Source organism: Pseudarthrobacter sp. GQ63, from assembly GCF_059758765.1.
On sequence record NZ_JCAXEF010000015.1, the window covers coordinates 1 to 54,080 of the forward strand.

Annotated in this window: 55 protein-coding genes and 1 pseudogene (1 of these 56 running past the window's edge); 31 read left to right on the top strand and 25 right to left on the bottom strand. The window is 65.8% G+C overall.

Going from position 1 to position 54,080, the window contains the following annotated elements:
• Nucleotides 1-150 precede the first annotated feature (150 nt).
• Nucleotides 151-780, top strand: coding sequence for a nicotine blue oxidoreductase (nboR, locus tag AC6CHP_RS17940; RefSeq protein ID WP_498231384.1), 630 nt, complete (start codon nt 151-153; stop codon nt 778-780).
• A gap of 2 nt (nt 781-782) precedes the next feature.
• Here the strand turns inward: nboR and AC6CHP_RS17945 are convergent, their stop codons facing one another.
• Together AC6CHP_RS17945 and AC6CHP_RS17950 are read right to left on the bottom strand one after the other, a co-directional pair.
• Nucleotides 783-1,448, bottom strand: coding sequence for a uracil-DNA glycosylase (locus AC6CHP_RS17945; RefSeq protein ID WP_498231386.1), 666 nt, complete (start codon nt 1,446-1,448; stop codon nt 783-785).
• 22 nt (nt 1,449-1,470) lie between these two features.
• Nucleotides 1,471-2,451, bottom strand: a complete 981-nt coding sequence (locus AC6CHP_RS17950; RefSeq protein ID WP_498231388.1) for an aldo/keto reductase — start codon at nt 2,449-2,451, stop codon at nt 1,471-1,473.
• A 217-nt stretch (nt 2,452-2,668) separates the two neighbouring features.
• Here AC6CHP_RS17950 and AC6CHP_RS17955 point away from each other — a divergent pair, with 217 nt between their 5' ends.
• The 3 genes from AC6CHP_RS17955 to xdhC are packed head-to-tail and all read left to right on the top strand — an operon-like array spanning nt 2,669 to nt 7,354.
• Complete coding sequence (locus tag AC6CHP_RS17955) at nt 2,669-4,165, top strand: xanthine dehydrogenase small subunit (protein WP_498231390.1); 1,497 nt, start codon at nt 2,669-2,671, stop codon at nt 4,163-4,165.
• Nucleotides 4,162-6,549, top strand: a complete 2,388-nt coding sequence (gene xdhB, locus AC6CHP_RS17960; protein WP_498231392.1) for a xanthine dehydrogenase molybdopterin binding subunit — start codon at nt 4,162-4,164, stop codon at nt 6,547-6,549. The genes AC6CHP_RS17955 and xdhB overlap by 4 nt, the downstream gene beginning before the upstream one ends.
• Before the next feature lies 1 nt (nt 6,550).
• Nucleotides 6,551-7,354 (top strand): xanthine dehydrogenase accessory protein XdhC, encoded by an 804-nt coding sequence (gene xdhC / locus AC6CHP_RS17965; RefSeq protein ID WP_498231394.1) that lies wholly within the window; start codon nt 6,551-6,553, stop codon nt 7,352-7,354.
• Nucleotides 7,355-7,436: 82 nt separating this feature from the next.
• On the opposite strand, the gene AC6CHP_RS17970 is transcribed toward xdhC, so the two are convergent.
• Nucleotides 7,437-7,610 (bottom strand): hypothetical protein, encoded by a 174-nt coding sequence (locus tag AC6CHP_RS17970; RefSeq protein WP_498231396.1) that lies wholly within the window; start codon nt 7,608-7,610, stop codon nt 7,437-7,439.
• Between the two features lie 370 nt (nt 7,611-7,980).
• Between AC6CHP_RS17970 and pucL the strand changes: the two genes are divergently transcribed.
• Together pucL and AC6CHP_RS17980 are read left to right on the top strand one after the other, a co-directional pair.
• Nucleotides 7,981-8,889, top strand: a complete 909-nt coding sequence (gene pucL / locus AC6CHP_RS17975; protein WP_498231398.1) for a factor-independent urate hydroxylase — start codon at nt 7,981-7,983, stop codon at nt 8,887-8,889.
• Between the two features lie 188 nt (nt 8,890-9,077).
• A complete protein-coding gene (locus AC6CHP_RS17980; RefSeq protein WP_498231400.1) occupies nt 9,078-10,589 on the top strand; it encodes a nucleobase:cation symporter-2 family protein in 1,512 nt (503 codons plus the stop codon).
• Nucleotides 10,590-10,698: 109 nt separating this feature from the next.
• Here AC6CHP_RS17980 and AC6CHP_RS17985 read toward each other — a convergent pair whose 3' ends face one another.
• Complete coding sequence (locus AC6CHP_RS17985) at nt 10,699-11,454, bottom strand: IclR family transcriptional regulator (protein ID WP_104189556.1); 756 nt, start codon at nt 11,452-11,454, stop codon at nt 10,699-10,701.
• Between the two features lie 210 nt (nt 11,455-11,664).
• Between AC6CHP_RS17985 and AC6CHP_RS17990 the strand changes: the two genes are divergently transcribed.
• The 5 genes from AC6CHP_RS17990 to AC6CHP_RS18010 all read left to right on the top strand — a co-directional run bounded on the left by AC6CHP_RS17990 (nt 11,665) and on the right by AC6CHP_RS18010 (nt 18,106).
• Nucleotides 11,665-13,116, top strand: coding sequence for an NAD-dependent malic enzyme (locus AC6CHP_RS17990; protein WP_104189553.1), 1,452 nt, complete (start codon nt 11,665-11,667; stop codon nt 13,114-13,116).
• A gap of 39 nt (nt 13,117-13,155) precedes the next feature.
• On the top strand, nt 13,156-14,754 hold the full coding sequence (gene aceB / locus AC6CHP_RS17995; protein WP_498231403.1) for a malate synthase A: 1,599 nt from the start codon (nt 13,156-13,158) through the stop codon (nt 14,752-14,754).
• Between the two features lie 3 nt (nt 14,755-14,757).
• Complete coding sequence (locus AC6CHP_RS18000; protein WP_188731674.1) at nt 14,758-16,035, top strand: DUF6986 family protein; 1,278 nt, start codon at nt 14,758-14,760, stop codon at nt 16,033-16,035.
• Nucleotides 16,036-16,051: 16 nt separating this feature from the next.
• Nucleotides 16,052-16,864: a bifunctional allantoicase/(S)-ureidoglycine aminohydrolase gene (locus AC6CHP_RS18005; RefSeq protein WP_188731673.1), complete on the top strand. Its 813-nt coding sequence runs from the start codon at nt 16,052-16,054 to the stop codon at nt 16,862-16,864.
• Nucleotides 16,865-16,960: 96 nt separating this feature from the next.
• Nucleotides 16,961-18,106, top strand: a complete 1,146-nt coding sequence (locus AC6CHP_RS18010; protein ID WP_498231406.1) for a serine hydrolase domain-containing protein — start codon at nt 16,961-16,963, stop codon at nt 18,104-18,106.
• A gap of 28 nt (nt 18,107-18,134) precedes the next feature.
• On the opposite strand, the gene AC6CHP_RS18015 is transcribed toward AC6CHP_RS18010, so the two are convergent.
• Nucleotides 18,135-19,316 (bottom strand): zinc-dependent alcohol dehydrogenase, encoded by a 1,182-nt coding sequence (locus AC6CHP_RS18015; RefSeq protein WP_377195336.1) that lies wholly within the window; start codon nt 19,314-19,316, stop codon nt 18,135-18,137.
• Between the two features lie 169 nt (nt 19,317-19,485).
• On the opposite strand from AC6CHP_RS18015, the gene AC6CHP_RS18020 reads away from it, so the two are divergent.
• Nucleotides 19,486-19,734: a hypothetical protein gene (locus tag AC6CHP_RS18020; protein WP_104189541.1), complete on the top strand. Its 249-nt coding sequence runs from the start codon at nt 19,486-19,488 to the stop codon at nt 19,732-19,734.
• A gap of 10 nt (nt 19,735-19,744) precedes the next feature.
• Here AC6CHP_RS18020 and AC6CHP_RS18025 read toward each other — a convergent pair whose 3' ends face one another.
• The 3 genes from AC6CHP_RS18025 to AC6CHP_RS18035 form a co-directional block, all read right to left on the bottom strand.
• Nucleotides 19,745-20,464 (bottom strand): HAD family hydrolase, encoded by a 720-nt coding sequence (locus AC6CHP_RS18025; RefSeq protein ID WP_498231409.1) that lies wholly within the window; start codon nt 20,462-20,464, stop codon nt 19,745-19,747.
• Nucleotides 20,464-20,754 (bottom strand): hypothetical protein, encoded by a 291-nt coding sequence (locus AC6CHP_RS18030; RefSeq protein ID WP_104189536.1) that lies wholly within the window; start codon nt 20,752-20,754, stop codon nt 20,464-20,466. Before AC6CHP_RS18030 ends, AC6CHP_RS18025 begins: the two co-directional genes overlap by 1 nt.
• 67 nt (nt 20,755-20,821) lie before the next feature.
• Nucleotides 20,822-22,672: a glycoside hydrolase family 15 protein gene (locus AC6CHP_RS18035; protein WP_188731768.1), complete on the bottom strand. Its 1,851-nt coding sequence runs from the start codon at nt 22,670-22,672 to the stop codon at nt 20,822-20,824.
• Nucleotides 22,673-22,733: 61 nt separating this feature from the next.
• On the opposite strand from AC6CHP_RS18035, the gene AC6CHP_RS18040 reads away from it, so the two are divergent.
• Complete coding sequence (locus AC6CHP_RS18040; RefSeq protein ID WP_188731665.1) at nt 22,734-23,465, top strand: DUF72 domain-containing protein; 732 nt, start codon at nt 22,734-22,736, stop codon at nt 23,463-23,465.
• A gap of 65 nt (nt 23,466-23,530) precedes the next feature.
• Complete coding sequence (locus tag AC6CHP_RS18045; protein ID WP_498231412.1) at nt 23,531-24,631, top strand: App1 family protein phosphatidate phosphatase; 1,101 nt, start codon at nt 23,531-23,533, stop codon at nt 24,629-24,631.
• A gap of 14 nt (nt 24,632-24,645) precedes the next feature.
• Here AC6CHP_RS18045 and AC6CHP_RS18050 read toward each other — a convergent pair whose 3' ends face one another.
• The 4 genes from AC6CHP_RS18050 to AC6CHP_RS18065 all read right to left on the bottom strand — a co-directional run bounded on the left by AC6CHP_RS18050 (nt 24,646) and on the right by AC6CHP_RS18065 (nt 27,670).
• Complete coding sequence (locus AC6CHP_RS18050; RefSeq protein ID WP_498231414.1) at nt 24,646-26,223, bottom strand: glycoside hydrolase family 1 protein; 1,578 nt, start codon at nt 26,221-26,223, stop codon at nt 24,646-24,648.
• 112 nt (nt 26,224-26,335) lie between these two features.
• Complete coding sequence (locus AC6CHP_RS18055) at nt 26,336-26,713, bottom strand: hypothetical protein (protein WP_188731659.1); 378 nt, start codon at nt 26,711-26,713, stop codon at nt 26,336-26,338.
• Between the two features lie 95 nt (nt 26,714-26,808).
• Nucleotides 26,809-27,138 carry a J domain-containing protein gene (locus AC6CHP_RS18060; RefSeq protein ID WP_498231416.1) on the bottom strand — a complete coding sequence of 110 codons (330 nt, stop codon included), beginning with the start codon at nt 27,136-27,138 and terminating at the stop codon, nt 26,809-26,811.
• A gap of 106 nt (nt 27,139-27,244) precedes the next feature.
• Nucleotides 27,245-27,670, bottom strand: coding sequence for an Hsp20/alpha crystallin family protein (locus AC6CHP_RS18065; RefSeq protein ID WP_427115872.1), 426 nt, complete (start codon nt 27,668-27,670; stop codon nt 27,245-27,247).
• 138 nt (nt 27,671-27,808) lie between these two features.
• On the opposite strand from AC6CHP_RS18065, the gene AC6CHP_RS18070 reads away from it, so the two are divergent.
• Nucleotides 27,809-28,129 carry a MerR family transcriptional regulator gene (locus AC6CHP_RS18070; protein ID WP_188812999.1) on the top strand — a complete coding sequence of 107 codons (321 nt, stop codon included), beginning with the start codon at nt 27,809-27,811 and terminating at the stop codon, nt 28,127-28,129.
• A gap of 45 nt (nt 28,130-28,174) precedes the next feature.
• Here AC6CHP_RS18070 and AC6CHP_RS18075 read toward each other — a convergent pair whose 3' ends face one another.
• Nucleotides 28,175-28,975 carry a phosphatase PAP2 family protein gene (locus AC6CHP_RS18075; RefSeq protein ID WP_498231419.1) on the bottom strand — a complete coding sequence of 267 codons (801 nt, stop codon included), beginning with the start codon at nt 28,973-28,975 and terminating at the stop codon, nt 28,175-28,177.
• 148 nt (nt 28,976-29,123) lie between these two features.
• On the opposite strand from AC6CHP_RS18075, the gene AC6CHP_RS18080 reads away from it, so the two are divergent.
• Nucleotides 29,124-30,251, top strand: coding sequence for a DNA alkylation repair protein (locus AC6CHP_RS18080; protein WP_498231421.1), 1,128 nt, complete (start codon nt 29,124-29,126; stop codon nt 30,249-30,251).
• Here AC6CHP_RS18080 and AC6CHP_RS18085 read toward each other — a convergent pair.
• Both AC6CHP_RS18085 and AC6CHP_RS18090 read right to left on the bottom strand, forming a co-directional pair.
• Nucleotides 30,248-31,120, bottom strand: a complete 873-nt coding sequence (locus tag AC6CHP_RS18085) for an NAD-dependent epimerase/dehydratase family protein (RefSeq protein ID WP_188731651.1) — start codon at nt 31,118-31,120, stop codon at nt 30,248-30,250. The genes AC6CHP_RS18080 and AC6CHP_RS18085 overlap by 4 nt on opposite strands.
• Nucleotides 31,121-31,154: 34 nt before the next feature.
• Nucleotides 31,155-31,746: pseudogene (locus AC6CHP_RS18090) on the bottom strand (adenylate kinase).
• 302 nt (nt 31,747-32,048) lie between these two features.
• On the opposite strand from AC6CHP_RS18090, the gene AC6CHP_RS18095 reads away from it, so the two are divergent.
• The 6 genes from AC6CHP_RS18095 (at nt 32,049) to AC6CHP_RS18120 (ending at nt 38,176) form a co-directional block, all read left to right on the top strand.
• Nucleotides 32,049-32,792, top strand: a complete 744-nt coding sequence (locus AC6CHP_RS18095) for a GAF and ANTAR domain-containing protein (RefSeq protein ID WP_174177296.1) — start codon at nt 32,049-32,051, stop codon at nt 32,790-32,792.
• A 64-nt stretch (nt 32,793-32,856) separates the two neighbouring features.
• A complete protein-coding gene (locus tag AC6CHP_RS18100) occupies nt 32,857-33,849 on the top strand; it encodes a phosphodiester glycosidase family protein (RefSeq protein WP_498231424.1) in 993 nt (330 codons plus the stop codon).
• Nucleotides 33,850-33,857: 8 nt separating this feature from the next.
• Nucleotides 33,858-34,967 (top strand): GtrA family protein, encoded by a 1,110-nt coding sequence (locus AC6CHP_RS18105; RefSeq protein WP_498231426.1) that lies wholly within the window; start codon nt 33,858-33,860, stop codon nt 34,965-34,967.
• 75 nt (nt 34,968-35,042) lie between these two features.
• Complete coding sequence (locus AC6CHP_RS18110) at nt 35,043-35,723, top strand: DUF4956 domain-containing protein (protein ID WP_498231428.1); 681 nt, start codon at nt 35,043-35,045, stop codon at nt 35,721-35,723.
• Nucleotides 35,720-36,508: a polyphosphate polymerase domain-containing protein gene (locus AC6CHP_RS18115; RefSeq protein ID WP_498231430.1), complete on the top strand. Its 789-nt coding sequence runs from the start codon at nt 35,720-35,722 to the stop codon at nt 36,506-36,508. Before AC6CHP_RS18110 ends, AC6CHP_RS18115 begins: the two co-directional genes overlap by 4 nt.
• Nucleotides 36,509-36,544: 36 nt before the next feature.
• Complete coding sequence (locus AC6CHP_RS18120; RefSeq protein WP_498231432.1) at nt 36,545-38,176, top strand: carbohydrate-binding domain-containing protein; 1,632 nt, start codon at nt 36,545-36,547, stop codon at nt 38,174-38,176.
• A gap of 215 nt (nt 38,177-38,391) precedes the next feature.
• On the opposite strand, the gene AC6CHP_RS18125 is transcribed toward AC6CHP_RS18120, so the two are convergent.
• The 5 genes from AC6CHP_RS18125 to AC6CHP_RS18145 all read right to left on the bottom strand — a co-directional run bounded on the left by AC6CHP_RS18125 (nt 38,392) and on the right by AC6CHP_RS18145 (nt 43,353).
• The gene (locus tag AC6CHP_RS18125; protein ID WP_188731642.1) at nt 38,392-39,228 is read right to left on the bottom strand and encodes an alpha/beta fold hydrolase; all 837 of its coding nucleotides are present in this window, start codon (nt 39,226-39,228) and stop codon (nt 38,392-38,394) included.
• 132 nt (nt 39,229-39,360) lie between these two features.
• The gene (locus tag AC6CHP_RS18130) at nt 39,361-39,558 is read right to left on the bottom strand and encodes a hypothetical protein (protein ID WP_188731640.1); all 198 of its coding nucleotides are present in this window, start codon (nt 39,556-39,558) and stop codon (nt 39,361-39,363) included.
• A gap of 241 nt (nt 39,559-39,799) precedes the next feature.
• Complete coding sequence (locus tag AC6CHP_RS18135) at nt 39,800-40,984, bottom strand: fatty acid desaturase family protein (protein ID WP_498231434.1); 1,185 nt, start codon at nt 40,982-40,984, stop codon at nt 39,800-39,802.
• 13 nt (nt 40,985-40,997) lie between these two features.
• Nucleotides 40,998-42,095, bottom strand: a complete 1,098-nt coding sequence (locus AC6CHP_RS18140) for a ferredoxin reductase (RefSeq protein WP_188731636.1) — start codon at nt 42,093-42,095, stop codon at nt 40,998-41,000.
• A 229-nt stretch (nt 42,096-42,324) separates the two neighbouring features.
• On the bottom strand, nt 42,325-43,353 hold the full coding sequence (locus tag AC6CHP_RS18145; protein WP_498231436.1) for an LLM class flavin-dependent oxidoreductase: 1,029 nt from the start codon (nt 43,351-43,353) through the stop codon (nt 42,325-42,327).
• A gap of 91 nt (nt 43,354-43,444) precedes the next feature.
• Between AC6CHP_RS18145 and AC6CHP_RS18150 the strand changes: the two genes are divergently transcribed.
• From AC6CHP_RS18150 to AC6CHP_RS18160, 3 genes are read left to right on the top strand one after another with little or no spacing between them, the layout of a single operon-like run.
• Nucleotides 43,445-43,783: a YnfA family protein gene (locus AC6CHP_RS18150; RefSeq protein ID WP_188731632.1), complete on the top strand. Its 339-nt coding sequence runs from the start codon at nt 43,445-43,447 to the stop codon at nt 43,781-43,783.
• A gap of 40 nt (nt 43,784-43,823) precedes the next feature.
• Nucleotides 43,824-44,228: a YidH family protein gene (locus tag AC6CHP_RS18155; protein WP_104189497.1), complete on the top strand. Its 405-nt coding sequence runs from the start codon at nt 43,824-43,826 to the stop codon at nt 44,226-44,228.
• 30 nt (nt 44,229-44,258) lie between these two features.
• A complete protein-coding gene (locus AC6CHP_RS18160) occupies nt 44,259-44,570 on the top strand; it encodes a DUF202 domain-containing protein (protein WP_377195381.1) in 312 nt (103 codons plus the stop codon).
• Between the two features lie 20 nt (nt 44,571-44,590).
• Here the strand turns inward: AC6CHP_RS18160 and AC6CHP_RS18165 are convergent, their stop codons facing one another.
• Nucleotides 44,591-44,989: a DUF3592 domain-containing protein gene (locus AC6CHP_RS18165; protein ID WP_104189495.1), complete on the bottom strand. Its 399-nt coding sequence runs from the start codon at nt 44,987-44,989 to the stop codon at nt 44,591-44,593.
• 57 nt (nt 44,990-45,046) lie between these two features.
• Between AC6CHP_RS18165 and AC6CHP_RS18170 the strand changes: the two genes are divergently transcribed.
• From AC6CHP_RS18170 to AC6CHP_RS18180, 3 genes are all read left to right on the top strand, one after another.
• Complete coding sequence (locus AC6CHP_RS18170; RefSeq protein ID WP_104189493.1) at nt 45,047-45,283, top strand: DUF2630 family protein; 237 nt, start codon at nt 45,047-45,049, stop codon at nt 45,281-45,283.
• Between the two features lie 22 nt (nt 45,284-45,305).
• The gene (locus tag AC6CHP_RS18175; protein WP_498231439.1) at nt 45,306-46,100 is read left to right on the top strand and encodes a carbon-nitrogen hydrolase family protein; all 795 of its coding nucleotides are present in this window, start codon (nt 45,306-45,308) and stop codon (nt 46,098-46,100) included.
• Between the two features lie 437 nt (nt 46,101-46,537).
• The gene (locus tag AC6CHP_RS18180; protein WP_427115561.1) at nt 46,538-47,878 is read left to right on the top strand and encodes an ammonium transporter; all 1,341 of its coding nucleotides are present in this window, start codon (nt 46,538-46,540) and stop codon (nt 47,876-47,878) included.
• A gap of 46 nt (nt 47,879-47,924) precedes the next feature.
• On the opposite strand, the gene AC6CHP_RS18185 is transcribed toward AC6CHP_RS18180, so the two are convergent.
• Nucleotides 47,925-48,551 carry a PadR family transcriptional regulator gene (locus AC6CHP_RS18185; protein ID WP_498231441.1) on the bottom strand — a complete coding sequence of 209 codons (627 nt, stop codon included), beginning with the start codon at nt 48,549-48,551 and terminating at the stop codon, nt 47,925-47,927.
• Between the two features lie 178 nt (nt 48,552-48,729).
• On the opposite strand from AC6CHP_RS18185, the gene AC6CHP_RS18190 reads away from it, so the two are divergent.
• The gene (locus tag AC6CHP_RS18190; protein WP_427115559.1) at nt 48,730-50,913 is read left to right on the top strand and encodes a transglycosylase domain-containing protein; all 2,184 of its coding nucleotides are present in this window, start codon (nt 48,730-48,732) and stop codon (nt 50,911-50,913) included.
• A 562-nt stretch (nt 50,914-51,475) separates the two neighbouring features.
• Here AC6CHP_RS18190 and AC6CHP_RS18195 read toward each other — a convergent pair.
• Nucleotides 51,476-52,069: a DnaJ family domain-containing protein gene (locus AC6CHP_RS18195; protein ID WP_188731762.1), complete on the bottom strand. Its 594-nt coding sequence runs from the start codon at nt 52,067-52,069 to the stop codon at nt 51,476-51,478.
• A gap of 160 nt (nt 52,070-52,229) precedes the next feature.
• On the opposite strand from AC6CHP_RS18195, the gene AC6CHP_RS18200 reads away from it, so the two are divergent.
• On the top strand, nt 52,230-52,745 hold the full coding sequence (locus tag AC6CHP_RS18200; protein ID WP_188731621.1) for a PaaI family thioesterase: 516 nt from the start codon (nt 52,230-52,232) through the stop codon (nt 52,743-52,745).
• A gap of 96 nt (nt 52,746-52,841) precedes the next feature.
• Here the strand turns inward: AC6CHP_RS18200 and AC6CHP_RS18205 are convergent, their stop codons facing one another.
• On the bottom strand, nt 52,842-53,339 hold the full coding sequence (locus AC6CHP_RS18205; RefSeq protein ID WP_188731619.1) for an SRPBCC family protein: 498 nt from the start codon (nt 53,337-53,339) through the stop codon (nt 52,842-52,844).
• Between the two features lie 13 nt (nt 53,340-53,352).
• The gene (locus tag AC6CHP_RS18210) at nt 53,353-53,685 is read right to left on the bottom strand and encodes an ArsR/SmtB family transcription factor (protein WP_188731617.1); all 333 of its coding nucleotides are present in this window, start codon (nt 53,683-53,685) and stop codon (nt 53,353-53,355) included.
• Nucleotides 53,686-53,786: 101 nt separating this feature from the next.
• Between AC6CHP_RS18210 and AC6CHP_RS18215 the strand changes: the two genes are divergently transcribed.
• Nucleotides 53,787-54,080, top strand: partial view of a Type 1 glutamine amidotransferase-like domain-containing protein gene (locus tag AC6CHP_RS18215; RefSeq protein ID WP_188731615.1) — the start only. 435 nt of this gene lie beyond the right edge of the window; the window shows 294 of its 729 coding nt (coding positions 1-294); it begins with the start codon at nt 53,787-53,789; the stop codon falls past the right edge of the window.

Genomic DNA, 54,080 nt, shown 5'->3' on the forward strand with positions numbered 1-54,080 from the left:
AAAGCGCTGCACATGCTCGCGGCGAGGGGCGAGGTCGAGGAGGGGGCGCCGTCGTACGCCATGGACCGCTACAAACTCCTGGACGTCAGCGCCGGAACCACCGGCGGGGCCGGCGGCGACGCCTGAGACAACAAGAGTTAGGGTGTGGCTATGCGGAACACGGAGGCGGCGGGCACCACCGGTGTTGTGCTCGCGGCGGGCGGCGGAGCCAGGCTGGGACGCGGGCCCAAGGCTCTGCTCCCCTACCGTGGCCGGCCCTTGGTGGAAGCGGTCGCTGAAGCGCTGCTCGGCGGCGGCTGCCGCGAGGTTGTGGTGGTGCTCGGTGCAGGCGCCCAGGATGTCCTGGCCGCCGCCAGGCTGGACGGCTGCCGCACGGTGGTGAACGAGCAATGGCAGTCGGGGATGGGGAGTTCCCTCCTGTTGGGCAACGCCGCCACCGATCCCCGGGACCACCTGATGATTGCGCTCGTGGACCAGCCTGGCCTGTCCTCCCTGGCGGTGGAACGGCTGCTTGCGTCCCACCGTCCGGGCCGGGTCACCGCAGCGGCGTACGACGGCGGCGCTGCCGCGACAAAGGGTGGGAACGGCGGGCTCCGCCGCGGCCATCCGCTGGTGATCGATACCGCCCTGCGCCAGGCGGTGGCCGCAACAGTGAGCGGCGACGCCGGGGCGCGCGCCTTCCTGCGGACCCACCCGGAACTGGTGGACGAAGTGGATTGCAGTGATCTCTCCAGCGGCCTTGACGTTGACACGCCGGAGCAGCTCCATCTGCTGGGCTAGTTCTACTTGTTGGACTGCGTGGTGATGCTTCCGGCGAGGAGCAACTCCTCCAGGCCGCGCTTGAAGCCGGAGCGTCCGCCGTGGGCGGGATGCCGGACCTTGGGCGCATCCACGCCGCTGGCCTGCAGGCTTCGGTGCGCGATGTTTCCCACGGCGACCACTGCCTCAATGCCGAACAGCTCCAACAGCGACTGCCAGTAGGGTGTGCCCAGCTTTGCTTCCGTGATCCGCGGCGTCCGGTTGGACTGCGGTTCTCCCGGCACGTGGGTGTGCCACGGGCAGGCACTCCACAGCAGGGGCAGGAAATCCAGTTCCGCCAGGACCTCCCACATCACCGTTGCCGTCGGCTCGGCAGCCACTCCCTCCGCCTCGGCGGGCAGGGCGTAGCCTTTGCCCGGCCCGAAAAGCCCGAAGATATTGGCCGGTCCCTGGAACATGGTGCGGTTGGTGAACGGCACGCCGGTGATCCGCATGCCCCTGAAACCGGGGGCTTCGCCCAGCAGCAGCACCCTCGGCGAACGGTCCAGCATCTCGGAGAGGTAAAGCTCCAGGTTGCGCCGGCGCACGGCATTGCCGGGGTGGCTGTGGTCAAGGAAGTTGTTGCGGCCCGGCACCGTGGGCACTGCCGCGAGCCGGTCCACAAAAGAGCTTATGGAACGGTCTGTCACCGGAGCGCTCCCCTGCGAACGGCTACCAGCGCGGGTGGATGGCTTCGCGGAAGTAGTGGTCGTAGATCCAGCGGACGCCGGCGTCGAACTCTTTGCTGACCTGCACGGAGGCAGCCGCAGCGTTTGCGGATGCTTGCTCCACGTTGCGCGCCCCGGGAATCACGGAGGTGACGCCGTCCTGGGCCGCGATCCAGGCGATGGCCGCCTGGGCGGTGCTTGCCCCGGCCGGGACCAGCTGCTCGAACTCGGCCACGGCCTTCAGCCCGAGCTCGTAGTCCACGCCCGAGAAGGTTTCGCCGACGTCGAACTTGTCACCCTGGCGGTTGTAGTTCCGGTGGTCGTTTTCCGCGAAGGTGGTTTCCTTCGAGTACTTGCCGGACAGGAGGCCGGAAGCGAGCGGCACACGGGCAATGATGCCCACGTTGGCCGCCTTCGCTGCGGGAAGAACCTCGTCCAGGGGCTTGAGGCGGAAAGCGTTCAGGATGATCTGGACGGAGGCGGTGCCAGGGTGCCGGATCGCTTCCAGGGCCTCATCCGTGCGCTCCACGCTGACGCCGTAGTTGCGGATGGCGCCCTCGGAGACCAGGGTATCCAAAGCGTCGTAGACCTCGGCGCTGCTGTACACGGGGGTGGGCGGGCAGTGCAGCTGGACCAGGTCCAGGGTGTCGGTGCCCAGGTTCTTCCGGGACCGGTCCACCCACTGGCGGAAGTTGGCCAGGGTGTAGTTCTCCGGCTGCTGGTCCATCCGGCGGCCCATCTTGGTAGCAACCGTGATGTCCAGGCCTGGGTTGTCCGCGAGGAACTTCCCGATGGCCTGCTCGCTCTTGCCGTCGCCGTAGACGTCCGCGGTGTCGAAGAAGTTCACGCCGGCTTCCGCGGACGCCGCCAGGATGGCCTGCGCCTGCGCCGGGTCAACGTTGCCCCAGTCCGCGCCAAGCTGCCAGGTGCCGAGCCCTACGACGGAGACGTTACGTCCGGTCTTGCCTAAAATCCGCTGTTCCATCCCTCGACTATATGGGGTGCCCCGCGGGAGGCCGGAATTTTACGGGGTTACGCCACGGCCGGAAGTTTCCATCCGGATACTGGAAAATCGCTTCCATACAGAAAGGTAAGCTTAATCACACTGAACAGCCGACATGCTGGCAGCGCTGGGATACATTTCCCGTTACCAGGGTTTGGTTTTAGGCACGTCGGTCCGGTTCGTATGGGGAGCGTGAAACATGGACGGAATAGAGATATTCGTCAACGGGCAGGCCCGGGACTGCAGCAGGACCAGCCCGCACACGAGGCTCCTTGACTGGCTTCGGGCGGAAGGCCTCACAGGGGCTAAGGAAGGCTGCGCGGAGGGCGAGTGCGGGGCATGTGCCGTCCTGGTGGCCAGGCCGGACGGACCCGAGGGGAGCCGCTGGACATCCCTGAACTCATGCCTGCCTCCCGCGCTGGCGTTCGACGGGCAGGAGGTCGTCACTGCGGAGGGCCTGGGTACCGTAGCCGGGCCGTGTTCCGGGGAAGACCTGCATCCCGTCCAGCGTGAAATGGCGGACCGCGGCGGTTCCCAGTGTGGATACTGCACACCGGGGTTCATCTGCTCCATGGCGGCTGAGTATTACCGTCCGGACCGGCGCCCCGGGCAGGGCAGGAAAGAAACCGGAACCCGCGAGGTAGGCGAGCAGCATGCCACCGATCACGAATGCGGTCCGAACGGCTTCGACCTCCACGCGCTCAGCGGCAACCTCTGCCGGTGCACGGGCTACCGCCCCATCAGGGACGCAGCCTATGCGCTCGGGAATCCCCTGGACGCAGACCCCTTGCTGGACCGGCAGAACCGGCCTGCCCCGCCCGTCAAGCACACCAGGACGGACGGCGGCGCACGTTTCCTCCGCACTGAAACCCTTGCCGAGGCCCTGAAGATCATGCAGGAAAGCCCGGAGGCACAGCTGGTGGCAGGGGCAACCGACCTCGGCGTGGAGGTAAACCTCCGGCACTCCCGTCCGCCCCTGCTCCTTGCCATCGATCGGCTGGAAGAGCTGAGGACTTTATCGTTCGACGACGGCCGGGTTGAGATCGGCGCAGCACTCACCCTTTCCGAGGTGGAACGGGGCCTCGACGGCCGGGTACCTCTCCTGGCCCAGCTGTTTCCCCAATTTGCGTCCCGCCTGATCCGCAACGCAGCCACCTTGGGCGGGAACCTTTCCACGGGCTCACCCATCGGCGACTCTGCACCGGCGCTCCTCGCCCTGGACGCCACAATTGTCCTGTGCTCGCTCGACGGCGAGCGCGAAGTCCCGCTGTCCGAGTACTACACGGGGTACCGGCAGAGCGTTCGGAAGCCCCACGAGCTGCTCCGCGCAGTGCGGATCCCGCTGCCACTGGCCGAAAGCACCGCGTTCTACAAAATCTCCAAACGGCGCTTCGACGACATCTCAAGTGTCTCGGTTGCCATCGCGCTGCAGGTGGCAGGCGGCGTCGTAAATTCGGTCCGGATTGGCCTCGGCGGCGTGGCAGCCACGCCGATCCGGGCCTTCGCAACGGAAGAATCATTGACGGGCCAGCCCTGGACCGCGGACACTGTAGCCACGGCCGCGGGCGTCATGGCCGGCGAGGGAACCCCGATCGACGACATGCGCGCGAGCGCACTCTACCGGCAGGCCATGCTGAGGCAGGCACTCCTCAAGTTCCATGCCGAAAATACTCCGGCATTGGAGGCAGCGAAGTGAAGTCCCTGGCAGACCGTCCAGTCAACCCGGTGGTGGGGGTCCCTGTTTCCCACGAGAGCGCCGCCGCACACGTGACCGGAACAGCCCTCTACACTGACGACCTCCTTGTCCGTTCCCGGAGTGTCCTGCACGCCTGGCCTGTCCAGGCACCGCACGCCCATGCCCTGATAATCGGTATGGACACCAGGCCCGCACTCAAGGTTCCTGGCGTAGTCAAGGTACTGACGGCGTCGGACGTTCCCGGCGTCAACGATGCCGGCGTGAAGCATGACGAGCCGCTCTTTCCCAGCGAGGTCATGTTCCATGGCCATGCCGTGTGCTGGGTGCTGGGCGAATCATTGGAAGCGGCACGGCTGGGTGCGGAGGCCATAAAGGTCGAGTACCAGCCGTTGCCTTCGCTCCTGACGCTCACTGAAGCAATGGCGGCAGGGAGCTACCAGGGAAACCAGCCGACAGTTGCGCGCGGCGAACCGGACTCCGCCCTAAAACACGCGGCCCACCGGTTCAGCGGCGAGCTTGAGTTCGGCGGCCAGGAGCACTTCTACCTTGAGACGCAGGCGTCCTTCGCGTACATCGATGAAGGCGGGCAGGTGTTTGTGCAGTCCAGCACCCAGCACCCATCCGAGACGCAGGAAATCGTGGCGCACGTCCTGGGACTCGCCAACCACGAGGTGACCGTGCAGTGCCTCCGGATGGGCGGGGGTTTCGGCGGCAAGGAGATGCAGCCGCACGGCTTCGCTGCCATCGCAGCCTTGGGTGCAAGCCTGACCGGACGCCCCGTGCGCGTCCGCCTCAACCGGACCCAGGACATCACCCTGACCGGTAAGCGCCATCCGTTCCATGCACGCTGGGAAGCAGGATTCGACGACGACGGCCGCCTCCAGGCGCTCAAGGCCACCCTTACGAGCGACGGCGGCTGGAGCCTGGACCTCTCCGAACCTGTCCTGGCAAGGGCAATGTGCCACATCGACAACGCGTACTACATCCCCAACATCGAAGTGCACGGCCGGGTAGCCAAGACCAACAAGACGTCGCAGACAGCGTTTCGCGGCTTCGGCGGACCCCAGGGGATGCTGGTGATCGAGGACCTCCTGGGCCGGTGCGCACCGCTGCTGGGCATCGACCCGGCTGAGCTGCGGTCTCGCAACTTCTACGAACCTGGACAGAGCACCCCGTACGGGCAGCCCGTGCGCCACGCCGAACGGCTCACTGCAATCTGGCAGTCGCTCCTGGACCGAGCAGACGTGGCGCAGCGGCGCGCTGAGATCGCGAAATTCAACGCCGCCCACCCGAACATCAAACGGGCCATCGCGATGACGCCAGTGAAGTTCGGCATCTCCTTCAACCTCACAGCCTTCAACCAGGCCGGCGCGCTTGTCCACGTGTATAAGGACGGGTCCGTGCTCATTAATCATGGCGGCACCGAGATGGGGCAGGGCCTGCACACCAAGATGCGCCAGGTGGCTGCCACTGCCTTGGGCGTGCCGCTCAGCTTCATCCGGCTGGCCCCCACCCGGACCGACAAGGTCCCCAACACGTCAGCCACAGCCGCCAGCTCAGGAGCCGACCTGAACGGCGGGGCGGTCAAAAAAGCCTGTGAGCAGATCAGCTCCCGGCTGGCGGACGTGGCTGCCCGGAACCTCAACATCCACCCGGACGATGTGCGCTTCGACGACGGCAAGGTGACCGGGATCGGGTTCCATGACCGCCACCTCAGTTTCGCCGAGGTAGCTCGCGACGCGTACTTCCAGCGGGTCCCGCTCTGGGCGGCGGGGTACTACCGGACAGAGGGACTGCACTGGGACAGCGCCCGCATGCAGGGTGAGCCGTTCAAGTACTTCAGCTACGGCGCGGCGGTCACGGAGGTGGAGGTGGACCGCTTCACGGGCGCTTACCGGCAGCTGCGTGCCGACATAGTGCACGACGTCGGCGACAGCCTTTCGCCGTTGATCGACGTCGGGCAGATTGAAGGCGGCTTCGTCCAGGGTGCCGGCTGGCTGACCCTTGAGGACCTGCGGTGGGACGTGTCCGACGGCGACGGGCGGGGACGCCTGACAACCCAGTCGGCCAGCACCTACAAGCTGCCGAGCTTCTCCGAAACGCCGGAGCAGTTCAACGTCCACCTGTTTGAACGGGCCACAGAAAGCGGTGTCGTCTACGGCTCGAAGGCTGTAGGAGAGCCGCCGCTTATGCTGGCCATCAGCGTGCGCGAGGCATTGCGGGAAGCAGTGGCGGCCTTCGGTTCCGGCGGCACCGCCGTGGAACTGGCCAGCCCGGCAACGCCCGAGGCCGTGTTCTGGGCGCTTGAACGCGCCACGGCAACCTCCCCGGCCGGACCTGACTGCGACGCCGTCCGCCCGTCCGTCACAACGTCAGTGTCTTGACATGGACTGGCTCGAAGCCCTGCAGCACCTGAGGTCCGCCCGCCTGCCCGGCGTCCTGGCGACGGTTTCCGAGGTGCGCGGCCACGCGCCGCGGGAGGCTGGCGCCAAAATGGTGGTGGGCACAAAGTCAACGTGGGGCAGCATCGGCGGCGGCAATCTCGAGGCGACAGTGGTGGACCAGGCCCGGGACATGATGGCCAAGGGCATCTCCCTACCCCACAGCGCCGAGTTCGCGCTGAATGAGCACGCAACCACGGAGCACGGGCGGCAGTGCTGCGGCGGGAAGGTACGGGTGCTGCTTGAACCCTTCCTGTCCCTTCCCGTGGTGGCAATTTTCGGCGTCGGGCATGTTGGGTACGAACTCGGGCGCATCCTTTCGCGCCTGCCCATGACCCTGTACCTGGTGGACAGCCGCGGCGAACAACTTGATCCTGCACGGCTGGGTGACGTGGCTTCGGGTGTTGCCGACGTCCGGGCGGTGCACACGCCCGTCCCGGACTCGTTCCTTGGCGACCTGCCACACGGCGCGCACGTCTTCATTATGAGTCACGACCACTCCGAGGATTTTCTTCTCTGCCACGCCGCCCTGCGCCGAGTCGACCTCGGGAGCATCGGGCTGATTGGGTCGCGTGCCAAGTGGCTGCGGTTCCGGCAGAAGCTGGCAGCGGAAGGGTTTGCGGAGCCGGAGATTGACCGGATCCAGTGCCCAATAGGACTGCCGGAAGTGAAGGGAAAGGCCCCTGCTGTTATTGCGGTGAGCGCCGCCGCCGCCTTGCTCTTAGGCCTACCGTCCGCTCAGCAGTAGCTGCCATGCCTGGGGCTGCGGCTCCGGGGGATACTGCCGTGGGAGGTCACGGCTCCGGAGGTTACTGCTCCGGGGATCCCGCTCAGCCCTGGCGCCCGAAAACCGGGAGCGCACGCAGCCAGCGTGAGAACCCGCGGGCGGGCCGATCGCAATCAGCCGGGATGTAGAAATCCGGGTCGGTGCCGCCATACGGGTGGTACAGCTCCTGGCCGGGCGCCGGAAAGCCCACCACTTCTTTTGGGTCCTGCAGGTCCATCTCGTCCTCCCCACTTCCTGTTTAGCTTTTCCACTCATCGGAAAATAAATACTGCTATGTGGAAATAGTAAGCTGCCGCTCCAGCAGGGTCAAGAGCCTGCGCCCGGCGTCACGGCCTGAGGCTGAGCGACCGGTCACAAACCGATTTTTGCTTTTGTGATGTACACCACCGCAGGACTGGGCTACGCTGAATGTCAATTCGTGGCGCGAGTCACGTAACCTGGGAGCAGCAGGCAGGGTCGTAATGAGCTGGCATCAATCGATGTCGGCTCTTTTTTGTGGGCCGACGGTATACGAAACGTGCGGAAAACGCGCGCTTAATTTCCATGCGGGACTGTGGTCCCACATACCTGAAGTTGGGAATCTGACCATGAGCAGCAACATCATCCTCGGCCACAACCAGTTCGGAAAGGCCGAAGTCCGGGTCGTCAAAATCACCCGGGACACAGACCGCCACGAAATCGAAGATTTGAACGTCACCTCGCAGCTCCGCGGTGACTTCGCGGCCGCCCACCTCGCAGGCGACAACGCCCACGTGGTGCCTACCGACACCCAAAAGAACACCATCTACGCCTTCGCCCGGGAAGGTGTAGGATCACCCGAAGCCTTCCTCCTGCGCCTGGGTGAGCACTTCACCTCCAGCTTCGACTGGGTGACCGGCGGCCGCTGGGAAGCCGAGTCCTACAGCTGGGACCGGATCCAGGCACACGGCGCCGAGCACGACCACTCCTTCGTACGCAACGGCCAGGAAGTCCGCACGGCCGTCCTGGTCCGGGATGGCGCCACGGAACACCTGATTTCCGGCCTCAAGGACCTCACCGTCCTCAAGTCCACCCAGTCCGGCTTCGCCGGCTACCCCAAGGACAAGTACACCACCCTCGCGGAAACAACGGACCGGATCCTGGCCACCGACGTCTCTGCGCGCTGGCGCTTCAAGACCGGCACCGACTTCAGCACCATCGATTTCAATAAGAGCTACGACGACGTCAAAGCCCTCCTGCTGGAAGGCTTCACGGAGAAGTACTCCCACGCCCTCCAGCAGACCCTGTTCGATATGGGCACCAAGGTCCTGGAAGCACACAGCGAGATCGACGAGATCAAGTTCTCGATGCCCAATAAGCACCACTTCCTGGTGGACCTCTCGCCCTTCGGCCTCGACAACCCCAACGAGGTCTTCTACGCGGCCGACCGGCCGTACGGCCTGATCGAGGCCACCGTCCAGCGTGAGGACGCCGCCCCGGCGGCCATCGCCTGGTCCGGCATCGCCGGCTTCTGCTAGGCGCGCCGTCCCACCAGCACCACCCGGTCCGGAGTTTTTGTCCAGATGAGGCGACTTCCGAGCACCTTAGTCCGCACACGTGGACAAGAACTCCGGGCCAGCCCCCACGATTTGCAGCTTCAGCCACACCTGTTAGCCAGACAACGTTAGCCAGACGATGACGTCTGCCATGAACCAGAAAGTCTGCCATGAACATCAAGAACACCCTCAAAGCCGACGCCAAGAAGCACGGCAAGCGTCCCGTCCAAAACCGGCCGGAGGACGAACGGCTTTCGATCGGAAGCAGTTTCGCTTATGGCTTCCAGCACGTCCTGACCATGTACGGCGGCATCGTCGCCGTACCGCTGATCGTTGGCCAGGCCGCGGGCCTGCCCCCTGCCGACATTGGCGTCCTGATCGCCGCCGCACTCTTCATGGGCGGGCTTGCCACCATCCTCCAGACCGTGGGGATTCCCTTCTTCGGCTCCCAGCTGCCGCTGGTCCAGGGTGTATCGTTCGCAGGCGTTGCAACGATGGTCGCCATCGTCACCACGGGTGGAGGAATTCAGGCCGTTTTCGGCGCGGTGATCGTGTCAGCGGCCATCGGCCTGTTGATCGCGCCGGTCTTTTCCAAGATTGTCCGGTTCTTCCCACCGGTGGTCACCGGAACTGTCATCACGACCATTGGCCTGACACTCATGCCGGTTGCCGCCAACTGGGCCATGGGAGGAAACAGGAATGCCGAGAACTACGGGAGCCTGGAGAACATTGGCCTCGCCGCGGTTACCCTGGCCCTCGTCCTCCTCCTGAGCAAACTCGGTAACGCCACCATCTCCCGGCTCTCGATTCTGCTGGCCATGGTCATCGGAACGCTGCTAGCCGTCGTCACCGGCATGGCGAATTTCTCCAAAGTCGGGGAAGGCCCCATCGCCGCCTTCCCCGCGCCATTCCATCTGGGAGCCCCCACCTTTGAGATAGCCGCCATCATCTCCATGCTGATCGTCGTCCTGGTCATCCTGACGGAAACCATGGCGGACATCCTGGCAGTCGGCGAGATCGTGGGCACCAAGGTCGACTCCAAGCGGATTGCTGCCGGGCTGAGGGCAGACATGGGGTCCAGCCTCATCGCGCCGATCTTCGGATCCTTCACGCAAAGCGCCTTTGCCCAGAACGTCGGCCTGGTCGCAGTGACCAAAATCAGGAGCCGCTACGTCGTTGCAGCCGGCGGTGTCATCCTCGTCATCCTCGGCCTGCTGCCCGTCATGGGCCGCGTCGTCGCTGCGGTTCCCACCGCGGTCCTGGGCGGGGCCGGCATCGTCCTGTTCGGCACCGTCGCTGCCAGCGGCATCCGCACTCTGGCCAAGGTGGAATACAAAAACAACATGAACCTGATCATCGTGGCGGCGTCGATCGGCTTCGGCATGATCCCCATCGCCGCCCCGTCCTTCTACGACAAGTTCCCGGACTGGTTCGCCACCATCTTCCACTCCGGCATCAGCTCGGCTGCCGTCATGGCAATCCTGCTGAACCTGCTCTTCAACCACCTCAAGGCCGGCAACTCCGAGAACCAGTCGGTGTTCGTGGCCGGCACCGGACGCGTGGTCCGGGAGGAGGACCTCAAGTGCCTGGCCGACGGCGACCGCTTCGAAGGCGGCAAGCTCATCGACTGTGACGGCAAGGAAGTTCCGGTCCAGTCATCCGAAAAGGCATCGGACCACTAGGAACGCCGGAGCAGCACGCACGCCGAAGCAGCAGGAACACGGCATGAAAAAGCGGCGGCGGCCCGTCCCGGAAAGGGCGGGCCGCCGCCGTCGTCAGCGCGGGGGTGGGTCAGGTGCGGTTCATCTCCAGGGAGATGGCTTCGGCAGCCTCGCGGAGGACGGGCACCGCCTTGTCAGCGAAGTGCTCGTCCACACGGGACACGGGACCGGACACCGAAATGGCGGTGGGGGTGGGGGCGTTGGGCACAGCCATCGCGAAGCAGCGGACGCCCAGCTCCTGCTCCTCCTCGTCGATGGAGTAGCCGCGTTCCCGGATGAGCTTGAGGTCTGCCAGGAGGTCGTCGATGTCCCCGATGCTCTTGGGCGTGGGGGTGGGCATCCCGGCGCGGGTGACGATGCCGCGGACCACGTCGTCGTCCAGCTGGGCCAGGATGGCCTTGCCGACGCCGGTGGCATGGGTATGGGCACGCCGGCCCACCTCGGTGAACATGCGCATGGCGTGAAGCGAGGGCACCTGCGCCACATAGATGACCATGTCCGAATCGAGCACGGCCATGTTGGACGTCTCCCCCAGGCGGTCCACCAGGGTTTTCAGCTGCGGCCGTGCCACGGCGCCAAGCTGCTTGTTGGCTCCTTCGCCCAGCCGGATCAGCCGCGGGCCCAGGGCGTAGCGCCGGTTGGGCAGCTGGCGGATATAGCCAAGCGATACCAGGGTGCGCAGCAGGCGGTGGATGGTGGGCAGCGGCAGGTCGGTGGATGACGACAACTCACTGAGGGTGACGTCGCCGCCGGCGTCAGTGATCAGTTCCAGCAGTTCGAAGACGCGTTCAACGGACTGCACGCCTCCTGCGGCTTTTTCAGCCATGGCCAGTCTCCTGTGGATTCGGATTCCGACAAGTCTTATCCGCATCGTGAAAAGAATTGCCCTAGAGGTCCCAAGATACAGCACAACCCCTGCAGGCGCGATGAAAGGCACTTTGGGCTTGTGTTTCCACAAAGTAGATAATAATATCCATAATACGAAAACATTCGGATATGGAACACAAGCCCACTGGGCCCAACAGGAGGACATTCAATGGCGAACCCGAGCCCCGGAAATTCCATCACCCTGCGCGTGGAAGCGCCGTCCAGCTTCAGCGCCACCAGCGAACTCGCTGCGGCAGTGGGTGCAGCCGGCGCTGCCATCACTGCCCTGGACGTCACGGAGTCCCACCACGAGACCCTGGTTGTGGACGTCACCTGCAACACCACCGACGATGAGCACGCCGGCCGCGTCAAGGACGCCCTCAACGCGCTCGACGGCGTCACGGTCCAGCACGTCTCGGACCGCACCTTCCTGATGCACCTGGGCGGCAAGCTCGAGGTGGTCCCCAAGGTAGCCCTGCGCAACCGTGACGACCTCTCCCGCGCCTACACGCCCGGCGTCGCACGCGTTTGCCTCGCCATTGCCGAGGACCCCGCGGCGGCCCGCAACCTGACGGTCAAGCGCAACACCATCGCGGTCGTCACGGACGGCTCGGCCGTCCTGGGCCTGGGCAACATCGGCCCGGCAGCCGCCCTGCCCGTGATGGAGGGCAAGGCCGCGCTGTTCAAGCAGTTTGCCAACGTTGACGCCTGGCCGGTCTGCCTGGACACCCAGGACACCGAGGAAATCATCAGCATCGTCAAGGCCCTGGCCCCCGTCTACGGTGGCGTGAACCTCGAGGACATCGCTGCCCCGCGCTGCTTCGAAATCGAGAACCGCCTCCGCGAGGAACTGGACATCCCGGTGTTCCACGACGACCAGCACGGCACCGCGATCGTCACCCTCGCCGCCCTTGTCAATGCACTCCGCGTGGTGGGCAAGAAGCTCTCCGAGGTCCGCATTGTGGTCTCCGGCGTGGGCGCCGCGGGTTCCGCCATCATCCAGCTCCTCAAGGCCCAGGGCGCGCAGCACATCATTGCGGCGGGCCGCTCCGGGGCCATCCACTCGGGCCAGGAGTATGGGGACGAGCACCGCAGCTGGATCGCAGCGAACACCAACCAGGAAGGCTTCGACGGCACCCTGCACGAGGCCCTCGTGGGTGCGGACGTGTTCATCGGCGTCAGCGCCCCGCACGTGATCGGCGAGGAGCAGGTAGCCGCGATGGCGGACGACGCCATCGTGTTTGCCATGGCCAACCCGACGCCGGAGATCGATCCGGTGGTCGCGGCGAAGCACGCCGCCGTGGTGGCCACAGGCCGCAGCGACTTCCCCAACCAGATCAACAACGTGCTGGCATTCCCCGGCTTCTTCCGTGGGCTGCTGGACGCCGGAGCCTCGGACATCACGCCGGAGATGCTGGTGGCCGCCGCGGACGCCATTGCCAACCGGGTAGCTGACGAAGAGCTCAATGCCAGCTACATTATCCCCAGCGTCTTCGATCCCCATGTTGCCGCCGATGTTGCCTCAGCTGTTGCCGCGGCCGCCCACGCAGCGAACGTGGCCACCGCGGCTGACCGCGCCGAGGCAGCCCCGGCTCCCGAAGCCGCCCTGGCCAGCGCCTGATTCACTGCCTGACTGCAAGCCACAAGGAAAGGACCAGAAATGGCCATCACTGTCACAGATCCCCGGCCGATCGACCGCGCGGAGGAGATCCTCACCCCCAAGGCACTGGCATTCATTGAGGAGCTTCACACCCGCTTCGCCGGCACCCGCAACGAGCTCCTGGCGGCCAGGGCCGGCAAGCGCCAGCGGGTGGCCGAGACCGGAAAGCTGGACTTCCTGCCGGAGACGCAGGACGTGCGCGACGGCGACTGGAAAGTTGCGCCCGCACCCGCACCGCTGCAGGACCGCCGGGTCGAAATGACCGGGCCCGCCTCACCGGCGAAGATGGCCATCAATGCCCTGAACTCCGGCGCCAAGGTGTGGCTCGCGGACCTCGAGGATGCCAGTACCCCCACCTGGGCCAATGTCATCGACGCCATCCTCAACCTCCGCGACGCTGCCCAGGGCACCCTGAGCTACACCTCGGACGAGGGCAAGGAGTACAGGCTCCGCACCGACGCACCGCTCGCCGTCGTGGTGGCCCGCCCCCGCGGCTGGCACATGCCCGAAAAGCACCTGCTCATCAACGGTGAACCCGCCGTGGGCGCCCTGGTGGACTTTGGCCTGCACTTCTTCCACGTGGCCAAGCAGCTGGTCCTCAACGGCCAGGGACCGTACTACTACCTGCCCAAGATGGAAAGCCACCTCGAGGCTCGGCTGTGGAACGACGTCTTTGTCCTCGCACAGGATTACCTGGGCCTGGGCCAGGGGACCGTCCGCGCCACCGTGCTGATCGAAACCATCCCGGCCGCGTTCGAGATGGACGAGATCCTCTACGAACTGCGGGACCACGCCTCCGGCCTGAACGCAGGACGCTGGGACTACCTGTTCAGCATCATCAAGTACTTCAGGGACGCCGGCGAGGAGTTTGTGCTGCCGGACCGCGCCTCGGTGGCCATGACGGCACCGTTCATGCGCGCCTACACCGAACTGCTGGTCAAGACCTGCCACAAGCGAGGGGCCTTCGCCATGGGCGGCATGGCCGCCGTCATCCCCAACCGCCGCCACCCTGAGGTGACCGAGGCTGCCTTCGCCAAGGTCCGCGCGGACAAGACGCGTGAGGCCAACGACGGCTTCGACGGCTCCTGGGTTGCCCACCCCGACCTGGTGCCCACCTGCCGCGAGGTCTTCGACTCCGTCCTGGGCAGCAAGCCCAACCAGCTGGACAAGCAGCGCCCGGAGGTTTCCGTGACCGCGGAACAGCTGCTGGACGTGGCGTCCGCCGAAGGCCAGGTGACGGAGTCAGGCCTGCGCCTGAACCTGTATGTCGCCGTGGCCTACACGGCGGTCTGGCTGTCCGGAAACGGCGCGGTTGCCATCCACAACCTCATGGAGGACGCCGCCACGGCGGAAATCTCCCGCTCGCAGGTCTGGCAGCAGATCCGCAACAAGTCAGTCCTGGCGGACACGGGCAACACCGTGACCCGCGAGCTGGTGGAGCGGATCCTGGGCGAGGAGACCGAGCGGCTGCGGACCGAATTCGGCGACGAAGCCTTCCGCCGCTACTACCGGCCTGCCAGCGAACTGATCGCCGACATCTGCCTCTCGGAGGACTACACGGACTTCCTCACCACCCCGGCCTACGAACTGGTGGGCTGAGGCATGGCGGAAACACCCAAGCCGTCCTTGTCAGTAGGCGACCTGGCGAACATCGACGGGCAGCTCGCCGCAACGGACCGCCTGCTTGAGCGGAACTACCCGGGTGACGACGGGTCCCGCCAGCCGGTCCACACCGTGTACGTCCCCGCGGACCGGTTCACGCCGTCGTTCGCTGCCGACTGGGGCGCGCAGGCGATGGCGACGGCGGCCGGCCACGGCGGGCTGGAACGGCTGGGCACGTTGCTGGGCCAGGACAACGCGCTGGCAGAGGCCGTCGCGGCCCGCGTGGAAGCCAAGCTGGGCAGTGAGCCGGTCGAGGACCTTCGGCTCGATTTCGAGGACGGGTTCGGGGACAGGGGCGACGACGCCGAGGACGCTGCCGCGGTTGCCGCAGCAGCCGCGGTGGCCGCCGCCGTCGCGGCCGGGTCCGCTCCCCCGTTCATCGGCATCCGGTTCAAGTGCTTCGAGGCGCCCACGAGGGCCCGCGGGCTCCGGACGCTGGACCTCTTTGTCTCCGGGCTCGCAGCGGCCGGTGAACTGCCCGAGGGCCTGGTCCTGACCCTGCCCAAGGTCACCACCGTGGCCCAGGTCCAGGCCATGGACTATGCCGTGTCCCGGCTGGAAGAGGTCCACTCCCTCCCCGCCGGCCGGCTCCGCTTCGAGGTCCAGGTGGAAACCCCGCAGCTCATCCTGGGTCCGGACGGCACCTCTCCGGTGGCGCAGCTGCCGCACGCCGTCCCCGGCCGGATCAGCGGCCTCCACTACGGAACCTACGACTACTCCGCCTCCCTGCAGATCTCTGCCGAGTACCAGTCCATGGAGCACCCGGTGGCCGATTTCGCCAAGGAAGTCATGCAGCTGGCAGTGGCCGGCACCGGCATCCGGCTCTCGGACGGGTCCACCAACATCATCCCCGTGGGCGACAACGTGGAGAACGCCTGGCAGCTGCACGGCCGCCTGGTCCGGCGGTCGCTGGAACGCGGCTACTACCAGGGCTGGGACCTGCACCCGGCCCAGCTGCCCAGCCGCTTCGCTGCCACCTACGCCTTCTACCGGCAGGGCCTCCCCGCTGCCGTGGCCCGCCTGCGCAACTATGTGGAGCGGACCGAGGGTGGCGTCATGGATGAACCCGCCACGGCCCGCGCCCTGGCCGCATTCGTCCTCCGCGGCGTCCAGTGCGGCGCCGTCGGAGCCGATGAAGTCCAGGCGCTCGCCGGCGTCGGAATTCCGCAGCTCACTGCACTGGCGCACCCGCGGCTCGCCACCACGTCCAACTCCTAGGTAAGGATCCCTTTTCATGGGCAAGTACTATTCCCCCACCGGCGGACTGCCGCCGCAGACCCATCTGACCACCGAGCGCGCCATCGTCACCGAGGCGTACACGGTGATCCCGAAGGGCGTCATGACGGACATCGTCACGTCCAACCTGCCCGGTTTCTCGAACACCCGGTCCTGGATCATCGCCCGCCCCATCTCCGGCTTTGCCACAACGTTCTCGCAGCTCATCGTGGAGATCGGCCCGGGCGGCGGCGCCCCCAAGGCCGAATTCGAGGCCGGTGTGGAAGGCGTCATCTTCGTGACCCGCGGCAGGGTCAGCCTCACCCTCGACGGTGAACTGCACCAGCTGGAGGAAGGCGGCTACGCCTACCTGGCTGCCGGTTCGGAGTGGGGCCTGGAGAACGTCTCCAGCGACGTCGTGTCCTTCCACTGGATCCGCAAGGCCTACGAGCGCCTTGAGGGCTACGAGGCCAAGTCCTTCGTCACCAACGAAAAGGACGTGGAGCCGACGGCAATGCCGGACACCGACGGCGCCTGGAAGACCACCCGCTTCACGGACTCCAGCGACCTGGCCCACGACATGCAGGTGAACATCGTGACGTTCCAGCCCGGCGGCGTCATCCCGTTCCCCGAAACCCACGTCATGGAGCACGGCCTCTACGTCCTTGAGGGCAAGGCCATGTACCTGCTGAACAACGACTGGGTGGAGGTGGAGGCCGGCGACTTCATGTGGCTGCGCGCCTTCTGCCCGCAGGCCTGCTACGCCGGCGGCCCGGGTGAGTTCCGCTACCTGCTGTACAAGGACATGAACCGGCAGGTGCGCCTCACCTGAGCAGCCCCTTACTTCCCCAACCAAGTAGCAGCACATGTCGTAATGGGCCGCCATAAGAACATGTGCTGCTACCTGGTTGGGTGGAAAATTGGTGGCATGGGCACAAGCCGGGTCCGCGGGTGGAAGCGCACTGCGGCAGCCCTGTGCGTGGTCCTGCTAGCAGGATCCTCCGCCGGCTGCATCCGCGAACCCGATCCCCCGGAACCGGAGCCGCCCGCAGCCTTTGCGCTGCTGGAAGCTTTCAGCGCACGGATGCTGGCCGAGGGCGCCCCTGCCGTCCTGATCGCCGTCAGGAACGGGACCACCACCTGGACCCATGCCGCCGGGGTGCGGAGCTTGGACTCGGCCGAGCCCGCCAGGGTGTCCGACCCCGTCCGCGTGGGCGGCATCACCGAATCCCTTATCGCAGTCTCGGTGATGAAACTTGCAGCAGAGGGCCGGCTGGACCTGGACAGCCAGGCAAGCCGCTACCTGCCCGAGTTCGGCAGCGTCCTCCATCCACCCGGCCCCGTGAGCGTCCGGCAGCTTCTGACCCACGAATCAGGGATCCCCGACTTTTCCGTCCCCCTGCTGGCGTCCGGAAGCTGGGCAGAAACGATGAACCGGCCGCTCAGCCTCGAACAGCAGCTGGCCCTGGCGGCCACCGAGCCGTGGGACGGCCGGCTGGCACGGATCTTCGACTATTCCCGTTCGAACTACGCGGCGCTTGCCCTGATTGTTGAGCGGCTCCGCGGCCAGGGGATCGATGAGGTCCTGGCTGAGGACATCGCCCTCCCCCTGCGCCTGGAGTCCACCCGGCTGGGCGGTCCCCCGCCCCACGGCATGGTCCACGGATACGTCACCCTGGAGGGCAGGCGCACGGAGGCCAGCATGCCGGCCTGGCAGGCGGAGTCGCCCTCCACCGGGGCCGTCTCCACGGTGGAGGAAGTCAATACGTTTTACGCCGCGCTGCTGCAGGGCAGGCTGCTGCCGCCGGACACCGTGACGGCCATGAAGGGCGGCTACTCGCAGTACTACGGCTTTGCCCTGCGGCGCTGGAACAACACCTGCAACAACCGCTTCTACTACGGCCTGCCCGGCGATACCGACGGCTATGGAATGATCGCCATGACCAGCGAGGACGGCAGGAGCCAGCTGGCGATCTCCCTCGCCTACCCTCCGGCACCGCCCACCCTTGAGACCAACCCGCTGATCCATGAGATGCAGGACGTGGCACAGGAAGCCCTCAACAGCCTGTGCTGAGGGCTTCCTGCTGAGTTTCCCGCTGGTGTCAGGCTCCCGGGTTGAGGACCACCTTGATGCAGCCGTCCTCTTTTTTCTGGAACTTCTCGTACAGGGCAGGCGCCCCTTCCAGCCCCGAGCGGTGGGTGACCAGGTCCATGACGCCCAGCGGATCGGCGTCGTCCTCCACCAGGGGCAGGATGTCATCGGTCCAGCGCCGGACGTTGCACTGGCCCATCCGGACCTGGATCTGCTTGTCGAACATTGTCAGCAGGGGCATGGGGCTGGCCTGGCCGCCGTACACGCCGCTCAGGGACAGCGTGCCGCCGCGCCGGACGGCGTCGATGGAGGTGTGGAGTGCTGCGAGGCGGTCCACCCCGGCGGTCTCCATCGCCTTCTGGGCGAGCTTGTCGGGCAGGAGCCCGAGGGCCTGGTGGGCGAAGCCCGCAACAGGGGAACCGTGGGCTTCCATTCCGACGGCGTCAATCACCGCATCCGGGCCCCTTCCGGCTGTCATCTCCCGCAGCTGGTCCGCCACGTCCTTACCGTAATCGAGGGTTTCCACGCCGTGCCGCTCCGCCATCGCGCGGCGCTCGGGAACAGGATCCACCCCAATGACCCGAAGCCCCCGCTGGACGCCGATCCGTGTGGCGAACTGACCGACGGGTCCCAGGCCGAACACAGCCAGGGTGCCTCCGGCCTGGACGTCCGCGTATTCGACGCCTTGCCAGGCTGTGGGGAGGATGTCCGAGAGGAAGAGGTACCGCTCGTCCGGAAGCTCACTCCCCACTTTCACCGGGCCGTAATCAGCATGCGGCACGCGCAAATATTCGGCCTGGCCGCCGGGAACAGAACCGTACAGTTCCGAGAAGCCAAAGAGCGCAGCGCCGGAACCCTTGCTTTTGACCTGGGTGGTTTCGCACTGGGACTGCAGGCCCTGGCTGCACATATAACAGTTGCCGCAGGAAATGTTGAAGGGGACAACCACGCGGTCGCCCTTGCGCAGGTTGGTGACGGCGCTTCCCACCTCTTCCACGATGCCCATCGGTTCATGGCCGATTACGTCCCCTTTATGCATGTACGGTCCCAGGACTTCGTACAGGTGCAGGTCCGAGCCGCAGATGGCCGTGGAGGTGATGCGGACAATGGCGTCGGTAGGTTCCTGGATTACGGGATCAGGTACTTCTTCCACGCTTACCGAGCGTTTTCCTTGCCAGGTCAGTGCTTTCACGATTCGCCTTCCGGTGGTGTTGCCTCTAGTCCGGGCCTGAGCCCATAGACCGACGGTATCGGCTTCGGCAGAAAAAAGTAAGCAAGCTGACTAAACTCTTGTCCTTGTGGCCCGGGGCTTCTAGCGTAGGAAGGGCCAGATCCCAGGAAACGCGCGAAAGAGGAACGCCATGACGCTCTACCAGCCGGAACCGGTCGAGATCTCCACCCGCATGCGGCCCGGCGAGTGGACGGAAGAGAGCCTGGAGTCGCTCGTTGGCACGTACCACGCCCGGATCATGGAGATGGGCGCCAACATGGCGGAAGTGAGCACGGACATTGAGCGGAACGACGACGGGTCAGTCAAGGTGGCCGTGGTGTGGAACAAGCCCGCGAACGCGGGCGACGAGGACGCCGTCACCGGCGGGCAAGCGGTCTGAGCCGGGCGCCTCAGTCCGGTCCTCCTGTCCTGGTGAGCAGCCGGCCCAGGGCGCTTGAGGGCAGGTTCCGCAGGAGGTCCCGCGGACCTTCGTAGACCTCCGCTGCGCCCGCATCCCGTAGTTCACGGGCGTTGATTCCCCCGCATGTCACGGCAATCGCCGGGATTCCCAGGGCTGCAGCAGCCTTCATGTCCCACACGGCGTCCCCGATGTAGACGGCGTCAGCGGCCTGGACGTCAATGGCTTCCAGTGCGGCCACAAGGATGTCCGGGGCGGGCTTGCTGTTCTTTGCGTCATTGGCGCTGGTTGCGCCGTCGATAAAGGCGTCGGCATCCAGGATGGACTTCATCACATCCAGGTCTTTCCTGCGCGCCGAGGAGGCCAGCGCCACGGCCAGGCCGCGGTTATGGCATTGGCCCAGCAGGTCCCTGGCCCCATCAAAGGCCCGGAGGGACGGCCAGTGGGACGCGTAAAGCGCCCCGTGGCTGGCCATAATCTCCGGGTCGAGGGACCGGTCGCGCCCGCCGGGCAGGAGGCTGTCCACCAGGCGGTCGCCGCCCATGCCCACATGGTGGTGGATGGTGGCCATTGGGATGTCGTAGCCCTGCTGCCGGAAGGCTCCCCACCAGGCGACCGTATGGATGTAGGACGAGTCGATCAGGGTGCCGTCAACGTCAAAAAGAACCCCCCGGCGTCGTCCGCCAGGGGGTACAGGGCTTTGGGGTGCCATCAGCTGACCGCTGCCCGCTTTGCAGCCGGCGCCTTCTTCTGGCGGGCCGCCTCTTCCTTTGCAGAACTTACGGGGCGGACGCGTTCCCGGAGGACCGTTCCTGCGCCGTCGTGGCTCTTGTCCCGGATCAGCCCGGTCCCTGCAATTTCCCGCGCCATCGCAACGCCGGCAACAGCAGCCCTTTTCGTGGGGAAGGTGACCGAGATGGCCATGAGGCTCCCGGCTCCATCCAGCATCCGTACCCTGTAACCGCCGTCAGGCGCATCCACAAGCTCAAAATACCCGGCCATTCGTATCACTCCTCCATCAGTCACCGCGTTGTGCTTTTCAGGAGCACTGAGGTGTTAGTAAGTATACTTATCTATTCTGCGAAGGAGAAGTCACCCCTTGCCGCGCCGCCTCAGCACGTCCCGCCGTCTCCGGCGGAATCGGGGTGTCACTTCGCCGAACCGTATCCTGATGCAGCTCCAGGGCGCTAGTCACAAGCGCAAAGTGGCTGAAGGCCTGCGGGGTGTTGCCCAGCTGCCGGCCGGCCTTCACGGCCCATTCCTCGCTCAGCAGCCCCACGTCGTTCCGAAGTTCCAGCAGCCGCTCGAAGAGTGCCCGGGATTCCTCGTGCCGGCCCGCCCCCAGGAGCGCCTCCACCAGCCAGAAGGAGCAGGCAAGGAAGACGCCCTCATCCCCCGGCAGGCCGTCGTCGCTCTCTTCGGGACGGTAACGCAGGACGAACCCGTCCTCGGTAAGTTCGCGCTGGATGGCATCAATGGTGCCGATGACCCGCGGATCGTCCGGGGGCAGGAAGCCGACGCGCGGGATCAGGAGGAGGCTGGCATCGAGTTCCGGCCGGCCATAGGCCTGGACAAACGTGTTGCGGACGGCGTCAAACCCGTTGGCCATAACGTCCCGGTGGATGGTGTCCCGCAGCCGCTCCCAGCGGTCCGCCGGCCCCGGCAGCCCGGACTCGCGGACGCCCTTGACCATCCGGTCCGCAGCTACCCAGGCCATCACCTTCGAGTGAGTGAAATGGCGGCGGGGCCCGCGCATCTCCCACAACCCGTTGTCCGGCTGGTCCCAGATCTTCTCGAGGTGCTCCATCAGGGAAAGCTGGACGTCCCATGATTCATCCGGATGCGTCAGCAGTGAATTCCGGGTCAGGGCGAGGCAGTCCAGCACCTCGCCCCAGACGTCGAGCTGCAGCTGCTCGGCCGCTCCGTTGCCGATGCGCACCGGGGACGAATTTTCATAGCCCTTCAGCCACGGCAGTTCCATCTCCGGCAGGCGGCGCTCGCCGTGGATGCCGTACATGATCTGCAGGTCGGCGGGGTCGCCGGCCACCGCGCGGAGGAGCCAGTCCCGCCAGGCCGCCGCGTCGGCAGTGTAGCCGGCTGCCATGAGGGCCTGCAGCGTCATGGTGGCATCCCGCAGCCAGCAGTACCGGTAGTCCCAGTTGCGCGGACCGCCCAGTTGCTCGGGCAGGGACGTGGTCACGGCCGCCACGATGCCGCCGGTGGGGGCGTACGTCAGCGCTTTCAGGGTCACCAGGGAGCGCACCACCGCGTCCTGGTACTTCCCTTTGACGGTGCACTGGGATGCCCAGCCGCGCCAGAAGGCCGAGGTGGTGCCAAGGACTTCTTCAGCGTCCACGCTGTGCGGCCGGCCCACGTGGCTTGGCGCCCACGTGAGGACGAACGGGACGCGCTCCCCGGCGCTAACGGTGAAGTCACTGATGGTGTGCATGTTCTCGCCGTGGAGGGGCGCCGGTGTGACCAGGTAGACGGCGTCCGGGCCGGCGATGGCGTGCACGCCCAGGCTGTCCTTGCGGACCCAGGGAATGATGTGGCCGTAGTCAAAGCGGAGCACCAGCTCACTGTGCATCCGCACGCTCCCGCTGACGCCCACAACAATGCGGACGATGTCCGCCACGGAGTCTCGGGGCGGCATGAAATCAATGACGCGCACCGTTCCTTCAGGCGTTTCCCACTCCGTCTCCAGCACCAGGGTGCCGTCCCGGTAGCTCCGGCGCGTGCACGGTCCACCGCCTTCGGGTGCGAGGAGCCAGCGCCCCGATTCAGGGGTGTCCAGCAGGGAATTGAAGCATGCCGGGGAATCGAACCGTGGCAGGCACAACCAATCGATGGAGCCTTCCTTGCTGATCAAGGCCCCCGTTTGAAGGTCGCCAACAACTGCATAATCCTCGATGCGCGCCATGTCCTTACCCTGCCACAGTCCGCCCCGCGGTGATGGGCACGATTCGATGTAGCCTGCAGTCATGGCAGTCCACATCGGCACCTCCGGCTGGAGTTACGACCATTGGGAGAACGTCCTCTATCCGCCCGGGCTCCCGGCGAAGGACCGGCTCAAGCATTACGTTGCCCGGTTCGGCACCGTCGAGCTCAATGCCAGCTTCTACCGGTGGCCCCGGGACACCACGTTTGCCGGCTGGAACCGGCGTTTGCCTGATGGCTTCGGAATGTCGGTCAAGGCTCCCCGCGGACTGACCCACGCCCGGAAGCTGTACCAGCCGGAGGTGTGGGTGGAACGGATTGAGCGGTGCTGGCACGAGCTCGGCGACAAGCGGGCAGTCCTCCTGGTCCAGCTGCCGCCCGGCATGGAACGCGACGACGCCCGGCTGGAGTATTTCCTGGCCAGGATCCCGGAATGGATCCGGGTGGCTGTGGAGTTCCGGCACCCCAGCTGGGACTGCGACGACGTCTACGCACTGCTGGAGCGGCACCAGGCCGCCTACTGCATCATGAGCGGCGCAAACCTTCCCTGCATCCTGCGCACTACTGCCCCGTTCACGTACGTGCGGCTGCACGGCCCTGACCACCAGCACCTCTACGCCGGCTCCTACTCGGATGCCGACCTGCACTGGTGGGCAGACCGGATCCGGGAGTGGTCGGGCAGCGGCCTGGACGTCTACGCCTATTTCAATAACGACGGCGGCGGCAACGCAGTGCGCAACGCCGAGACCCTGCGCTGGATCCTTGGGGAAGGGTGACGTCATGGAAGAACGGCAAGGACCAAGGTAGCTCCGCGTGGTTCAGCCTGTGGCAGAGTGGTCCCATGGACACGGCCCCCCAGACACCGCCCCAGAACGCAGCAACACCACAGGACCCGGACGGGAAGTCCCAGCTTTCCGGCAACACGGCGTTCAAGCTTGCCCACCGGATTTCCGACGGCGTTAACGGTGTGCGCATCCAACTGGCCAAACGCTGGAAGTTCGTGCCGCAGACCATTGCCTACCAGGGCTATGGATCAACCAGCCTGGTGCGTGTCCTGGGACGGGTCCTGCTGACCCAAAAGCCGATGCCGGGGAGCAAGGCCGAGCACGCAGCGCAGAACGGCAACCAGAACGTGCGCGGCTGGCGGGCCTTCACCAGCGTTCCGTTGCAGTTCACCGACGTCGAAATCACCATCGGCGATGTTGTCACCCACGTCCGGGCGGACAGGGGCGGGCTGATCGACACGGAAGTCAGCGTCCAGCTGGAGCCCGGCTGGCACACCGCGGTCCTGCGCGCCGAGGGCACGGAGCCGGTTGAAGCCAGGATCCGGGTCATCGCACCGGATGTGAAGTTCGGGATCGTATCCGATATCGATGACACCGTCATGGTGACGGCCCTGCCCCGGCCGTTCCTGGCCCTGTGGAACACCTTCGTTCTGAGCGAGCGGGCCCGCATGGCAACACCCGGCATGGCCGTCCTGCTGGACCGGCTCACGGTGGAGCATCCGGACGCACCGGTGATCTACCTTTCCACAGGGCCCTGGAACGCCGCACCCACGCTGGCACGCTTCCTGACCCGTAACATGTATCCGTCCGGGGCGCTGCTGCTGACCGACTGGGGCCTCACGCAGGACCGGTGGTTCCGCAGCGGCCAGGACCACAAGCACCGGAACCTGAAACGGCTCGCCAAGGAATTCCCGGACATGCAGTGGCTCCTGATCGGTGACAACGGCCAGCATGACGAAGCCATCTACTCCGGCTTCTCGCAGGAGCACCCGGACAAGGTAGCCGCGATCGCCATCCGCCAGCTGTCCGTCAGCGAATCGGTGTTCGCCGGCGGCCACTCCGAGGACGGGGACCATACCGCGTCCCAGGTTCCGTGGATCTACTCCCCGGACGGCGCCGGCATCGCCAAGCAGCTCACGGCACTGGACCTACTCTAGGCACTGGACCTGCTCTAGGCGCTGGCACCCACGGCGGGAACGTCGTCGTCGGGCATTTCACTGCCCATAGCCCCTGCGCCCAGGACCTCGACGTCCATGGCGTCACCCACCATGGCCTCTGCGATCGCAGTGCCTGCCGCGGCGGCCAGGTCACGCTCCTCGATGAGTTCCTGGAGCCAGAAGTAGGAGGCTTTTGGCGTCCGTTCCAGTGTGTCGAAGTCCACGTGCAGGAGGCCAAAGGGCTGGTTGTACCCGGCGGACCATTCGAAGTTGTCCAGAAGCGACCACACGTAGTAGCCCCGAAGGTCAACCGATGCAGCATCGCCGCCCGGGGCAGTAGCCTTCAGGGCGGCCTCGAGATGGTCCGAGAGGTACTTGAGCCGCCGCTCATCCGGGATGAACTTGGTATTGGTGGACTTGTCCCGGACGATGATGTCCTCGAAGCTGGCACCGCCCTCCGTGAGGATGACCGGCGGAAGGTTGGGGTAGCGTTCGCCCATCTCCTTCAGGGCCACGGCCATGTACTCGGGCTTCACCGGCCAGCCGTAGGCGGTAATGTCCGCCTCGGGCCAGGTTTCCACGTGGAACGGTGTTCCGCCGTTGCCGGCCGCGCTCAGGTCGCTGCCCATGGCTTCGGCCATGCTGGCGGGCACTGCTCCCCCGCCCGGCCCTACCGCCACTTTGGTGGGCATGTAGTAGTTGAGCCCGTAGAAGTCCAGCGGCTGGGAGATCAGTTCCATGTCCTCGTCCGGGTGCTCGAAGGAGCTGAAGAACTTGGCCGCCCGGATCAGGTCCGGATATTTTCCGGTCAGCACCGGGTCCGCATACAGCCGGTTCTGGGCCAGGTCCATCAGTCCGGCGCTGATCCTGTCCAGCGGGTTGATGGAATTGGGCACCATGGGCGAGTAGACGTTGCTCATGCCGATCTCCCCAGGCACCTTGGCGGCGCGCAGGGCCTGGACGGCGAGGCCGTGCCCCAGCAGCTGGTGGTGCACGGTCGGGAATGCCCCCATCATCAGTTCCTTGCCGGGTGAGTGCAGGCCGAGCGTGTAGCCGTTGGTGCTGACCGTGGCAGGTTCGTTGATGGTCACCCAGCGCGCCACCCTGTCGCCGAATTCCTCCGCGAGGATGGCAGCGTACTCGCCCAGACGGTAGGCGGTGTCCCGGTTCATCCAGCCGCCGGCTTCGTCCAGCGTCAGGGGGGTGTCCCAGTGGTAGATCGTGGCCATGGGGGAAATGCCGTTGGCCAGCAGCTCGTCCAGGAGCCTGTCGTAAAAGGCCAGGCCGGCGCGGTTGGCCGGCCCGCGCCCGGTCGGCTGGATGCGCGGCCACGCGAAGGAGAACCGGTAGGAGTCCACGCCGAGCTGCTTCATGAGCGCAACGTCCTGGGGCATGCGGTGGTAGTGGTCCGTGGCGACGACGGGGCTGTGGTTTTCCACGATGGCCCCGTCCTTGGCTGCGAAGACATCCCAGCCCGCCGGGCCCCGCCCGTCCTCATCAAGCGCGCCCTCAATTTGGAAGGCAGCCGTGGCCACGCCCAGCGTAAATCCGGACGGGATAAGGGCAGCGAGTTCTTTGGCGGTGATGTGCATCTGCGGGCCTTTTGTAACGGAGCGTAAATAAAGTACGTCTCAGGATGGCACAGCTGAGGGCGCCTGACGAGCAAAACGGTGCCCGTCCGCGGCGCCTCTTCCAGGTGGCAAGCTACTGGGAGCCGAACAGGAACTCCTTGGCGTGGGCCACCGCTTTCCGGAAGGCGTCGTTCCGGAGCGTCGCCAGGTGCTCGGTTTCCCCCTCGGCAGGTTCCAGGTAGCCCGTATAGCCGGGCCGCAGCACCCAGATGTCGCCCGCGGGCGGGAGGTAGAAAACGCCAAAGGACCGCTGCTGCTTCTCGTCCGTAGTCCATACCGGCACAACGGCCAGCGCTGCGCCCGTGGCGGGGTTGATCCATTGCGCACGGGGCAGCGGCTGCTCATGCGCTTCAGGGTCCAGGAAGGGAGCAGTTCCGGCACCCCAGCGCTGTTCAAAGCGCTCGTGGAATGCCGGAATCAGGTGTGAATCGTATCGGCGCCAGTCGCTCATCCGGTTCTCCGCCTCCTCGCGGTGTTGTTGTTGTGTTCCATTCCCCGTTCCGTTCCCCGTTCCGTTCCCCGCGGGACGCAGTGCCAGGACCGCTGTCAGGCCCAGGCCCAGGGCCCGCTTTCCCAGCGCACCGGCGTGATCCTGATGATGGGGTCCGGAGACCCGCCGTGGCTGCGCACCTTCCGGACGGGAACGGACTGTCCGGCAGCGCCGGCCCTTTGCTTGTCATAGGCGGCGCGCCTCTCAGGATCCCGGAGGACGTTGTACGCCTGCATGATCATCAGTAGCTCACCTTCCGGGGAGGTACCGCCGTCCACATCCGGGTGGTGGCTGCGCATCAGGGCCCGGTAGGCGCGCGAAATTTCCTGTTGAGTGGCGTGCGGCTGGACCCGCAGGGTGTCGTAGTAGTCGGGGCTTGTTGTCATGGTGGCCCTTTTCCGCTCTGCCGGCGTCCGCATCCGGCGGACGCCGGCAGAAAGAATGCCGCGCGCGGGCAACCGTGAAGAGGTTCCCCGCGCCGGCCGGCTGTGGCTAGGTTCCGATCTGGTGCTTCTCGCTTTGCTGCGTCTGGATCTCGATCCTGCGCGGCTTTGCCTTTTCCGCCACCGGTATCCGCAGGGTCAGGACGCCCTGCTCGTAGCTGGCCTGGATGTTGTCAGTGTCCAGCGTGTCACCGAGGATCAGCTGCCGGCTGAAGACGCCGCGGGGACGTTCGGAGGCCACCAGTTCCACGTTGGGCTGGGTGGGGTCCTTGCGCTCCGCCCTGACGGTGAGGACGTTGCGTTCAACGTTCAGGTCCAAGGTATCCATCTTCACGCCAGGCAGGTCGAAGGCCACCACAAACTCGCCGTCTTCCTGCCAGGCGTCCATGGGCATGGCAGCCGGCCGGGCAGCGGTTCCAAAGACCTGCTGCGTGAGCCGGTCCAGCTCACGGAACGGGTCCGTGCGCATCAACATCATTTCCCACTCCTTCAGCTTCAGTAGGTGTTTCACGTGTGCCATATCCACCGCCCTTAATCTATGGTGATGAATATAGATTTTTTATAGCACTCGTGGGAAACTGAAGCAAGACCCCGGACGGATACTGGAGAACTGATGGCGGAACAGGACGCGGGACGGGAAACCGGCCCCAGCAGCAGCCGCGCGCTGTACGCCATCTCCGTGGCGGCGAAGCTGGCTGGAACGGGCCAGCAGAACATCCGGCTCTACGAGACCAAGGGCCTGCTGACGCCGTCGCGGACGTCCGGCGGCACCCGCCAGTACAGTGATGACGACATCGCTGTCCTGCTGCGGATCGGTGAACTCCTGGAACAGGGCCTCAACCTGGCGGGCGTGGCCAAGGTGCTGGAACTTGAGGCGGCCAACAACAAGCTGCACCGCGCCCTCAAAAGGGCCAGGTCCCGGCCGCCGGGCTGAGGGGCCGGGCTGAGGGGCCGGTGGACAGTTCAGTCCCGGAGCCAGTCAATCCCGGGGCAAGTCCGCCTTCGACAGTTCACCGGTGATCCGCTCCCCGTGAACACGGGCGGTGCGCCACGTGTCCAGGGCAATGACCCCGCCCAGGATGACCAGGGAGAGGGACAACGAAGCGAGGGCGTCGCTGAGCCAGTGGTATCCCAGGTACAGCCTGCTCAGGGCAGCAAGCACAATGCCGATCCCGGCCCCCACGAAACCGAGAACGGCCGCTTTGGTGTTGCTGTGCCGGGAGAACACCAGGAAGGCGCCAACCAGGAGGAAGTCGCACGCCCCCAGGACATGCCCTGACGGGAACGAAAACGTATGGTCGATCCCGAACAGCATTTGCTCCACTGGCGGCCGCGAGCGCTGGACGATCCGCAGGATGACCTGGGAAATGATGACGCCGGTGACCATCGCCGACGCCAGCAGGATGGGGCGCCAGGCATGTTTCGCGGCGAAGCCCCACCACAGGATGACCACCAGGACAATGATGGGCAGGGCAACCGGACCGAAGACCACGGCGAGGAAAATCATGAAGGCCGTGCCGGCGTCGGACCTCATCCCCAGGAGCCAGTCGCGGACCGGCACATCTGCCGCCGAGAGGCCGTCCGCCTGCAGCACGCTGACCAGCGTGGCGATGAACAGCGCAACCCCCGCCACCACCAGGATGATGGCCGCCCGGTACAGCCCGCGCCGGTCGGCGGGGTCCATGAAGCGCTCCTCCACCACGAACTTGTCGTGGAAGGCCCGCCACCTGCCGTGGCTCCGGCTGGTGGCTCCGGAGCCTGCTGAATCCTGATGTCGCACTGTGATGCCCGTCCTGCTCCGTTGAGATTTTCCTAGGGGAAGAGTATCCCGCGCGCACCGTGCAGGTGCGGTTTGGCCGCGGTATCTTCTTCACGACGGCGAGGCAGCACCTGCGCGGCGCGTTCAGCACTGGCGGTAGCCTGACTCCATGGGTGCAATGAACGAACTGATTGACGCTGCCGCCGTTCATTCTGCCGCGGCCATCCTCACGGAGGCCGCTCCCGGTGTGCGGTGGGTCCGGACACGCGCCACCGCCTCCCTGCTGGGGGACCTGAACCTGCGCGCCAGGACTGATCTTGTGGCGCAGGCGCTGCAGGAGGATGCATTGAGCGTCCCCGGGGCGGGATATCCGACGGCGGCGGACAGCTTCCGTGCAGCACTGCGGTTTCCGGAGTTCACCGGCTGGATCCTGTGGCCGGTGTCAGAGGCTGCTGCCGCCCTTGCCGTGGATTCCGGCGCCGCGGAGGACTTTGACGACGCCCTGGCCCTGCTGGCGGAACTGACGCCAAGGCTCACCGGCGAATTTGCCATCCGCCGCCTGCTGCGCCACAATCTGGACCGGGCCCTGGCCGCCGCCCTGGAATGGACGTCCCACCCGGACGAGCATGTCCGCCGCCTGGCGAGTGAGGGAACCCGCCCCTACCTGCCGTGGGCGGTGCGCGTGCCCGGCCTCGTGGAGCGGCCCGAAGCCACCCTTCCCGTCCTCACCGCGCTGTATCGGGACCCCTCGGAGTACGTGCGGCGGTCCGTAGCCAACCACCTCAATGACCTTGCCCGGCACGCACCCGGCCCCGTAGTGGCCACGGCAAGGGAATGGTTGTCCGCAGCTGACGGCAACACGGGATGGGTGGTGCGGCATGGTCTCCGCACGCTCATCAAGAAGGGCCAACCGGAGGCACTGGAGCTGCTCGGTTTTACACCGGCGCAGGTGGCGGTGTCCGGACCCCACCTGGACCGGGAGGTCCTGACCCTGCCCGGCGAGCTGACGTTCTCCTTTGAGATCGCCAATACCGGCGCGCGCGATGCGCGCCTGGCAGTGGATTATCTGGTCCACTACCGCAAGGCCAATGGCAGCCAGTCCGCCAAGGTTTTCAAAGTGTCAACGCTCACCCTTGCCCCGGGTGAGACGCGGAGCCTCTCCAAACGCCATGCTTTCAGGCAGATGACCACCAGGGTGCACCACCCGGGCCTGCACGCCCTGGAGCTGCAAGTCAACGGTGCGGTGCATGGGCGCGCCGAGTTCCTGCTCGAAACCGGCAGTGCGGCCAGCAGCTAGCGTGGCGAGCCGCCTGCGGGGTCCTGCCAGTGGTCCCGCCAGGTGTGCTCGGGCTCAAAGCCGAGCAGCCGGCGTGCCTTGTCGATGGACAGCATGGTTTCGTGGTCGCCCAACTCCTTGACCACCTTGACGCCGGGGAACACTTCCGCGGCCAGGCTGGCACTTGACCGGCTCATGACGGTATCCGCGTTGGCGATGATGAACGCCTCGAATCCCGGCTTCCCGTTGTCGAGGGCGCGGACCACCGCCTGGGCCCCGTCCCGGCCGTCGATGTAGCCCCACAGGTTCCATTTCCGGAGGGTTGCGTCGGAGTCGAAGGAAGGGAACTTTTCGTAGTCTTCCACGTCCATGACGTTGGAGAACCGCAGCCCCACGATGCTCAGTTCCGGGTCCCAGCGCGTCAGTTCAGCAGCCATCTGCTCTTCCAGGTGCTTCACCAGGGAGTAGGTGCTTTCCGGCCGCGCCGGGTACTCCTCGTCCACGGGGATGTAGGGCGGGTCGACGTCGAACGGCAGTCCCAGCACCGTCTCGCTGGAGGCGTACACCACCTTCTTGATGCCCGCGCGGCGCGCCGCCTGGAAGACGTTGTAGGTGGACAGCATGTTGTTTTCGAAGGTGGCGGCATCGGGAATGATGCCCGGGGCGGGGATGGCACCGAGGTGCACTACGGCGTCAAAACCGTCATGCCTGTCGTCCACTCCCAGCAGCACGTCCAGGACCTGGCCGTAGTTCCGCAGGTCCACCACAACCAGTCCCGGACTGCGGCTGCCTTCGCGGTCCAGGTTGAGGACCTGGTGGCCGTCCTCCGTGAGCCTGCGGACCACGTGCCGTCCAAGTTTTCCGCTACCGCCGGTGACCGCAATTCTCATCAGGTTGTCCTTTACGTTGGTGGCTTGCGCCGGTTCAGGCGCCGGGGCGCGGGGAAGCCAGGAACTTTTCGACGGCGGCGATCGCCAGTTCGGTGATGTCGCCGGGATCTCCGCTGCCGTCCACGGAAACGAGCATTCCACGGCCAGCGTAGACCGAGACTACTTCATGCGTCTCGCGGTGGTAGAGATCCAGGCGGCGCCGGAACACGTCCACCGTGTCATCCGCGGCCCTGCTCCGCGGCACGCCGCAGCATCCGCTGCTCCAGGACGGCGTCGGGGGCGGTCAGCTCAATGACCACATCCAGCGCAAACCCCTGGGACACGAGCATGTTGTCCAGCTCCGCTACCTGCGGTGCCGTGCGCGGATAGCCGTCCAGCAGGAAGCCCGCCTGCAGGCCGCTGTCCTGCAGGCGGTCCTTGACCATCGCGTTGGTGAGGTGGTCCGGGACAAAATCGCCGTCGTCGAGATACCCGGCAGCCTGGTTTCCCAGCTCCGACCCCTCGTTGACGTTGGTCCGGAAAATCTCTCCGGTGGAAAGCGTGGGAACGCCGAAGTGCCGGGCCAGGTGTTCCGCTTGCGTTCCCTTGCCGGAGCCCGGCGGACCGATGATGAGCAGCCTGGTCATGTCATGTCCCTCTTCCTGCCCCAGCGGGGGCCTGCCAGCCGCCGGTTCCGGGGGTCTGCCGCCGGGAGCACCGGCTCCTGCTTCATTCTGCCGGTAACTCCCCGGCCGGCGCCAGAGAGCCTGCACCCGTATGTGTCAAAGTGACCATTTCCCCCGCCGGAGGATGTATATACTTCTGGATATCGGTTTAGCAGCAGGCCGTTGGAAAGTTCCTCGATCCAGCGACCTTCACAGCCTGCCCGCACCGCCGGGGGGATGCTGGAAGTTGCCGGGTTGTCCTGAGCGAATGGCACCAAAAAACCGTGGCCAGCGAGTCAACAGCAAAAACTGATACATCCATTACCGAGCACCTGCATGAACTGGTCCTCAACAGCTCTGATGTTGAGGACTTCCTCAACGAGTTGGCACAGGTGTCCGCACGCAACCTTTCCGAGCCCGGCGATGAGATCATGTGCGCCATCACCCTCCTGCGGCAGCGCAAGGCCGCTACCGTTGCGAGCAGCAGCCCGGATGCGAAGGCCATTGCGCACCTCGAGTACGAGTTCAGCGAAACGCCGAGCCTGACGGCGTCCGCCGCCCAGGAGAGCATCCACGTCCCAGACGCCCGCGACGACGGCCGCTGGCCCGAATACTCCTCGGCCGTGCTCGCCCAGGGCATCCGCTCCGTCCTCGCGCTGCCCTTCCAGTTGGAGGGCGGGACGAAGGCTGCCCTGCTGCTGTACTCGCGCCGGCCACACCGTTTCGAGCCGCGCATCCTTGAATTTGCCGAAGACTTCGTGGGCCAGACGTCCCTGGCCCTGCGCCTGGCGGTGCGCTTTGCCCACTACAGCGAGACTGCGGCGAACCTCCGCGCCACACTGGAGTCCCGGACGGTGATCGACATGGCCGTGGGCATCATCATGGCCCAGAACCGGTGCAGCCAGCAGGACGCCTTCGAGATCCTGAAAACGGCCTCCAGCACCCGCAACTCGAAGCTTCATGACGTTGCCGCAGCTGTGGTGAATTCGCTGGGCCAAGGGCCGGCACGCACGCACTACGACGGCTAGTTTTCACAGGCCCCTCATATATCCGGCAAATCCCCCTGCCAGCTTGCCTCCCTAGAAATGGGGCATGACTCCGCAACAGACCAGAGAACGTAAACCCGGCCGCACCCGGCGGGCCATCATCGCCGGGGCCGTGGCCCTCACCCTTTCCGCCGGGGGCGCCACGGCCTGGGCACTGGACCGGTTCGTGGTCCAGCACGTCGAGATCGCCGACGTCTCAGCCTACGAAGCCAGCCAGGCAGGCAGCACTTCCGGGACTTCCACCGGCACGGTGGCAGGCACCGTGCCCGGGTCCGGCGGCACCGCCGTCACCACGGATACTTCCTACGTCTCCGGCTCCTCCAACATCAGCATCTCCACGGTGACCACCGGCAGCGGCGACGACACCGCTACGTACTACGTTGCCGACGTCGTGCTCGATGATGCCACCACCCTCCAGTCCGCCTTCGCCAACGACAGCTTCGGCGAGAACATCACCGAAACCACCTCTGCCATTGCCGAGGCCAACAGCGCGGTTTTCGCCATCAACGGCGACTATTACGGCTTCCGGGACACCGGCATCGTGATCCGCAACGGCGTGGTGTTCCGCGACGAGGGCGCGCGGCAGGGCCTGGCGTTCTACCGCGACGGCACCGTCCAGGTCTATGACGAAACCACCACCACGGCCGGGCAACTGGTCGCCGAAGGCGTCTGGAACACACTGTCCTTCGGCCCGTCCCTGCTGGACAACGGAGAGGTGGCCGAGGGCATCGAGGACGTCGAGGTGGACACCAACTTCGGCAACCACTCCATCCAGGGTGAACAGCCGCGCACCGCCGTCGGCATCATCGATGACAACCACCTCGTCTTCGTGGTGGTGGACGGCCGCAGCCCCGGCTACAGCGCCGGCGTCACCATGACCGGCCTCGCCGGAATCATGCAGGGCCTCGGCGCCACCACGGCGTACAACATCGACGGCGGTGGTTCCTCCACCATGTACTTCAACGGCGGACTGGTGAACAACCCGCTGGGTGGGAACAGGGAACGCGGCACCTCCGACATCCTGTACATCGCGCAGTAGGTCCGGCCATGATCATCCTGATCCCGGCCTACGAGCCGGACGTGCAGCTTCCCGCCCTGATCCGCTCCATCCGCCAGGCGGAACCGTGGCTTCCCATCGTGGTGGTGGATGACGGCAGCGGCCCGGAGTACCGGGGTGTGTTCGACGCCGTCAGGGACCTTGGGTGCCATGTGATCAGTTACGGGCGGAACAGGGGAAAGGGCTTCGCCCTCAAGTCCGGGCTGGGCTTCATTGCGGACAACCTGCCCGGCCACGACGTGGTGTGCGCCGACAGCGACGGCCAGCACCGGACGGCGGACGTCCTCCGGGTGGCCCATTCCCTCCGGGATAACCGGGCGGGGCAGGGCTGGTCCACGATGGTGCTGGGCAGCAGGAAGTTCACCGGCGACGTCCCGGCGCGCAGCCGGTTCGGCAACACCGCAACGAAGCTGCTCTTCACCCTGGCCACCGGCGAGCGCATTCCCGATACCCAGACCGGCCTCCGCGGCTACCCCGCCGCCATGATCCCCTGGCTCCGGTCCGTCCGCGGGGACCGGTACGAATACGAGCTGAACCTGCTGCTGGAAGCGCGAAACGCCGGCTATGCCATCCGTTCGGTGGACATCGCCACGGTGTACGTGGACCACAATTCCGGTTCCCACTTCCGTCCGCTGGCCGACTCGGTGCGGATCTACGCCCCGCTGCTGAAGTTCCTGGCCTCGTCCTTCACGGCGTTCCTGGTGGACACCGTGCTGTTCGTGCTGCTCACGCTGCTCGTCGACTCCCTGCTCCTGGCTGTGCTGGGGGCCAGGGCGGTGAGTTCCGCCGTGAACTTCATGGTGAACCGGCGCATCGTCTTTGACCACGGCAGGGACAGGCCGGCCGGCACCACCGGCGTCCGCTACTTCAGCCTCGCCGCCCTGCTGCTTGCCGCCAACTTCGGCCTCATCTGGGCCCTGGAAGGGGCCGGGCTGCTGGCGCTTCCCGCCAAGATCCTGGCCGAAGTTATCCTGCTGGGCATCAGTTTTGTGGTGCAGCAGCGCTTCCTTTTCACGGCACACGCACGCGGAAAGGCAGCCGGCAAAACGTCCCGCACCGGCCCCAGGGAACTGTCAGCCAGCACTCATATACCCGGCTAGGTTCCGTCACAGCACCCGCACAGTTTGGGCGGGCATCGTGAATACCAGCCCACCGAAGACATCCCGGAGAATCCCATGAACCCCCTTATTTTCATCCTCGCCGACCTGGCAGCCATCAGCATCCTGACCTTCGCCCTCTACCTCCGCCGCCACCGCCGCCGCGACCTGGTGGTGTCCTACCTGGGCATGAACGTGGGCGTCCTCGCCGTGGCCACAGCGCTCTCGGGTTCCGCCGCCGGGCTTGGCCTGGGACTGGGCCTGTTCGGGGTCCTGTCCATCATCCGGCTCCGCTCCACCGAGCTGGCCCAGCACGAGGTGGCCTACTACTTCTCAGCCCTGGCCCTTGGCCTGATCGCCGGCCTGGGGATTGAGCCCCTGTGGCTGACCGGTTCACTGATGGCACTGATCCTGCTGGTGATGTTCGTGGGAGACCACCCACGGGTCCTGCCGGCCCACCGCCACCAGACCGTCATACTGGACCGCGCCATTGCCGAGGACGGCGAACTCTACGCCCGGCTGGAAGAGGTCCTCCACGGCAGGGTCCACTCCGCCACCATCCAGGAACTGGACCTGGTGAACGACAAGACCCTCGTGGATGTCCGGTACGCCTACTCCCCCGCAGCCTTCGCTGCAGCCGTCACGGCCCTGCCGGCGCCGCGGCACGCGGAACCTGCCCGCATGGAACCTGCCTCCCTTCAACCTTCCACCGGAGAACCAGCCACCGCCCGCCTGACAACCCCTGCAGGTGCCGCATGAGCATCCCCGCAACGGCCGCCGTCGTCAGCAACCTCCGTTCCCTCCGGCCCGTCGGGCTGGAGGAGCTCAATGCCGAAGCCGCACTCCAGACCCGGGTGGACCGCAAATACGTGGTCCCGGCAGGGCTTGCGGGCCAGCTCCTCGCCACGTTCCGCGCCGACGTCCGCGTCCTGGAGATGGACGGCTCCCGCAGCTTCGCCTACGACTCCGTCTACTTCGACACCGCCGGCCTGGACAGCTACCTCCTGGCAGCCCACGGCCGCCGGCGCAGGTACAAGATCCGCACCCGGACCTACGTGGACAGCGCGGCGAGCTTCCTGGAGGTGAAAACCGAAGGCGCCCGGGAAGCAACGGTCAAGGAACGCATCCCGTACCTTCCCGAGGACCGCGCCCGGCTCACTGCCGAAGGCCTGGAATACGTCCGCGAAACGCTCACCGCGGCTGTGGGTTCAGTGCCCCCAGGCCGCCTCCACCCGGTCCTGGAAACCCGCTACCACCGGACCACGCTCTACCTGCCGGAGTCCGGGAGCCGCGCCACCATCGACACGGACGTGACCTGGCAGCGTCCCGGCCAGGCTGCTTGGGTGCTCAATGATGCGGTGATCCTGGAGACCAAGTCGGGCTCCACAGCCGGGCCGCTGGACCGGCATCTGTGGGCGTACGGCGTCCGCCCCTCCCGGATCTCAAAATTCGCCACCGGCATGGCCGCCCTGTGCCCGGACCTGCCCGCAAACCGCTGGAACCGGACGCTGCGCCGCAGCCTCTCTCTCCGGCCCGCAGCCTGACCACATATCCCCCCGATTTCACCTGAAGGAAAAACCATGAAACGCTTCCGCACACACCTGTCCGTCACCGCGCTCGCCCTCGCCCTCGGCCTGGCGGGCTGCTCCGTGGGCGGCACGACTCCCACCGGAGTCTCGGCCGTCAGCAGTTCAGCCTCCACCACCAGCGCGGGCACTGCCGCCTCCACTGCCTCCACCGGCACTGCCGAGGCCGTCTCGTTGGACGCCCTCGCGGAAGACACCCACTACGACGCCGACGACCTCACCTGGGATGCCGCCTCCGAAGTAGCCGTGACGCTGGCGGACGGTGCCAGCACTGCCGCCGCCGGCACGTCGTCGTCCGCTGTCAAGGTCGACGGCGACACCGTCACCATCACCGCCTCCGGCACCTACCGCCTCAGCGGCTCCCTGTCAGACGGGCAGGTGGTGGTGGCTGCCGGTGAAGAAGACGTGGTCCGCATCATCCTCGACGGCGCAGCCATCACCAGCTCCACGGGGTCCCCGTTCGTAGTGCACGGCGCGAACGAGGCCATCGTCTACCTCGAGGACGGAACCACCAACTCCCTCAGCGACGCCTCCACCTACGCCGACCAGGGCACGGACGCCCCCAACGCAGCCTTGTACTCCATGGCCGACCTCACGGTCGCCGGCACCGGATCCCTCACCGTAGACGGCAACTCCAACGACGGCATCTCCTCGAAGGACGGCCTGGTCCTGGCCGCCGGCGCCGTGACGGTGGACGCCGCGGACGACGGCATCGTCGGCAAGGACTACGCGGTGCTCCTGAACGGCGCCTACCAGGTGGCAGCGGGCGACGACGGCTTCAAGTCCGACAACGAGGAGGACGAGGGACGCGGCTGGATCCTCGTCAACGGCGGCACCCTGAGCGTCAGCGCCGGGGACGATGGCATCAAGGCCTTCAACACGCTCACCATCGCGGCAGGCACCACCACGGTGGAGGAATCGGAGGAAGGCCTCGAGGCCCAGCACATCATCATGACCGGCGGCACCGCCACCGTCACCGCCAACGACGACGGCGTGAACGCCTCAGGCGGCAGCACAGGTTCCAGCACCACCGCCGAAGGCGGAATGGGCGGCGGCATGGGAGGAGGCATGGGTGGCGGGGAGATGGCCGTGGGCGACTACACCGTGGACGTCAGCGGCGGCCTGCTGACCATCAACTCACAGGGCGACGGCCTGGACTCCAACGGCAACGCCAGCATCTCCGGCGGCACCGTGGTGGTCAACGGCCCCACGAACGACGGCAACGGGGCGCTTGACGTCAACGGTGAACTGGTGGTCACAGGCGGAACCTTGGCCGCCGCGGGCAGCGCGGGTATGGCTGTCACACCGGGTGCCTCCTCCACGCAGTCCGGCGTGCAGGTGACCCTTGATTCGTCCATTCCCGCCGGCACCGTAGTCCAGATCGCCGACTCCTCCGGCACCGTGGTGGCTGCATTCGTCACCACCAAGGCCGCAGCCTCGCTGGTGTTCTCCTCCGCGGCCATCAGCGACGGCGCGGAATACACGGTCTACACCGGCGGCACGGCAACGGTCAGCGCGGGCCTCGGTGAAGGGTCGCTGGACGGCGCCTCGGAGCAGGGTACGGTCACCGCCGGAGAATATACCGCAGCGCAGGGCCCCGGCGGCGGAGGCGGCCCCCGCTGGTAGACCCCCAACCCTCGCTCACCTAACGCAACGTTTCCTCAGACGCTCTCCCACTTAACGCAACGATTCCCCCAACGCTCTCCCATTTAACGCAACGGTTCCCCCAACGCTCTCCCACTTAACGCAACGTTTTCCCCAACGCTCCTTCACGTCCGGCGGCGGCAGTCATGCCGCCGCCGGACGTTTTACCTGTGCTGGACGAGCGGGGAGAGCAGCCGCTATTTGGCGAGGAAGCGCAGGAGCGCTTCGTTCACTTCGGCGGCGTGCGTCCACAGCAGGCCGTGCGGGGCACCTTCGATTTCCACATAGTCGGCAGCGGGCAGTGCCTTGGCGAACAGCCGGCCGGTGGAGTCGATGGGCAGGATATTGTCCGCGGTGCCGTGGAGGATGAGCGCGGGAACGTCGATCTTGGGGATGTCGTCCCGGAAGTCGGTCAGCCATGTGGGCTGGGCTGCCACCGAGGCGGTGGCCCCAGCGCTGGACGCCGTATTCCAGCTGGCATCTACGGCTTCCTGGCTGAGGCGGGGCGTGCCCAGGAAAGTATCGGAGTTATAGAAGTTCTTGAAGAACTCGGTAAAGAAGGCGTACCGGTCTGCGGTGACTGCTTCCGTCAGCCCGTCGAAGACCTCCTGCGGGACGCCGTCCGGGTTGTCATCGGTCTTAAGCAGGAACGGTTCCAGGGAGCCGAGGAAGGCTGCCCGCGCCACCCGCGCGGAGCCGTACGTGCCCAGGTAACGGCCCACCTCTCCGGTCCCCATGGAGAAGCCCACCAGAACGACGTCGGTCAGGTCCAGTGTTGTCAGTATGGTGTTGAGGTCGGCAGCGAAGGTGTCGTAGTCGTAGCCCTCGGTGGTCTTGCTGGATTTCCCGAAGCCGCGCCGGTCGTACGTGATGACACGGTAGCCCGCGTCCAGGAGGGCAACCGTCTGCTTTTCCCAGGAGGAACCGTCCAAGGGGTAGCCGTGGATCAGGACGACGGGCTGGCCGGAGCCGTGGTCTTCGTAGTATAGCTCGATATCAGTGCTGTTTTCGGTTCCAACGGTGATGAAGGCCATCGCGGCGGGTCCTTTCGAGACTGTGGGATCGATGCGGCCGGGAGGGTGCCGCGGCCGCGCAGTACCTACTCTAGGGCGGTCCACCGCCCAGTCCAGTCTTCCCCGCGTGGGTTGGTTGCAAGGCCGGCCCTGCTACGGGGAGGGTTGCGGAAGTTCGCAGGAAATCTGGGGATTTGCTCCCATGTAGTTCAGGGGTCCGGCAGCGATGGTGACGGCAATTGTTCCGGCCTCCGCGCAGTTGCCGGGTGCGGCGCCGAAATAGCCGCGCTGCCAGGCGGCTACACCGCCAATAATGAGCCAGATAACGATGAGTGCTCCGAGAATCCGCATGATTCCTCCGTTGGCCGCCGCGGCTGTGGAATCAATTATGCGCAGCCTGCCCCGGGTGCGCGAGAGGGTTCCAGGGAAGGTGAGAGAGCGTCCGCCGGGAACCTGTAGGGAGTGAGAGAGCGTCAGGTGAAACTTTGCGTTAAGTGAGAGAGCGTCGGTGGGGACAGAAAAGCACCTCCGGTCCCGGGGAAAATCCCGGAACCGGAGGTGCTTTCAGTGCTTTGGACAGGCGGTGCGGTTGTTAAGCCGTGGCCGTCTTGCCGGGGAGTGCCAGCTTGAAGATCTTGCCCCAGGTGGATCCGACCTGCTTCAGCAGCGGCCCGGTGGTGTACTTCAAACCGTAGCGCTGGCAGATCTCACGGACCTTGGGCGCCACCTCGGCGTACCGGTTGGAGGGCAGGTCCGGGAAGAGGTGGTGCTCGATCTGGTGCGAGAGGTTACCGGTCATGATGTGCATGAACTTCGACCCGGAGATGTTGGCGGAGCCGATCATCTGGCGGATGTACCAGTCGCCGCGGGTCTCGCCCTCCGCCATTTCCTCCGTGAAGGTGTCCGTGCCTTCGGGGAAGTGTCCGCAGAAGATCACGGCGTGGGCCCAGACGTTGCGCACGGCGTTGGCAGTCAGCGTGCCGTAAAGGGCCTGCTTGCCGGAGCCGGTCAGCATGGCTACTGCCGGGGTTGCGGCGTAGTCCTTGGTGAACTGGGTGACAACCTTCTTGCCGAGGGCCTGGAGGTCCTTGAGCAGCGCTTCCTTGGACTTCTTGCCTTCCTTGAACTCCGTGAGCTCAAGGTCGTAGATGGCGATGCCCCACTCGAAGAGCGGCGCCAGGATGGCGTTGAACAGCGGGTTGGCCAGGTTAATGGGCTTCCATGGCTGCTGTTCGTCCATCCGCAGGAGGTTGTATCCGACGTCGTTGTCCTTGCCCACCACGTTGGTCCAGCGGTGGTGGAGGTCATTGTGGGTGTGCTGCCACGAGCGTGAGGGGGTGACGAAGTCCCACTCCCACGTGGTGGAGTGGATGTCCGGGTCCCGCATCCAGTCCCACTGGCCATGCAGGACGTTGTGCCCGATTTCCATGTTTTCCAGGATCTTGGCCAGGCTCAGCAGCGTTGTTCCGGTGACCCAGGCAGCCTTGTTCTTGCTGACCAGCAACGCGGCACGGCCGGAGATCTCCAGGCCACGCTGGATCTTGATCACGCGGCGGATGTAGGCGGCGTCTGCCGCCCCGCGCTTGCCGAGGATCTCGTCGCGGATGGCGTCGAGTTCCCGCCCAAGTTCCGCCACCTGCTCGTCGCTCAGGTGGGCGGCGGCCGGCGGCCGGACGGTGGGGCTGCCGGACTCGGCGAGCTTTCCGGGGCGCGTCCTTGACCCTCCGGTCGGCTTGCCCTCGGCGGGTGTGGTTTTGCTCGGTGAAATTACAGTCATACCGTGATGCTCCTCAGATTTCGAGGTTGACGGGTCCGGCGGCTGCCGAGACACACGTTTGGATCAGTTGGCCGGGTTCGCCGTGGACTTCCCCGGTGCGGAGGTCGCGGACCTGGCCGGACAGAAGTGGGGTCAGGCAGCTGTGGCAGATGCCCATACGGCAGCCGCTGGGCATCAGTACCCCGGCGTCCTCACCCACGTCCAGGATGGGGGTGTCGCCGTCGGCTTCCACCTCCCGGTCGGAGGCCTCAAAGGTGACCAGTCCGCCGTCGTGCCCCACACCGGCGTCGAACGTGGTGTTGAACCGTTCAATCATGAGGTTGCCGGCGCCGCCGGCGACCGCCACATCGGAGCCGGGCGCGGCAGTGGTGAGCGCCGCGCGCTTCCACAACGCCTCGGCGTCGTCCAGGAAGCTGTCCGGGCCGCAGGCGTAGGCTGAACGTTCTTTCCAGTCAGGGCAGATCTCGTCCAGCTGGGAGGTGTTGGTGAGGTCCATGCGGCCCTGCTCGCCAGTGAACCAGTGGGCCAGGCGGAAGTTGGGGAACTGGTCCGCCAATTCGGCAAGTTCCTCGCGGAAGAGGCTGTCGCCTGGCGTGCGGGCGGAGTGGACCAGCACGACGTCGGCATCCGGACGCCGCGGGACGAGCGTACGGATCATGGACATCACAGGAGTGATGCCGCTGCCTGCGGTCACCATCAGCAGGGGCCGCGGGTGCTCGGGGAGGACGAAGTCTCCTTGCGGCGGAGCCAGGAACAGGACGTCACCGGGCTTGGTGGTGCGGACCAGTGTGCCGGACACGGCACCGACGTCCGTGACCGTGATGGCGGGGTCTTTGCCGGCGGGGGCGCTGAGGGAGTAGGAGCGCCAGTGGCGGACGCCGTCGAGTTCGACGCCGATGCGCGCCCACTGGCCTGCCAGGTGCGAGTGCCAGCCACGGCCGGGCCGGAAAAAGATCGTGGCAGATTGCGCCGTCTCCTGCACAACGCGCGTGACGACGCCACGAAGCTGCCGCGCAGAATAGACGGGATTGAACAGAGCTAAGATGTCCTCCGGCGACAAGGGCGTAGTGAGGACAGTGGCCGCTTGGGCCAACTGGCGTAACCGGATCATGCGATTAAGCCTAGAGCGGCGCGAGCCATGTTTCTCTCTCTCCGTCATATGACCGTTCCGCAGTCACGCTGTAATGGTGGCGCTAAGCCCCCCAAGCCGCACTCTAAGAGTAACGGTTGGAAGACGCGGATCGTTCCAGATATTTCAGTAAGCTTGCTTATTATATCGCGGAAATGCTGCTGACGGGGAGAAATTATCATGGCCGCACCCTCGCACCGGCGGCTGTTCTTTAGCCGGGGCTCCACCCCAGCGCAGGCGCGATGTCACGGGCGATTGATCCCAGCAGCTTCGCGTTGAAGTCCACCCCAAGCTGGTTCGGGACGGTGAGCAGGAGCGTGTCAGCCTCCTGGACGGCGGTGTCAGCGGCAAGCTGCTCCGCCAGCACGTCCGGAGCGCCCGCGTAGCTCTTCCCGAACCTGGCGGTAAGCCCGTCAATAACGCCCACCTGGTCCCGGCCGTCCCGAAGGGCGGCACCGGCAAAAAAGCGGCTGTCTTCCTCATCCACGATGGGCAGGACACTGCGGCTGACCGATACCCGTGGCGTGTGCTCGTGGCCCGCTGCAGCCCAGGCGTCCCTGAACAGCTGGATCTGCTCGGCCTGGAGTTCGTGGAAGGGCACGCCGGTGTCCTCGGTCAGCAGCGTGGAGCTCATCAGGTTCATGCCCAGTTCCGCGGCCCAGACCGCCGTCTTCCGGGTTCCGGCTCCCCACCAGATTCGCTCGGCGAGCCCGGGCGACTGCGGCTGGACCGGCAGGAGCCCCACGGCTCCGCCTGCGTACCGCGGGTCCGCTTCCGCGACCCCCGCGCCGGTGATCGCCTTCCGGAAGAGGGCGGTGTGCCGGCGGGCCATGTCCGCGTCCGTTTCTCCGGGTTCGGGCACGTACCCGAATGCTGCCGCTCCCTGGCGGGCCGGCTCGGGTGACCCGCGGCTGATGCCGAGCTGCAGCCGGCCGCTGCTGATCAGGTCCGCGGCCGCGGCTTCCTCGGCCATATAGAGCGGGTTTTCGTACCGCATGTCGATGACGCCGGTGCCGATCTCGATCCTGGTGGTGCGCGCGGCGATGGCGGACAGAAGCGGGAATGGCGAGGCCTGCTGCCGGGCGAAGTGGTGCACCCGGAAAAATGCTCCGTCCAGCCCGAACTCCTCGGCGGCCACCGACAGGTCGATGGCCTGGAGGAGGGCATCACCGGCAGTCCTGGTGCGGGAGCCCTGCCCGGGACCCCAATGGCCAAATGAGAGAAATCCGATGCGCTCCATACACGGCCCAACCCCGGCCCGGCCCCCGGCATTCCCGGCCCCTTGTGAAGCCGGCTGGCATGATGGCGTCGTGGGTATCCCTGATGAAGCTGTGAGCATCGCCAAGACCGTGGTGCTGTTTGTCCTGGCTGCTGCGGCGGAAATCGGCGGCGCATGGCTGGTGTGGCAGTCAGTGCGTGAAGGAAAGGACTGGTGGTGGGCCGGCTTGGGTGTCATCGCACTGGGGGCCTACGGCTTCGTGGCCACATTCCAGCCTGACGCCCACTTCGGCCGGATCCTGGCGGCTTACGGCGGGGTGTTTGTGGCCGGATCGCTGGCCTGGGGAATAATCTTTGACGGCTTCCGGCCAGACCGCTGGGACATCACGGGTTCACTGATCTGTCTGCTGGGCGTGGCCGTGATCATGTTCGCCCCTCGCAGCGGGGCCTAGCGCATCAGGGCAAGAGCAGCCGCGTAGCTAAACTGGCACCGTGACCAACCGCGAGCAGCCCGCCAGCGCCCCCGTCCCGCCGTCGCGCGGGAAAATCGCCGAACGCCTGCTGCCTGGCGGGGAGGAACCGGACCCGCGTTTCACCTTGGCCAATGAGCGCACGTTCCTTGCCTGGATCCGCACCTCCCTCGCGCTGCTGGCCGGCGGTATCGCCATTGAGGCCTTCACCTCGGACCTCTTCCTGGAGCCGGTCCGCAAGGGCCTGGCGGTGGTCCTGCTTCTGCTCGGCATGCTGTTGAGCGCCGGCTCCGCTGTCCGGTGGCTCCGGGTGGAACGCAGCATGCGCAACAAGGCGCCACTGCCGCTGCCGCTCATCGTGCCGCTGCTGGCCGCCGCCGGCGCCCTGGCGGCCGCCGTCGTCCTGATCTTCATTCTCTGGCCCTGACCCGTGGCACCATCCCCCGGTCCCGCGCCACTGCATGGGGATCCCGGCCTGCAGCCTGAACGGACCACTCTTGCGTGGGGCAGGACCATGCTGGCCCTGGTGACAGTAAGCGCGATTTTCCTGCGCTGGCTGCCGCAGCATGGCCTGCCCATCCTGCTCCTGTTCACGGTGTCGGCCGGAACGGCCGCCGGCATCTACTTCACGCAGCGGCGCCGCTACAGCGTGAGCTCGCACGGCATCCGCAAGGAAATGCACGACGCCGATATCACCGCCGTGCTGTGGACAGCTTTCGCCGGGGTGCTGCTGGGCGCCCTCGGCATTGGCGTGGTGCTTATCGGCTAGGGCGGCCGCCAGAGCAGCCCCTAGAACATCGGCAGGATAAAGCCGGCAAGGAACGCCACTGCGCCGATGCCCGTCAGGCACCGGCCCAGTACTGATGCGGTCCTGCCTGCCTCCTCCGGTGCAGCGGTCTGCCACTGGGTGGGGCGCTTGGGGTGGTAGTAGATAGGGAGGGTTTCGCCGACGGCCAGCTCCCTGATGTCGTGGGGTGACATGGGCGCGTGGTGCACCTGGTACTTGCGGTCGAACCAGCGGAAGCCCACCCCCGTGCTGTCGGAGTACACCACCGCTTCAGCCACAGCCCACGGATGAACGAAGCGGCGGAGGAAGCCTGTGTAGAAGAGCAGTGCGAGCCCGGCGGGCAGGCACATCCAGGTCAGCATTTCCAGGATTGGACCTGCCATATCAAGCACAGTGGGCATGATTCAGATGGTACAGGCGTACGCTGGGGTAACCGGTCCGGGGAGTAAGGGGAAGCCATGAACGATCAGGATATTTTGACGCGCATCCAGGCCCTCGTTGAGGAGGAGCACTCACTGCGGGAGGCTTCCGGGGACGGGCAGGTGCCGGACAAGGCGCGGCTGAAGCAGGTGGAGGAAAGCCTGGACCAGTGCTGGGACCTGCTGCGGCAGCGGCGGGCCAAGTCGGACTCCGGTGAGAACCCCAACGATGCCGAAGCCCGGCCCGTCAGCGAAGTAGAAGGCTACAAACAGTAGCGGCCCACAGATTGGAGCGTCCATGCGTCTGGCTGTCGCCCAGATCATCAGCACTGCAGACCCCGCAGAAAACCTGGGACTGATCCGGGACTACACTGCCCAGGCGAAAGCCGCCGGTGCGGAACTGGTGGTGTTTCCCGAGGCCGCCATGCGCGCCTTCGGCCACTCCCTCCGCGGTGTCGCAGAGCCACTGGACGGCCCCTGGGCCGGCGAAGTCCGGGCCATTGCGCGGGACCTGGGCATTGCGATCGTGGCCGGCATGTTCACTCCCGGGAAGGACGGCCGGGTCCGCAACACCCTGCTGGTCACGGGCCCCGGCGTGGATACCTCCTACGACAAGGTCCACCTCTTCGACGCTTTCGGCTTTACAGAGTCGAAGACCGTTGACGCGGGTGAAACTCCGGTGACCTTTGAGCTCAACGGCACGGTCTTCGGGCTCGCCACCTGCTACGACGTCCGCTTCCCGGCCCTCTTCACCGCCAACGCCCGGGCCGGGGCGCAGGTCAACATCGTGTGCGCGTCCTGGGGAGCCGGTGAGGGCAAGGCTGAGCAGTGGGACCTCCTGGTGCGGGCACGCGCCCTGGACAGCACCACGTTCGTGGTGGCCTGCGGCCAGGGGGACCCGGAAACCATCGGCGCAGGTCCGGCAGGGAGCGCACCTACGGGCATAGGGCACAGCGCGGTGATCGACCCCCTGGGCTCCGCCGTGGTGGCGCTGGGCGGCAAGCCGGAACTCGCCGTCGTTGATATCGACCCGTCCGTTGTGGATGAGGTGCGCGGCAAACTTCCCGTGCTGGCCAACGCGCGGCACTTCTGACCCACTCGCTGCCGCCCCGCCGGGCCTCCATCTTTCGCAGCGCACGACGACGGCGCACCGCACCTCCTCAGCGGCGCGCCGTCGTCGTTCTTTAAGGCTGGAAAAAATCAGCGCCCGGGAGGGTGAGCCGCCGGTTACAGGCAGGAAACCTGCCAGTTCATCGCGTCCGACGACGGTTCTCACCTTCCGCGCCGTCCGTCCCGCGCCGTTGCGCTGGGCCTGGGGCCTTATGCCATTTCGGTGCCGCCTCATGGGGGCAGCGGTTAACACGCTTGAAACATGATCGACGCGTGAACTTCACGCAAGCGCGGATTGTGTAACGCAGCCGCAACTTTTGCGCGCCTTTCCCGAAACACCGGAGGACAAACATAGACGCCGGGGGAAGTGCGAGGGCCGGCAAAGAGCGCCCCGCTGGCGCAACGCGAAGGGACCCGCAGGTGGAGATTTCTGCCCAACATGTCTGGTTGATGATTTCAGCCGCGATGGTTTTGCTGATGACGCCCGGACTGGGCCTCTTCTACGGCGGCATGACCCGCGCCAAGGCCGCCCTCAACATGATCATGATGAGCTTCATCTCCGCCGGGATCGTCGGCGTGGTGTGGGTCCTGTGGGGCTACTCCATGACAACGGGCGACGGTGTGCTGGGCATCTTCGGCAACCCCTTCGCCAACTTCGGCCTGCAGAACCTGATGGGCTCCCCCGACCTGATCAAGGCCGGCTACAGCGCCACGTTTGCGATCATCACGGTGGCGCTGATCAGCGGAGCGATTGCTGACCGCGCCAAGTTCGGCGCCTGGGCACTGTTTGTGCCGCTCTGGATCACGGTGGTCTACTGCCCGCTCGCGTACATGGTCTGGGGCGGCGGGCTGATGAGCGCCGGCGGGGCAGTCACCGCCGTGTTCGGCCAGGTCATCGACTTCGCCGGCGGCGCAGTGGTGGAGATCAGCTCCGGGACCGCAGCCCTGGTCCTGGCCCTGATCGTGGGCCAGCGCCACGGTTTTGCCAAGGACCCCAACCATCGTCCGCACAACATTCCCTTCATCATGCTGGGCGCCGCGATCCTGTGGTTCGGCTGGTTCGGCTTCAATGGCGGCGCGGCAACAACTGCTGAGCAGGCAGGCCTGATCTGGGTGAACACCCTGGTGACTCCCGCCGCGGCGATGCTGAGCTGGCTGGTCACCGAAAAGATCCGCCACGGTCATCCCACGTCCCTCGGTGCTGCCTCGGGTGTGGTTGCCGGGCTCGTGGCCATTACCCCGTCCTGCGCCAACATCAGCCCTGTGGCCGCTATCGGCCTGGGCTTCGTGGCCGGAGCTGCCTGCGCCGTCTTCGTTGACCTGAAGTACCGCTTCGGCCTGGACGACTCGCTGGACGTTGTGGGCGTGCACCTCGGCGCCGGACTCATCGGAACCCTTGCGCTCGGCTTCATCGCCCTTCCCGTGGATGGCCAGGGCGGCGGACTCCTCTACGGCGGGGGTGCGCAGCAGCTGATTGCCCAGACGGCGGCTGTGGTGATCACCCTGCTGCTCTCCGGCGCCGGAACCTTTGTCATTGGCCGCGCCATCAACAAGACCATCGGTTTCAGGGTCAGCCTTGAGGCGGAAACCGCTGGAGTGGATCTGGCTGAACATGCTGAGAGCGCCTATGCGTTCGGTGAAATCGGCGCGGGATTCAATCCGCAGCATCCCGTTGCCCACTCCCCCGCGGCTGGGCTGGCGGATTCCGCCGAGCGGCTCCGCAAGAACGCCACGCGCGTTAAGGAAGACTCCTTCGCCTGACCGGCGCGGCGGTTATGGCCCGGAAGCCGGGCTGCAACCGCCGCGTTTAGTCAGCCAGGATCTTGTACAGGGCCCGCCGGGTCTCATCCATTTTTTCGATGGCCGCGGCGCGCTGTTCCTCGCTAACACCACTGCGGAACTGGTGGATGGCTCCCATCAGCTTGCCGATGCTCTGATGGAACTCGCGGTCGGAGCTGTCCGGCCCGGCATTCCAGGCATTGTCCATTTCCTCACCGTGCTCGGCCACATAGGCCCGGCCCCGATCCGTGAGCGTGAACTCCGTCCCGCGGCCCTCGCTGAGGGCTGAGATCAGGTCCTCGTCGACGAGTTGCTGCAGCGTGGGGTAAATGGAGCCGGGGCTGGGCCGCCACGCGCCCTCCGTCTTTTCGGCAATCGTCTTGATCAGTCCGTAACCGTTGGAGGGTGCCTCGGCCAGGAGCGAAAGGATGGCTGCCCGGACATCCCCCCTGCTGGCGCGCCGTGAGCCACGGCCGAACCCTGGTCCAAAACCGGGCCCAAAACCAGGTCCGGAACCGGACCCAAAGCCCGGCCCAAAACCAGGACCAAAGCCTCCACCACGGTGTCCGTGCGGCCCCCGGCGGCCCCTGCCCCGCCCGAAGGGCTCGTTTCCGAATTCAGCGCCGGGAAATTTCTCTTCGTGTATGCCTTTCATCGTGGCATCGTCCTCTCACAGGATAAATTCACCGACATCTTCGGCGATAGTTAACGATATGTCGTTAACTATCGCCGGGTCAAGATTGTGAGTGTGATCAAATCCTGACCTTTCAGCAGGGCAATGTGCCGCTGGACGGGCGTAGTCTTTTGAGACCTCCAAGCTCGAGGGCTGAATGATGGCGAAGAAAAGGAAGCGCGGAAGCGGTTTCGGCGCTGCCCTGGGAAGGTTCCTGGGGTTCCTGGCGGCGAGTGCCATGTGCGGCGTCCTGGCCGCCAGCCTGGTGGTTCCGGCGGTGGCGGCAGCGGGGTTCGGCGTCAGTAATTCCATTGGATTCTTCGACAGCCTGCCGGAAGAACTCACTGTCCAGCCGCCGTCGCAATCCACCAAAGTCCTCACCTCCGACGGCCAGCCGATCGCCACCTTCTTTGCCGAGAACCGCGTCAGGATTCCGCTGGACCAGATGTCGCCCCACATCAAGGACGCGATCATCGCCATCGAGGACAGCAGGTTTTACGAACACGCCGGCATCGATCCCCAGGGGATCGTGCGGGCCGTGGTGTCCAACCTGACACAGGGTGGCCAGCAGGGCGCCTCAACCATCACGCAGCAGTACGTCACCAACGTGATTAACGAAGCGCGCTTGTCGCAGGACAGGCCGGACGAGGTGATCCTCTCCGGACAGAAGGACGTTGGTGACAAGCTGCGGGAGATGAAGCTGGCCATTGCGCTGGAAAAGAAGTTCACCAAGGAGCAGATCCTTGAGGGGTACCTGAATATCGTCTTCTTCAACAGCGACGCCTACGGCATCGAGGCGGCGTCGCGCTACTTCTTCAGCACCACCGCCAAGGACCTCACCCTTCCGCAGGCCGCGCTGCTGGCCGGGCTCGTCAACAGCCCAACGTTCTACAACCCTGCGATCAACCCGGACAAATCAATCGTGCGCCGGGACCAGGTGCTTTCGGAGATGCTGCTCCAGGGCAAGATCACGCAGGAGCAGCACAATGAAGCCGTGGCCACGCCGATTGAGCTGAAGATCAGTCCGGAGCGGCAGGGCTGCGCCTACGCGGCCATGGCGCCCTACTTCTGCGACTACGTGTCCCACCTCATCCTGAACAACCCTGCGTACGGGCCCAGCCTGATAGAACGGCAGCGGAAGCTGTACCGCGGCGGACTCACCATTGTCACCACCCTGGACAGCAGGCTGCAGGCGGCCGCCCAGGCACAGGTGGACGGCACGGCAGGACCGAACCCGGACCGGTGGGGCGCCGCATTGGTCACCGTGCAGCCGGGGACCGGCAAGATCCTGGCGATGGCCCAGAACACGGTGTTCCTGCCGGAACCGGGGAAGTTCGACACGCACCTGAACTTCAACGTGGATGCCAAGGACCCGCAGGGGAATGACCTCAACGGAGCGGGCGGCTTCCAGCCCGGGTCCACCATGAAGCCGTTCACCTTTGCCCAGTGGCTGAACGAGGGCAAGTCCCTGACTGCGGAGGTGGATGCTTCACGGCGCGTCTATCCGCTGGACTTCCCGTGGCGGTCCACCTGCGGGAAGGTGATGGGCGCCTACAACACCGCCCAGAACAACCCTACGCTGGGCGCCGCTGACGACCTCCAGAACGCCGAGGAGGGCTTCTACAGGAAGATGCCCATCAATTACGGGCTGTACAACTCGATCAACACGGCCACGTTCGCCACGGCCGCGCAGCTGGATTTCTGCGGTATCCAGAAGATGGTGGACGCGGTGGGGCTCCACAGCGGACTCGATGGAGCCCCGATCAACATGCATCAGCTGGGCAACCTTCTCGGCGCTATTGGTGTGGCTCCTCTTCACCTGGCCAACGCCTTTGCCACGTTTGCCAATGACGGCCGCTACTGCACACCCATCGCCCTGGTGGACGTCAAGGATGCAGCAGGAGGCAATCTTCCCGCCCAGCCTGTGGAGTGCCGTGACGCTGTGAAGCCGGACGTGGCCCGTGGAGTCAATAATGTGCTGCAGGATGTGCTCGTCAGGGGTTCAGGCGTGTGGATCAATCCCAAGACCCATGACAAGTTCCCGGTGGCGGCCAAGACCGGTACATCAAACAACAATGGGTCCACTTGGATTGTTGGCTACACCTCCGGTATTGCCACCGCGTCCTTTTTCGGCGACGCACTGGAGGGACAGAAGCGGGCAGGGCAGAACGTGACCATCAACGGGACTTTCTATCCCCGCCTGGACGGCTACATGATTGCCGGGCCGCAGTGGGCCAACTACATGCTTCAGGCCGCCCCGCTGTATCCCACCAATCCGTTCCCGGCTCCTCCACCATCGATGATGGGCCCGAGCCCGTCACCGTCACCCAGCCCCCGCCCCTAGTCCAGTTTCAGCCGGCCGCGGTTCTTTCCCCGGGGCTCGTGGCTGCAGATGGACATCACGGCGGCAGGACGCCTATCGCACGTTGCGCCAAACCTCTACCGCCCTGGTGCCAGTGGGGCATTGGGCATACGAGGTGTTGAAGCCCTGCGAGGCCGGCATCTGCCACCTCCAGGGCCCACGCACAATGGCCTCATGGCCAGTGGGGACATGACGGCACCGGCCCGCAACCTGATACTCAGTGCCCGGGGCGTTGGAGTTGCAACTGGCCCCCACATTGAACTCATAGTGAATCCACACGTTGCAGTTGGCATACCCGTCGTCAGCCGAGGCAGGTTGAGCCGTGAGTATTGTCCCGCCCATCAACGCAAGGGCAGCGCTGGCAGCAAGAATCCTTCGCGAAATCTTCATAGATGTCCCCCCAAAGTCTGACTGGTCTTCAGTATCGTCACTTGATACTCGGGCACACCCAGCCGTAGCGCAATGGGGCGAACTGCCCACCCGGGCAGGGATCCCACTAAGGCGAGGACGACGACGGCGGGACGCAACGGCGTCGTACGTTCGGCTACGTTGCACCTTTCCACAGCCGCTGCCACCAGGGGCGCGCAGGCTGCGGTTCTGCCGGAGTCTCGGCAGGCCGGGCCGCACGGCGCTGGCGCCACCGGCCCACTTCCTCCTCTACGTCCCGGGTTTTGGTGATGACCGGCGGACCGCCCTGCAGCTGGCGCCGGGCGTCGACGACGCGGCGGTTGAAATCCTGCAGGATGTCCCGCACCTGCTGCTCCGTGTACTGGGCGTCAAGCCTGGCATCAAGCTCGGCGTCCTCCTTCCGGAGCAGGATGGCCGCCGGACCGAGGCCGCTGATGTTTTCCCGCTGGATGAGGCCCTTGACCCACCAGTCGGGATCGTACGACTCCCCCAGCCCGGGAATCGGCTTGCCGGCGTACTTGAGGTTGTCGAACTTGCCCTGCGCCATGGCATCACGGACAAGGTACTCCGCCCGGGCGGAGTCGCTCACCTTCTTGCGCTTCTCCCGCTCCTTCACTTCAAGGGCGTCCAGCTCGGCTTCTTCCTCCGCGCTGATGCCTGCCCCGCGGTAGGTGCGGAGTTCGGCGGCACGCTCCAGGCGCTTCCGGTACTCTGCTGCACCGCTCCCCATTGCTGCCACCGCCCCACGTTTGTCCCTACGCCTTCCTTCCAGTATTCAGAACCCGTTGGCCGGGTTCAACGCCCATCCCGAACAACGGCACGGAGCTGGAGCCGGGGGGCGTCGCTTCGCTTAAGCTGGGCAGGCGGGCCACACGGAGGAGGCAGTGCCAATGGATGGCAACGGAGCAACGGAGCGCTCGGCAACGTTCAGCTGGACCGATCCGAGCGTGGGCCTTGGGCACCTGTCCCTGATGTCCGGGCTGGACTACCTCTCCGGCATGCGGGACGGAACCATTCCGCGGCCGCCCATGGCGTCCCTGATGAACCTGGCCCTTGTTGGGGTTGAGCCGGGGCGCGTGGAATTCGAATGCCGGCCGGCCGAAGCGCACTACAACCCGCTGGGCGTGGTGCACGGCGGGTTGGCCTGTACGCTGCTGGACACCGTTGTGGGGTGCGCGGGGCACAGCACCCTGGCCGCTGGATTCGGGTACACGTCCATCGACCTCTCCGTCAGCTACCTCCGCCCCATCACCCTCAAGCACGGCGTGCTGCGGGCCGAGGGGACCGTGACCAAACCGGGATCGCGGGTCATCTTCGCCGAGGGGCGCATCTTCGGGCCGGCCGGTGAGCTCCTGGCCACCGCCACTAGTTCACTCCTGGTATTCGCCGCGGCCCCGGACCGGTAGGCCCTGCCGGCAGCAGCCCCGGAAAAGGCTGAAGCGTGCGACGGCGGGACGTCCCGCCGTCGTACGCTTCAGGTCCGCTGTGGCGCGGCGGGCCGTTCAGGCGTTGGCGTGTTCGGCGAGGATCGCGTCAATCTGGCCTAAAGCCTCCTTCATACCCTCCTCCATGCCCATCTTGACCATCTCTTCCAGCTGCTCTTCGGAATCGAAGATGGACATGATGGTCATACGGGTGCGGCCGCCGATGTCCTCCAGGTCTACAGCGGCATGGGCACTGCCCATGGCATCCAAGGGCGCTCCGGTTTCGTCAGCGAAGCCGTCATCGAATTCGAGCCTGCGCGGCGGCTCGATGGTTCTGAACTTCCACCAGCCTCGGGGCTTCTCGCCTTCGGGGGTGGTCATGTAATAGTCGGCCTTCCCGCCGGGCTGGAAGTCGAACCGGTCAAACGTGGCCGGATAGTTGGGCGGACCCCACCAACGCTCCAGCTGGCGCGGGTCTTCCCAGATCTGCCAGACGCGCTCGACGCCGGCGTCGAACTCCGCCACGAGGGTGAGGCTGAGGGCCTCGGGATTCTTGGTGGAACTGATAACAGGCATTGCGCAACCTTCCTTATCCTTCAGCCAGAATGTCTGCGATCCGGTCGACGCGCTGCCGCCAGATCGCCTCATACTCGTCGAGCAGCCGCCGGGCTTTTTGCAGGCCTTCATGGTTACCCCGCACAATCTGCTCCCTTCCGCGCTTTTCCTTGGTGACCAGGGATGCGCGCTCCAACACCGCAACGTGCTTCTGGACTGCGGCGAAGCTCATGGCATAGAGGACAGCGAGACCGGAAACTGAATACTCCCCCACCGTCACCCGGCGCACAATGTCGCGGCGGGTGGAATCTGCGAACGCCTGGAACAGGCGGTCCAGTTCGACTTCACGGAGCTGATCTACAACCATTTGGTTGTACGATAGTCCTGCCCGCACGGGCTGTCAATGGCCTGCGGAAACGGGGTTCCCACTCCGGCGGAAAGGCCGTTGGGGCCGGTATCTTGAAGGCCATGAGCATCTTCCTTGCCGGCGCCGGGCCGGACCATCTGGCGTTTCCGGAAGTGTTTGACCGCTTCGCCCAGGCCGTCAGCCAGCGTTCCCGCCAGGAGGCACCCGCGCGGGTGGCGGTGGTAGTTCATGACCGCGGCGGGAACCCGGAAAGCCTCCTTCCGGCTTACGTGGATCCGCTGCTCGCACGGATTCCGCTTGAGGTGGTGCCGGTCCTGCTGGGTGCGGGCGCGCCTCCCAACCCTTCAGTGTTCGACGGCGTCGACGGGCTGGTGGTGGGCGGTGGACTGACGCCG

What these genes read in the sequence shown, in the direction of transcription:
- AC6CHP_RS18110 (WP_498231428.1), top strand. Translation starts at nt 35,043, where the DNA reads ATGAACCCCCTTATTTTCATCCTCGCCGACCTGGCAGCCATCAGCATC.
- AC6CHP_RS18200 (WP_188731621.1), top strand. Translation starts at nt 52,230, where the DNA reads ATGGATGGCAACGGAGCAACGGAGCGCTCGGCAACGTTCAGCTGGACC.
- pucL (WP_498231398.1), top strand. Translation starts at nt 7,981, where the DNA reads ATGAGCAGCAACATCATCCTCGGCCACAACCAGTTCGGAAAGGCCGAA.
- AC6CHP_RS17990 (WP_104189553.1), top strand. Translation starts at nt 11,665, where the DNA reads ATGGCGAACCCGAGCCCCGGAAATTCCATCACCCTGCGCGTGGAAGCG.
- AC6CHP_RS18195 (WP_188731762.1), bottom strand. Translation starts at nt 52,069, where the DNA reads ATGGGGAGCGGTGCAGCAGAGTACCGGAAGCGCCTGGAGCGTGCCGCC.
- AC6CHP_RS18055 (WP_188731659.1), bottom strand. Translation starts at nt 26,713, where the DNA reads ATGAGCGACTGGCGCCGATACGATTCACACCTGATTCCGGCATTCCAC.
- AC6CHP_RS18185 (WP_498231441.1), bottom strand. Translation starts at nt 48,551, where the DNA reads ATGAAAGGCATACACGAAGAGAAATTTCCCGGCGCTGAATTCGGAAAC.
- AC6CHP_RS17950 (WP_498231388.1), bottom strand. Translation starts at nt 2,451, where the DNA reads ATGGAACAGCGGATTTTAGGCAAGACCGGACGTAACGTCTCCGTCGTA.
- AC6CHP_RS18005 (WP_188731673.1), top strand. Translation starts at nt 16,052, where the DNA reads ATGGGCAAGTACTATTCCCCCACCGGCGGACTGCCGCCGCAGACCCAT.
- AC6CHP_RS18025 (WP_498231409.1), bottom strand. Translation starts at nt 20,464, where the DNA reads ATGGCACCCCAAAGCCCTGTACCCCCTGGCGGACGACGCCGGGGGGTT.
- AC6CHP_RS18105 (WP_498231426.1), top strand. Translation starts at nt 33,858, where the DNA reads ATGATCATCCTGATCCCGGCCTACGAGCCGGACGTGCAGCTTCCCGCC.
- AC6CHP_RS18100 (WP_498231424.1), top strand. Translation starts at nt 32,857, where the DNA reads ATGACTCCGCAACAGACCAGAGAACGTAAACCCGGCCGCACCCGGCGG.
- AC6CHP_RS18050 (WP_498231414.1), bottom strand. Translation starts at nt 26,223, where the DNA reads ATGCACATCACCGCCAAAGAACTCGCTGCCCTTATCCCGTCCGGATTT.
- AC6CHP_RS18065 (WP_427115872.1), bottom strand. Translation starts at nt 27,670, where the DNA reads ATGTTGATGCGCACGGACCCGTTCCGTGAGCTGGACCGGCTCACGCAG.
- AC6CHP_RS18070 (WP_188812999.1), top strand. Translation starts at nt 27,809, where the DNA reads ATGGCGGAACAGGACGCGGGACGGGAAACCGGCCCCAGCAGCAGCCGC.
- AC6CHP_RS18035 (WP_188731768.1), bottom strand. Translation starts at nt 22,672, where the DNA reads ATGGCGCGCATCGAGGATTATGCAGTTGTTGGCGACCTTCAAACGGGG.
- AC6CHP_RS18120 (WP_498231432.1), top strand. Translation starts at nt 36,545, where the DNA reads ATGAAACGCTTCCGCACACACCTGTCCGTCACCGCGCTCGCCCTCGCC.
- AC6CHP_RS18140 (WP_188731636.1), bottom strand. Translation starts at nt 42,095, where the DNA reads ATGATCCGGTTACGCCAGTTGGCCCAAGCGGCCACTGTCCTCACTACG.
- AC6CHP_RS18030 (WP_104189536.1), bottom strand. Translation starts at nt 20,754, where the DNA reads ATGGCCGGGTATTTTGAGCTTGTGGATGCGCCTGACGGCGGTTACAGG.
- nboR (WP_498231384.1), top strand. Translation starts at nt 151, where the DNA reads ATGCGGAACACGGAGGCGGCGGGCACCACCGGTGTTGTGCTCGCGGCG.
- AC6CHP_RS18115 (WP_498231430.1), top strand. Translation starts at nt 35,720, where the DNA reads ATGAGCATCCCCGCAACGGCCGCCGTCGTCAGCAACCTCCGTTCCCTC.
- AC6CHP_RS18130 (WP_188731640.1), bottom strand. Translation starts at nt 39,558, where the DNA reads ATGCGGATTCTCGGAGCACTCATCGTTATCTGGCTCATTATTGGCGGT.
- xdhC (WP_498231394.1), top strand. Translation starts at nt 6,551, where the DNA reads ATGGACTGGCTCGAAGCCCTGCAGCACCTGAGGTCCGCCCGCCTGCCC.
- AC6CHP_RS18020 (WP_104189541.1), top strand. Translation starts at nt 19,486, where the DNA reads ATGACGCTCTACCAGCCGGAACCGGTCGAGATCTCCACCCGCATGCGG.
- AC6CHP_RS18080 (WP_498231421.1), top strand. Translation starts at nt 29,124, where the DNA reads ATGGGTGCAATGAACGAACTGATTGACGCTGCCGCCGTTCATTCTGCC.
- AC6CHP_RS18145 (WP_498231436.1), bottom strand. Translation starts at nt 43,353, where the DNA reads ATGGAGCGCATCGGATTTCTCTCATTTGGCCATTGGGGTCCCGGGCAG.
- AC6CHP_RS18125 (WP_188731642.1), bottom strand. Translation starts at nt 39,228, where the DNA reads ATGGCCTTCATCACCGTTGGAACCGAAAACAGCACTGATATCGAGCTA.
- AC6CHP_RS17970 (WP_498231396.1), bottom strand. Translation starts at nt 7,610, where the DNA reads ATGGACCTGCAGGACCCAAAAGAAGTGGTGGGCTTTCCGGCGCCCGGC.
- AC6CHP_RS18000 (WP_188731674.1), top strand. Translation starts at nt 14,758, where the DNA reads ATGGCGGAAACACCCAAGCCGTCCTTGTCAGTAGGCGACCTGGCGAAC.
- AC6CHP_RS18205 (WP_188731619.1), bottom strand. Translation starts at nt 53,339, where the DNA reads ATGCCTGTTATCAGTTCCACCAAGAATCCCGAGGCCCTCAGCCTCACC.
- AC6CHP_RS18010 (WP_498231406.1), top strand. Translation starts at nt 16,961, where the DNA reads ATGGGCACAAGCCGGGTCCGCGGGTGGAAGCGCACTGCGGCAGCCCTG.
- AC6CHP_RS18040 (WP_188731665.1), top strand. Translation starts at nt 22,734, where the DNA reads ATGGCAGTCCACATCGGCACCTCCGGCTGGAGTTACGACCATTGGGAG.
- AC6CHP_RS17985 (WP_104189556.1), bottom strand. Translation starts at nt 11,454, where the DNA reads ATGGCTGAAAAAGCCGCAGGAGGCGTGCAGTCCGTTGAACGCGTCTTC.
- AC6CHP_RS18135 (WP_498231434.1), bottom strand. Translation starts at nt 40,984, where the DNA reads ATGACTGTAATTTCACCGAGCAAAACCACACCCGCCGAGGGCAAGCCG.
- AC6CHP_RS18085 (WP_188731651.1), bottom strand. Translation starts at nt 31,120, where the DNA reads ATGAGAATTGCGGTCACCGGCGGTAGCGGAAAACTTGGACGGCACGTG.
- AC6CHP_RS17955 (WP_498231390.1), top strand. Translation starts at nt 2,669, where the DNA reads ATGGACGGAATAGAGATATTCGTCAACGGGCAGGCCCGGGACTGCAGC.
- AC6CHP_RS18165 (WP_104189495.1), bottom strand. Translation starts at nt 44,989, where the DNA reads ATGCCCACTGTGCTTGATATGGCAGGTCCAATCCTGGAAATGCTGACC.
- aceB (WP_498231403.1), top strand. Translation starts at nt 13,156, where the DNA reads ATGGCCATCACTGTCACAGATCCCCGGCCGATCGACCGCGCGGAGGAG.
- AC6CHP_RS17980 (WP_498231400.1), top strand. Translation starts at nt 9,078, where the DNA reads ATGAACATCAAGAACACCCTCAAAGCCGACGCCAAGAAGCACGGCAAG.
- AC6CHP_RS18190 (WP_427115559.1), top strand. Translation starts at nt 48,730, where the DNA reads ATGGCGAAGAAAAGGAAGCGCGGAAGCGGTTTCGGCGCTGCCCTGGGA.
- AC6CHP_RS18175 (WP_498231439.1), top strand. Translation starts at nt 45,306, where the DNA reads ATGCGTCTGGCTGTCGCCCAGATCATCAGCACTGCAGACCCCGCAGAA.
- AC6CHP_RS18210 (WP_188731617.1), bottom strand. Translation starts at nt 53,685, where the DNA reads ATGGTTGTAGATCAGCTCCGTGAAGTCGAACTGGACCGCCTGTTCCAG.
- AC6CHP_RS18170 (WP_104189493.1), top strand. Translation starts at nt 45,047, where the DNA reads ATGAACGATCAGGATATTTTGACGCGCATCCAGGCCCTCGTTGAGGAG.
- AC6CHP_RS18060 (WP_498231416.1), bottom strand. Translation starts at nt 27,138, where the DNA reads ATGACAACAAGCCCCGACTACTACGACACCCTGCGGGTCCAGCCGCAC.
- AC6CHP_RS18045 (WP_498231412.1), top strand. Translation starts at nt 23,531, where the DNA reads ATGGACACGGCCCCCCAGACACCGCCCCAGAACGCAGCAACACCACAG.